This is a genomic window from Kitasatospora sp. NPDC054795 (assembly GCF_053611565.1).
The window spans coordinates 1-55,152 of record NZ_JBSHAP010000053.1; the positions used below are offsets into that span (position 1 = coordinate 1).

The 55,152-nt window shown below is 73.4% G+C and carries 53 protein-coding genes and 7 pseudogenes; 25 read left to right on the forward strand and 35 right to left on the reverse strand.

Annotated features, from left to right (window positions below; translation table 11 throughout):
- The first annotated feature begins 316 nt into the window (after positions 1-316).
- From ACWGJO_RS20225 to ACWGJO_RS20250, 6 genes are all read left to right on the forward strand, one after another.
- Positions 317-496 (forward strand): hypothetical protein, encoded by a 180-nt coding sequence (locus ACWGJO_RS20225; protein WP_452185529.1) that lies wholly within the window; start codon positions 317-319, stop codon positions 494-496.
- On the forward strand, positions 493-627 hold the full coding sequence (locus ACWGJO_RS20230; RefSeq protein WP_452185531.1) for a DUF6126 family protein: 135 nt from the start codon (positions 493-495) through the stop codon (positions 625-627). The genes ACWGJO_RS20225 and ACWGJO_RS20230 overlap by 4 nt, the downstream gene beginning before the upstream one ends.
- Positions 628-676: 49 nt before the next feature.
- Positions 677-1,432, forward strand: a complete 756-nt coding sequence (locus ACWGJO_RS20235; RefSeq protein ID WP_452185533.1) for an IclR family transcriptional regulator — start codon at positions 677-679, stop codon at positions 1,430-1,432.
- A gap of 234 nt (positions 1,433-1,666) precedes the next feature.
- Positions 1,667-1,897, forward strand: coding sequence for a hypothetical protein (locus ACWGJO_RS20240; protein WP_452185535.1), 231 nt, complete (start codon positions 1,667-1,669; stop codon positions 1,895-1,897).
- A 124-nt stretch (positions 1,898-2,021) separates the two neighbouring features.
- The gene (locus tag ACWGJO_RS20245) at positions 2,022-2,384 is read left to right on the forward strand and encodes an ArsR/SmtB family transcription factor (RefSeq protein ID WP_452185537.1); all 363 of its coding nucleotides are present in this window, start codon (positions 2,022-2,024) and stop codon (positions 2,382-2,384) included.
- 621 nt (positions 2,385-3,005) lie between these two features.
- A complete protein-coding gene (locus tag ACWGJO_RS20250; RefSeq protein WP_452185538.1) occupies positions 3,006-3,449 on the forward strand; it encodes a universal stress protein in 444 nt (147 codons plus the stop codon).
- A 21-nt stretch (positions 3,450-3,470) separates the two neighbouring features.
- On the opposite strand, the gene ACWGJO_RS20255 is transcribed toward ACWGJO_RS20250, so the two are convergent.
- From ACWGJO_RS20255 to ACWGJO_RS20275, 5 genes are read right to left on the reverse strand one after another with little or no spacing between them, the layout of a single operon-like run.
- Positions 3,471-4,850, reverse strand: coding sequence for a Ni/Fe hydrogenase subunit alpha (locus ACWGJO_RS20255; RefSeq protein WP_452185539.1), 1,380 nt, complete (start codon positions 4,848-4,850; stop codon positions 3,471-3,473).
- Entirely contained in the window at positions 4,847-5,635 is a 789-nt protein-coding gene (locus ACWGJO_RS20260; protein WP_452185541.1) for an NADH-quinone oxidoreductase subunit B family protein, read from the reverse strand. Before ACWGJO_RS20260 ends, ACWGJO_RS20255 begins: the two co-directional genes overlap by 4 nt.
- Before the next feature lie 2 nt (positions 5,636-5,637).
- Complete coding sequence (locus tag ACWGJO_RS20265; RefSeq protein ID WP_452185543.1) at positions 5,638-6,441, reverse strand: FAD/NAD(P)-binding protein; 804 nt, start codon at positions 6,439-6,441, stop codon at positions 5,638-5,640.
- The gene (locus ACWGJO_RS20270; RefSeq protein WP_452185545.1) at positions 6,438-6,899 is read right to left on the reverse strand and encodes a Crp/Fnr family transcriptional regulator; all 462 of its coding nucleotides are present in this window, start codon (positions 6,897-6,899) and stop codon (positions 6,438-6,440) included. The genes ACWGJO_RS20265 and ACWGJO_RS20270 overlap by 4 nt, the downstream gene beginning before the upstream one ends.
- Positions 6,896-8,029, reverse strand: a complete 1,134-nt coding sequence (locus ACWGJO_RS20275; protein WP_452185619.1) for a 4Fe-4S dicluster domain-containing protein — start codon at positions 8,027-8,029, stop codon at positions 6,896-6,898. Before ACWGJO_RS20275 ends, ACWGJO_RS20270 begins: the two co-directional genes overlap by 4 nt.
- 195 nt (positions 8,030-8,224) lie before the next feature.
- On the opposite strand from ACWGJO_RS20275, the gene ACWGJO_RS20280 reads away from it, so the two are divergent.
- Positions 8,225-8,785, forward strand: coding sequence for a hydrogenase maturation protease (locus tag ACWGJO_RS20280; RefSeq protein ID WP_452185547.1), 561 nt, complete (start codon positions 8,225-8,227; stop codon positions 8,783-8,785).
- Between the two features lie 438 nt (positions 8,786-9,223).
- Here the strand turns inward: ACWGJO_RS20280 and ACWGJO_RS20285 are convergent, their stop codons facing one another.
- Both ACWGJO_RS20285 and ACWGJO_RS20290 read right to left on the reverse strand, forming a co-directional pair.
- Positions 9,224-9,877, reverse strand: a complete 654-nt coding sequence (locus ACWGJO_RS20285; protein ID WP_452185549.1) for a pyridoxamine 5'-phosphate oxidase family protein — start codon at positions 9,875-9,877, stop codon at positions 9,224-9,226.
- Between the two features lie 27 nt (positions 9,878-9,904).
- A pseudogene (locus ACWGJO_RS20290) lies at positions 9,905-10,222 on the reverse strand (hypothetical protein); the annotation flags it as partial.
- Positions 10,223-10,490: 268 nt separating this feature from the next.
- On the opposite strand from ACWGJO_RS20290, the gene ACWGJO_RS20295 reads away from it, so the two are divergent.
- Positions 10,491-12,206: a GAF domain-containing protein gene (locus tag ACWGJO_RS20295; protein WP_452185551.1), complete on the forward strand. Its 1,716-nt coding sequence runs from the start codon at positions 10,491-10,493 to the stop codon at positions 12,204-12,206.
- Positions 12,207-12,376: 170 nt separating this feature from the next.
- On the opposite strand, the gene ACWGJO_RS20300 is transcribed toward ACWGJO_RS20295, so the two are convergent.
- The 4 genes and pseudogenes from ACWGJO_RS20300 to ACWGJO_RS20315 form a co-directional block, all read right to left on the reverse strand.
- Positions 12,377-13,225 carry a hypothetical protein gene (locus ACWGJO_RS20300; RefSeq protein WP_452185553.1) on the reverse strand — a complete coding sequence of 283 codons (849 nt, stop codon included), beginning with the start codon at positions 13,223-13,225 and terminating at the stop codon, positions 12,377-12,379.
- A gap of 22 nt (positions 13,226-13,247) precedes the next feature.
- Positions 13,248-13,424: a hypothetical protein gene (locus ACWGJO_RS20305; RefSeq protein WP_452185555.1), complete on the reverse strand. Its 177-nt coding sequence runs from the start codon at positions 13,422-13,424 to the stop codon at positions 13,248-13,250.
- A 225-nt stretch (positions 13,425-13,649) separates the two neighbouring features.
- A pseudogene (locus ACWGJO_RS20310) lies at positions 13,650-14,021 on the reverse strand (LuxR C-terminal-related transcriptional regulator); the annotation flags it as partial.
- A gap of 217 nt (positions 14,022-14,238) precedes the next feature.
- Positions 14,239-15,225: an Acg family FMN-binding oxidoreductase gene (locus ACWGJO_RS20315; protein ID WP_452185557.1), complete on the reverse strand. Its 987-nt coding sequence runs from the start codon at positions 15,223-15,225 to the stop codon at positions 14,239-14,241.
- 481 nt (positions 15,226-15,706) lie between these two features.
- Here ACWGJO_RS20315 and ACWGJO_RS20320 point away from each other — a divergent pair, with 481 nt between their 5' ends.
- A complete protein-coding gene (locus ACWGJO_RS20320) occupies positions 15,707-16,366 on the forward strand; it encodes an OsmC family protein (protein WP_452185559.1) in 660 nt (219 codons plus the stop codon).
- Between the two features lie 35 nt (positions 16,367-16,401).
- Here the strand turns inward: ACWGJO_RS20320 and ACWGJO_RS20325 are convergent, their stop codons facing one another.
- From ACWGJO_RS20325 to rpe, 8 genes and pseudogenes are all read right to left on the reverse strand, one after another.
- On the reverse strand, positions 16,402-17,004 hold the full coding sequence (locus ACWGJO_RS20325; protein WP_452185561.1) for a hypothetical protein: 603 nt from the start codon (positions 17,002-17,004) through the stop codon (positions 16,402-16,404).
- A 357-nt stretch (positions 17,005-17,361) separates the two neighbouring features.
- Positions 17,362-17,523 (reverse strand): annotated as a pseudogene (locus ACWGJO_RS20330) (pirin family protein); the annotation flags it as partial.
- Between the two features lie 104 nt (positions 17,524-17,627).
- A complete protein-coding gene (locus tag ACWGJO_RS20335) occupies positions 17,628-18,581 on the reverse strand; it encodes a Gfo/Idh/MocA family protein (RefSeq protein WP_452185563.1) in 954 nt (317 codons plus the stop codon).
- A 52-nt stretch (positions 18,582-18,633) separates the two neighbouring features.
- Positions 18,634-21,270: a hypothetical protein gene (locus tag ACWGJO_RS20340; RefSeq protein ID WP_452185565.1), complete on the reverse strand. Its 2,637-nt coding sequence runs from the start codon at positions 21,268-21,270 to the stop codon at positions 18,634-18,636.
- 173 nt (positions 21,271-21,443) lie between these two features.
- Entirely contained in the window at positions 21,444-22,076 is a 633-nt protein-coding gene (locus ACWGJO_RS20345; RefSeq protein WP_452185567.1) for a hypothetical protein, read from the reverse strand.
- A 6-nt stretch (positions 22,077-22,082) separates the two neighbouring features.
- Positions 22,083-22,502, reverse strand: a pseudogene (locus ACWGJO_RS20350) (HsdM family class I SAM-dependent methyltransferase); the annotation flags it as partial.
- A gap of 224 nt (positions 22,503-22,726) precedes the next feature.
- A pseudogene (locus tag ACWGJO_RS20355) lies at positions 22,727-22,972 on the reverse strand (pirin-like C-terminal cupin domain-containing protein); the annotation flags it as partial.
- A gap of 182 nt (positions 22,973-23,154) precedes the next feature.
- Positions 23,155-23,838: a ribulose-phosphate 3-epimerase gene (rpe, locus tag ACWGJO_RS20360; RefSeq protein WP_359897365.1), complete on the reverse strand. Its 684-nt coding sequence runs from the start codon at positions 23,836-23,838 to the stop codon at positions 23,155-23,157.
- Between the two features lie 264 nt (positions 23,839-24,102).
- On the opposite strand from rpe, the gene ACWGJO_RS20365 reads away from it, so the two are divergent.
- Positions 24,103-24,954 (forward strand): SCO6745 family protein, encoded by an 852-nt coding sequence (locus ACWGJO_RS20365; RefSeq protein ID WP_359897366.1) that lies wholly within the window; start codon positions 24,103-24,105, stop codon positions 24,952-24,954.
- 13 nt (positions 24,955-24,967) lie between these two features.
- Here ACWGJO_RS20365 and ACWGJO_RS20370 read toward each other — a convergent pair whose 3' ends face one another.
- The 5 genes and pseudogenes from ACWGJO_RS20370 to ACWGJO_RS20390 all read right to left on the reverse strand — a co-directional run bounded on the left by ACWGJO_RS20370 (position 24,968) and on the right by ACWGJO_RS20390 (position 29,417).
- On the reverse strand, positions 24,968-25,642 hold the full coding sequence (locus tag ACWGJO_RS20370) for a C39 family peptidase (protein WP_359897367.1): 675 nt from the start codon (positions 25,640-25,642) through the stop codon (positions 24,968-24,970).
- Between the two features lie 226 nt (positions 25,643-25,868).
- Positions 25,869-26,357, reverse strand: a pseudogene (locus ACWGJO_RS20375) (DUF4188 domain-containing protein); the annotation flags it as partial.
- Between the two features lie 213 nt (positions 26,358-26,570).
- On the reverse strand, positions 26,571-27,557 hold the full coding sequence (locus ACWGJO_RS20380; RefSeq protein ID WP_380542774.1) for an aldo/keto reductase: 987 nt from the start codon (positions 27,555-27,557) through the stop codon (positions 26,571-26,573).
- A 70-nt stretch (positions 27,558-27,627) separates the two neighbouring features.
- Entirely contained in the window at positions 27,628-28,449 is an 822-nt protein-coding gene (locus ACWGJO_RS20385; RefSeq protein ID WP_452185569.1) for an ABC transporter permease, read from the reverse strand.
- Complete coding sequence (locus ACWGJO_RS20390) at positions 28,446-29,417, reverse strand: ATP-binding cassette domain-containing protein (protein ID WP_452185571.1); 972 nt, start codon at positions 29,415-29,417, stop codon at positions 28,446-28,448. The genes ACWGJO_RS20385 and ACWGJO_RS20390 overlap by 4 nt, the downstream gene beginning before the upstream one ends.
- Positions 29,418-29,521: 104 nt before the next feature.
- On the opposite strand from ACWGJO_RS20390, the gene ACWGJO_RS20395 reads away from it, so the two are divergent.
- A complete protein-coding gene (locus ACWGJO_RS20395; RefSeq protein WP_452185573.1) occupies positions 29,522-30,289 on the forward strand; it encodes a TetR/AcrR family transcriptional regulator in 768 nt (255 codons plus the stop codon).
- A gap of 7 nt (positions 30,290-30,296) precedes the next feature.
- Here the strand turns inward: ACWGJO_RS20395 and ACWGJO_RS20400 are convergent, their stop codons facing one another.
- The 3 genes and pseudogenes from ACWGJO_RS20400 to ACWGJO_RS20410 all read right to left on the reverse strand — a co-directional run bounded on the left by ACWGJO_RS20400 (position 30,297) and on the right by ACWGJO_RS20410 (position 33,389).
- Positions 30,297-31,679: a pyridoxal-phosphate dependent enzyme gene (locus tag ACWGJO_RS20400; RefSeq protein WP_452185575.1), complete on the reverse strand. Its 1,383-nt coding sequence runs from the start codon at positions 31,677-31,679 to the stop codon at positions 30,297-30,299.
- 320 nt (positions 31,680-31,999) lie between these two features.
- Positions 32,000-32,710: pseudogene (locus ACWGJO_RS20405) on the reverse strand (vWA domain-containing protein); the annotation flags it as partial.
- A gap of 118 nt (positions 32,711-32,828) precedes the next feature.
- The gene (locus ACWGJO_RS20410) at positions 32,829-33,389 is read right to left on the reverse strand and encodes a DUF3885 domain-containing protein (RefSeq protein ID WP_452185576.1); all 561 of its coding nucleotides are present in this window, start codon (positions 33,387-33,389) and stop codon (positions 32,829-32,831) included.
- 141 nt (positions 33,390-33,530) lie between these two features.
- On the opposite strand from ACWGJO_RS20410, the gene ACWGJO_RS20415 reads away from it, so the two are divergent.
- On the forward strand, positions 33,531-34,673 hold the full coding sequence (locus tag ACWGJO_RS20415; RefSeq protein ID WP_452185578.1) for a serine hydrolase domain-containing protein: 1,143 nt from the start codon (positions 33,531-33,533) through the stop codon (positions 34,671-34,673).
- Complete coding sequence (locus ACWGJO_RS20420) at positions 34,661-35,227, forward strand: hypothetical protein (protein WP_387731787.1); 567 nt, start codon at positions 34,661-34,663, stop codon at positions 35,225-35,227. Before ACWGJO_RS20415 ends, ACWGJO_RS20420 begins: the two co-directional genes overlap by 13 nt.
- 163 nt (positions 35,228-35,390) lie before the next feature.
- Here ACWGJO_RS20420 and ACWGJO_RS20425 read toward each other — a convergent pair whose 3' ends face one another.
- Positions 35,391-36,200, reverse strand: a complete 810-nt coding sequence (locus tag ACWGJO_RS20425; protein ID WP_452185580.1) for an alpha/beta fold hydrolase — start codon at positions 36,198-36,200, stop codon at positions 35,391-35,393.
- A gap of 334 nt (positions 36,201-36,534) precedes the next feature.
- The gene (locus ACWGJO_RS20430) at positions 36,535-38,046 is read right to left on the reverse strand and encodes an outer membrane protein assembly factor BamB family protein (protein WP_452185582.1); all 1,512 of its coding nucleotides are present in this window, start codon (positions 38,044-38,046) and stop codon (positions 36,535-36,537) included.
- Positions 38,047-38,384: 338 nt separating this feature from the next.
- On the opposite strand from ACWGJO_RS20430, the gene ACWGJO_RS20435 reads away from it, so the two are divergent.
- Positions 38,385-39,161: a class I SAM-dependent methyltransferase gene (locus ACWGJO_RS20435; RefSeq protein ID WP_452185583.1), complete on the forward strand. Its 777-nt coding sequence runs from the start codon at positions 38,385-38,387 to the stop codon at positions 39,159-39,161.
- A 106-nt stretch (positions 39,162-39,267) separates the two neighbouring features.
- On the opposite strand, the gene ACWGJO_RS20440 is transcribed toward ACWGJO_RS20435, so the two are convergent.
- Positions 39,268-40,332 (reverse strand): carotenoid oxygenase family protein, encoded by a 1,065-nt coding sequence (locus ACWGJO_RS20440; protein ID WP_452185585.1) that lies wholly within the window; start codon positions 40,330-40,332, stop codon positions 39,268-39,270.
- Between the two features lie 121 nt (positions 40,333-40,453).
- A complete protein-coding gene (locus ACWGJO_RS20445; RefSeq protein ID WP_452185587.1) occupies positions 40,454-42,052 on the reverse strand; it encodes an IS1634 family transposase in 1,599 nt (532 codons plus the stop codon).
- A gap of 187 nt (positions 42,053-42,239) precedes the next feature.
- Here ACWGJO_RS20445 and ACWGJO_RS20450 point away from each other — a divergent pair, with 187 nt between their 5' ends.
- The 11 genes from ACWGJO_RS20450 to ACWGJO_RS20500 all read left to right on the forward strand — a co-directional run bounded on the left by ACWGJO_RS20450 (position 42,240) and on the right by ACWGJO_RS20500 (position 50,844).
- Positions 42,240-43,037, forward strand: a complete 798-nt coding sequence (locus ACWGJO_RS20450) for a hypothetical protein (protein ID WP_452185589.1) — start codon at positions 42,240-42,242, stop codon at positions 43,035-43,037.
- Positions 43,038-43,334: 297 nt separating this feature from the next.
- Complete coding sequence (locus ACWGJO_RS20455; protein ID WP_452185591.1) at positions 43,335-43,664, forward strand: hypothetical protein; 330 nt, start codon at positions 43,335-43,337, stop codon at positions 43,662-43,664.
- A 32-nt stretch (positions 43,665-43,696) separates the two neighbouring features.
- Positions 43,697-44,386 carry an alpha/beta hydrolase gene (locus ACWGJO_RS20460; protein WP_452185593.1) on the forward strand — a complete coding sequence of 230 codons (690 nt, stop codon included), beginning with the start codon at positions 43,697-43,699 and terminating at the stop codon, positions 44,384-44,386.
- A 319-nt stretch (positions 44,387-44,705) separates the two neighbouring features.
- Positions 44,706-45,893 carry a serine hydrolase domain-containing protein gene (locus tag ACWGJO_RS20465; RefSeq protein ID WP_452185595.1) on the forward strand — a complete coding sequence of 396 codons (1,188 nt, stop codon included), beginning with the start codon at positions 44,706-44,708 and terminating at the stop codon, positions 45,891-45,893.
- Between the two features lie 60 nt (positions 45,894-45,953).
- On the forward strand, positions 45,954-46,901 hold the full coding sequence (locus ACWGJO_RS20470; RefSeq protein ID WP_452185597.1) for an aminoglycoside phosphotransferase family protein: 948 nt from the start codon (positions 45,954-45,956) through the stop codon (positions 46,899-46,901).
- A 167-nt stretch (positions 46,902-47,068) separates the two neighbouring features.
- Positions 47,069-47,425 (forward strand): DUF6204 family protein, encoded by a 357-nt coding sequence (locus ACWGJO_RS20475; RefSeq protein ID WP_452185599.1) that lies wholly within the window; start codon positions 47,069-47,071, stop codon positions 47,423-47,425.
- 74 nt (positions 47,426-47,499) lie between these two features.
- Positions 47,500-48,045 carry a MarR family winged helix-turn-helix transcriptional regulator gene (locus ACWGJO_RS20480; RefSeq protein ID WP_452185600.1) on the forward strand — a complete coding sequence of 182 codons (546 nt, stop codon included), beginning with the start codon at positions 47,500-47,502 and terminating at the stop codon, positions 48,043-48,045.
- Positions 48,046-48,229: 184 nt separating this feature from the next.
- The gene (locus tag ACWGJO_RS20485) at positions 48,230-48,916 is read left to right on the forward strand and encodes a class I SAM-dependent methyltransferase (protein WP_452185602.1); all 687 of its coding nucleotides are present in this window, start codon (positions 48,230-48,232) and stop codon (positions 48,914-48,916) included.
- A complete protein-coding gene (locus tag ACWGJO_RS20490) occupies positions 48,913-49,245 on the forward strand; it encodes a sulfurtransferase TusA family protein (protein WP_452185604.1) in 333 nt (110 codons plus the stop codon). Before ACWGJO_RS20485 ends, ACWGJO_RS20490 begins: the two co-directional genes overlap by 4 nt.
- A 148-nt stretch (positions 49,246-49,393) precedes the next feature.
- Positions 49,394-50,353: a polysaccharide deacetylase family protein gene (locus ACWGJO_RS20495; protein WP_452185606.1), complete on the forward strand. Its 960-nt coding sequence runs from the start codon at positions 49,394-49,396 to the stop codon at positions 50,351-50,353.
- Positions 50,354-50,394: 41 nt separating this feature from the next.
- Positions 50,395-50,844: a hypothetical protein gene (locus ACWGJO_RS20500; protein WP_452185608.1), complete on the forward strand. Its 450-nt coding sequence runs from the start codon at positions 50,395-50,397 to the stop codon at positions 50,842-50,844.
- Between the two features lie 73 nt (positions 50,845-50,917).
- Here ACWGJO_RS20500 and ACWGJO_RS20505 read toward each other — a convergent pair whose 3' ends face one another.
- The 4 genes from ACWGJO_RS20505 to fmt all read right to left on the reverse strand — a co-directional run bounded on the left by ACWGJO_RS20505 (position 50,918) and on the right by fmt (position 55,098).
- Complete coding sequence (locus ACWGJO_RS20505) at positions 50,918-51,943, reverse strand: MerR family transcriptional regulator (RefSeq protein ID WP_452185610.1); 1,026 nt, start codon at positions 51,941-51,943, stop codon at positions 50,918-50,920.
- Between the two features lie 43 nt (positions 51,944-51,986).
- The gene (locus ACWGJO_RS20510; protein ID WP_452185612.1) at positions 51,987-52,250 is read right to left on the reverse strand and encodes a hypothetical protein; all 264 of its coding nucleotides are present in this window, start codon (positions 52,248-52,250) and stop codon (positions 51,987-51,989) included.
- A gap of 362 nt (positions 52,251-52,612) precedes the next feature.
- The gene (locus tag ACWGJO_RS20515; RefSeq protein ID WP_380542715.1) at positions 52,613-54,046 is read right to left on the reverse strand and encodes an RsmB/NOP family class I SAM-dependent RNA methyltransferase; all 1,434 of its coding nucleotides are present in this window, start codon (positions 54,044-54,046) and stop codon (positions 52,613-52,615) included.
- Positions 54,047-54,159: 113 nt separating this feature from the next.
- Positions 54,160-55,098 (reverse strand): methionyl-tRNA formyltransferase, encoded by a 939-nt coding sequence (gene fmt, locus ACWGJO_RS20520; protein ID WP_452185614.1) that lies wholly within the window; start codon positions 55,096-55,098, stop codon positions 54,160-54,162.
- Between the last annotated feature and the right edge of the window lie 54 nt (positions 55,099-55,152).

The window sequence follows — 55,152 nt, forward strand, 5'->3', positions numbered from 1 at the left end:
GCCTGAACACCGCGGGGCGGGTCTTCGGCCACACCCCCGAAGCCATCGCCTACGCCCGCGCCGAACTGCACACCACCGGCGTCCTGGCCGACGCCGCCGCATGAAGCACGACCTCCACGCAACGAAGCCAACACCACGGCAGGAAACGGAGCCCACCGCCGGCCGACGGCGGCCTGCAGGTGATCGCGAAACTCGGCCACGACTTCGGCGGTCGCCCCGCCATCGCCCCTCCACCCTGAGCGCCGGCAAGACCGTCCGCGTTCAACTGCCCCTGCCCGCCAAGCCCGCACCCCGACCCGGCCCCGGAAGGACATCCTTGCGCTTCGAGATCACCCCCTATGACGACCACGGCGCCCCGACGGCCCCCGACGTCGTCGACCTGACCACCCTGCGCGAACGCCTCGCCGAAGCCACCCTCACCGGCCAGCGCCTGCACATCCGCCCCCGGCCCCGCCACGACCGGCCCACCACCCGACCCCAGGAGCACCGGCCGTGAACAGCGATGCCACCTCCGAGGAGAAGAGCCGGCGCAAGGCCATGCTCATCCGGGCCGGGATCTACATCCTCGGCACCCACCTGTTCGCCGGCTTCGTCATCCTGCTCTTCGCCCTCGGCAACCGTCACTGAACCCGCCGCCACTGAACCCGCCGCCGGACGAACACCGAGCACACGCCCAGTGTCCCGCCCCATCCAGTCGCTGACCCGAGCGACCGCCATCCTGCGCCTGCTCGCCGCCAGCGAACGCCGACTCGGCCTCGCCGACGTCGCCACCTCCACAGGACTGGCCAAAGCGACCGCGCACGGAATCCTGCGCACGCTGCGCGAGGAGGGACTCGTCGAACAGGACCCCGACAGCGGCAAGTACCAGCTCGGCGCCGAACTCCTGCGCCTCGGACAGAGCTACCTGGACGTGCACGAGCTGCGCGCCCGCGCCCGACTGTGGACGGACGACCTCGCCCGTGTGTCGGGAGAGGCCGTCCACCTCGGCGTCCGGCACCAGCACGGGGTGCTGATCGTCCACCACGTCTTCCGCCCCGACGACAGCCGCCAGACCCTGGACGTGGGCACCATGCAGCCGCTGCACGCCACCGCCCTCGGCAAGATCCTGTTGGCCCACGACCCGTCACTGCGCCGGAATCCGCTCGGCCGGACCTGCGAGGCGCCCACCCCGCGCATCCCCACGGACACCGCCGCCGAGGCCGCACTGATCCGCGAGCGCGGTTGGGCCGCCTCGGTGGAGGAGCCCTGGACGGGCACCGCCTCGGTGGCCGCGCCGGTCCGCGACCGTCCGGGAAACGTGGTCGGGGCAGTGGGCGTCAGCGGCCCGGCGGAACGCATCTGCGACGGCGAGACCGTTCGACCCGGCCTGGTGAGCGCCGTCCGGGACAGCGCGCGGGCCATCTCCCGGGACCTGGGCACCGGTTTGCGCTGAAACCCGCGGGAGCTGCTGCGGCGCCGCCGAGCAGCCTTCGTCGCGGGGGTGGGGCCGCCCCGGCGTCGGTTCCAGGGCGGCCCACCGAAGGAGGCGCTTCCGGAAGCCTCCGACACTATGACTTTATCATTTGCTAAACTTCGCAACTACGAGAATGGAGAAGGGAGCCGGAGTGCGCATCCCACCGGGCCGAAACGCCGTGGTGTCGTCCGCTCCGCGCCTGGCGCCGGCCGGGTGGTGATCGACCCGTCCGGCCTGCTCGGCTGGAGCCAGGAGGGCGAGGCGGCAATCGTCGACGCGGCCGGACGGCTCGGCGCGCACCGATGCCCGCTGATGGTGTGCGGCCTGCGCGGCCGGGCGGCACCCCTCCCCTCGACCAGCGGCGCCCTCGGTCTCGTGCGCGTCTGCTCCGACCTGCCGACCGCACTGTCGGCCCTGGGGGTGCCCGGTGAGTTCTGGCCATGAGCGATCGGCCGCCCAGCCGGCGAAGACTCGGGGTGGTTGCCCTTGACGATCACCTGAACTGCACAATTGCTAGAGTCGGACCAGGTAGAGGCCCGCTTTCGAGCGCTGATGGAGACGGTGACGCGTGAACGCCGAAGCTCCCACCCCGCCTCCGGTGGTCAGCGCGCCGCTGTACCAGCTGAAGGCCGAGTTCTTCAAGACGCTCGGCCACCCGGTACGGATCCGGGTCCTGGAGCTGCTGAGTCAGCGCGAGCACGCCGTCGCCGAGATGCTCCCCGACGTCGGCGTGGAAGCCGCCCACCTGTCCCAACAGCTCGCCGTGCTGCGCCGCGCCCGGCTCGTCTCCTCCCGCCGCGAGGGCTCCACCGTCTACTACCGCCTCACCACCCCCGAGGTCGCCGAGCTGCTCACGGTCGCCCGGGTCATCCTCAGCGGCGTCATCACCGGACAGGCCGAACTACTGGACGACCTGCGAACGGTCACCTGAGGCCGGCCGGGCCCGGCTCTGGGTGCCGATAGCCTGCCGGGCATGATCATCGAGATACGCACCTACCGTCTGCGGCCCGTCCCTGGTCGACGAGGACGGCCACGAAGAGGCCTACCTGATCCGGGCATTCGCCTCCCTCGCCCACCACCGCGAACGGGAGGACGCCTTCTACGGCAGCGACGCCTGGCGCCTGGGGCCGCGCGAAGCCTTCGTCTCACGCATCGCCGGCTCCCACAGCATCGTCGTCGCGGCCTCCGAAGCGGCGATCACAGCGCTGCGGCACTGAACCCCGACCCGCCCTCCCGTTCCCCCGAAGGGCTGGAGCAGCCACCCGGCACGCTGTTACGCGAAGCCCGGTGGTCGCTGATCTCCGAAAGCCCGCAAGACGGTCACGTTCCGCGAACGCCGGTGTGCACAAGCAGACGGAATCGGCTGTGGGAGAGCGTCACGTCGTGACAGGGCAGACAGTTGAAACAGCCATGGCCGACCTCTGCCGCACCAGCCCGCGGAACCGCCGACCCGGCCGGGGCGCGAGGGACCGGACGCGCGGCCCGCTCGTCGTCCGCCCGGAATTCCGGGCCGTGATCCCGCCCACCGCACAGCGACTCCAGGAGGTTCATCATGGAGTCCGCACGCGAAGGTGCCCGCACCATCGTCGTCGGCGTCGACGGCTCGCCCTCCTCAACCACGGCACTGCACTGGGCAGTGGAATTCGCCCGGATGGACGGCTCCGCGGTTGAAGCCGTGACCGCCTGGGACTACCTGCCGTGGAGCGGTTGGGGTCTGCCGATCCCGGGCTCCGAGGTCGAGGAGGCGGCCCGCATCGCCCTCTCGAACACCGTGGAGCGCGAGGAGGACTCCACGGAATCCCCGGTACCGATCCGGCAGCGCGTCGAATACGGCCACCCGGCCGAGGTGCCGATGCAGGCAGCTCGTGGGGCTCGGCTCCTGGTCGTCGGCAGCAGGGGTCTCGGCAGCTTCAAGGGCACGATGCCCGGCTCCGTGAGCCGGCACTGCGTGGAACACTCCCCCTGCCCCGTGGTCGTCGTTCGCGGCGCCGCCTGAGCACTCCCTGCTCGGGCCGGCTCAGGTACCGGCCGAGGTGCGCTCGACGGTGAGGTCGAGGAAGTGGGCCGAGCACGAGATGCACGGGTCGTGGTTGCGGATCGCCCGCTCGCACAGGGCGGTCAGCTCTGCGTCGGTGGCATCGCCGGCTCCCAGGCGTTCCTGCACGATGCGGCGCAGGTCCGCCTCGATCGCGCCCTGGTTCTGCGCGGTCGGCGGGACGAGGACGGCATCGGTGACAGTTCCGTCGCCGTCGATGGCGTAGCGGTGGTAGAGCAGCCCTCGCGGTGCCTCGGTGGCTCCGTGACCGGTGGCAGCTCGCGGTGACACCCCGATGTGGGGCCGCCGTGGGGGTTCATAGGCCTTGATGATGCGCAGCGCCTCGTCGACGGCGTAGAGCACCTCGACCGCCCGGACGACGATGCTCCGGAAGGGGTTGCGGCAGACGGCGCCCTGGCGCGGGTCGCCGAGTCCGGCGTCCTGGGCGGCCTGGAGGGCGATCGGGGACAGCCAGCGGCCGCTGATCGCGTAGCGGGCGAGCGAGCCGGTGAGGTGGCGGCGGCCCTCCAGCAAGGAGTGGAGGGCGGTGGAGTGCGGCACCTGGTTCTCGACGACGTGGTCTCCGAACGCGTGGACGTCGAAGGCACGGGTGGGCAGTGTGCGGTCGGACCCGTCGGGCAGCCCGGCGGTCTGCGGAGCGGGCATCACGGTCGGGGTGCCCGACTCGATGGCGTAGCTGCCGGGCTCGGCCAGGGCGAGCAGGTCGTGGTCACAGCCGGCGTCGGGGAACTCGAAGCCGGCCACCCAGCGGACCGTCTGCTGTGCGTCGTCCCGGGCGCGGCGCAACCGCTCGGCCAGGGGCCGTAGTTCGGCGGTGGTCGGGGTGCGGTGGAAGCCGCCGACGCGGACGTTGACGGGGTGGATCGCCCGGCCGCCGAGTAGTTCCATGATCGCGTTTCCGGCCTGTTTGAGTCGCAGACCGCGTTCGACGTCGGTGCGGTGGGTGCGGGCCAGGTCGACGGCGCTGTCGCAGCCGAGGAAGTCGGGTGCGTGCAGGAGGTGGATGTGCAGCGTCTGGCTCTCGATCCACTCGCCGCAGTAGAGCAGTCGGCGCAGCGCGGCGAGTTGCCCGTCCACGATGACGCCGCAGGCGTCCTCGACGGCCCGGCAGGCGCTCATCTGGTAGGCGACCGGGCAGATCCCGCAGACCCGCGAGGTGATGTCGGGCGGTTCCGTGTAGGAGCGTCCGCGCAGGAGCGCCTCGAAGAACCGCGGGGGTTCGTAGATCGCCAGCCGGGCCTCGGTGACTTCGCCGCCGTCCAGGCCCAGGTGCAGTGCGGTCTCGCCCTCGACACGGGCGAGCGATCCGACGTGGAGCACCCTGGAGCTGCGGTGGGTCACCGGTCCAGCTCCTTCCGGGAGGCCGCCTCGAACTCTGGAGCGGCGGTGTTGAAGGTGCGTAGCACCCGCACCACGTCGAGGGTGTCCATGCCGTCGCGGCGCAGGAGGGGGATGAAGGAGGGGAGGTTCGTGGAGTTCGAGGGGCCGAAGCAGCCGTAGCAGCCCCGGTCGTACGCGGGGCAGAGCGCCCCGCAGCCGGCGTGGGTGACCGGGCCGAGGCAGGGGGTGCCGTGGGCCACCGTCACGCAGACCGTGCCGCGCTGCTTGCACTCGAAGCAGACGCTGTGCGCGGGGACGTCCGGTTTGCGGCCGGCCAGGTGGGCGGTGATGACCTCGATGAGCTGGTGCCGGTCGATGGGGCAGCCACGCAGTTCGAAATCGACGGGGACGTGGGCGCTGATCGGTGTGGAGGTGGCGAGCGTGTCGATGTAGTCGGGTCGGGCGTAGACGACGGCCTGGAACTCGGCGACGTCGGCGTAGTTGCGCAGGGCCTGGACGCCGCCGGCGGTGGCGCAGGCGCCGATGGTCACCAGACGGCGCGAGACCGCGCGGATGTGCTGGATCCGCTCAGCGTCCTGCGGGGTGGTGACCGAGCCCTCGACGAGCGACAGGTCGTACGGGCCCGGAGTGCTCGCGCTGGAGGCCTCAGGGAAGTGCGAGATCTCGACCTGCTCGGCGATGGCGAGGAGTTCGTCCTCGCAGTCCAGCAGGGTGAGTTGGCAGCCGTCGCAGGAGGCGAACTTCCACACGGCGAGCGTCGGGCGCCGGTCGGCGGTGCTCGGCATCGTCACAATTCCCTGACTGTGAGGAGGGGTTGGGCGCGGGTCCAGGTGACGACCGGGCCGTCACGGCAGAGCAGGAGGGGGCCGAGCTGGCAGTGCCCGCAGTGGCCCGTCCCGCAGTGCATGGTGCGTTCCAGGGAGACCCTGATCCGGTCGGGGGCGACGCCTCGCTGCACCAGGTCGCGGGCGGTGGCCCGGATCATCGGCTCGGGCCCGCAGATGAACGCCGTTGCCGCCGGCGGGTCGAAGGCCGCCCGGTCGAGCAGGGTCGTGACGACACCGACCTCGCCCCGCCACTGTGTGTCGGGGCGGTCGACGGTGGTCATCGTCCACGCGGCCGTCCGCCAGCCGCGCACCTCCTCGGCGTAGAGCAGGTCACCGGGCGTCCGCGCTCCGATCAGGACGTTCAACCGCCCGTACTGCTCGGGTGTGGCAAGCGCTGCGCGCACCAGCGGGCGCAGCGGCGCCAGACCGATGCCTCCGGCCACCACCACCAGGTCGAGCCCTGCGGCGGTGGGCAGCTCCCAGCCGGTGCCGAACGGGCCGCGTACCCCGACCGTCGCGCCGGGCCGCAGCCCGTGCAACGCGCCGGAGATCGCGCCGACCGCACGGACGGTGTGGGTCAGCCGGTGCCCGTCGAAACCGCTGACCGACAGCGGGATGTCCCCGACACCGAAGGCGTACACCATGGCGAACTGCCCCGGGGCGAACGGTGGGAGGGACGGGCCGGGCGGCTCCAGGACGACCGTGGCGGTGTCGGGTGTGTCGGCCTCGCGGCCGACCACCCGGTAAGGGACGGGAGCCGTCATCGCGCCCCACCGTCACCGGGGAGCCCGTAGAGGTCCAGCAGGCGGGTACGGGTGGCCTTCAGTCGCCGGGCGATCACCTGGGCGACGCCGTTCGTCACCGCCAGGCCGAACGCGGGGTCCTCCTCGCACGCGGCGCGGATGCGCTCGGCGTCGAACTCGGACGCCAGCACGGTGCCGCGGGTCTGCGCGCCGAGGTGCCAGCGGTACGGTTCGAACAGCCAGGACCAGCCGAGTAGATCGCCCTCGCCGAGGGTCTCCACGACGGCTTCGCGCCGGCCCGGGACGTGGACGTCGAGCGCGACGCTCCCGGAACTGATGATCCAGAACCGGTCGGCGACGCCGTCCTCCTCGAAGATCCGGGTGCCGCCGGGGAAGGCGACCTCACAGGAGAAGCCCAGCAGACGGTCGCGGTGACCGGGCGGCAGAGCACCGAGGAATCCGTGGCGGGCGACGGTCACGACGGACCCTCCTCCTCCGTCGGCCGAGCCGCGCCCTCCCGCTCGCGGTGCAGCGCGTGGGCCTCCTCCGTGATGTCGATGCCGACCGGGCACCACACGATGCAACGCCCGCAGCCGACGCAGCCCGAGCTGCCGAACTGGTCGTACCAGGTGCCGAGTTTGTGGGTGGCCCACTGCCGGTAGCGGCTGCGCGGGGTCTCCCGGACCGGGCCCGCCTGGAGGTGGGAGAAGTCCAGGTCGAAGCAGGACTCCCAGCGCCGCCACCGCTCGGCGTGGTCGCCGGTCAGGTCGGTGACGTCCTCGGCCGTGGTGCAGAAGCAGGTCGGGCAGACCATCGTGCAGTTGCCGCAGGTCAGGCAGCGGGCCGCGACGTCGTCCCAGCGCTCGGCCGTGAGGGTCTCGCGCATCAGCGCCCGCAGGTCCACCGGCGGCATGCTGCGGCCCATCCGGTCGGCCGCCCCGGCGACCCGATCGCGGGCGGCCGACCGGGTCGCGGCATCGGCGGTGCGGCTCGGCAGTTCGGCCAGGACCGACTCCCCCTCCTCGCTCCCGGCCCGCAGCAGGAAGCGGTGGCCGTCGGCGTCGAGCACCTCGGTGAGCGCCAGGTCATAGCCGGGTCCGACGGCCGGCCCGGTGCCCATGGACACGCAGAAGCAGGTCGCGCCGGGTTCGGTGCACTCCACCGCCACCAGGAACGCCCGTTCGCGGCGCCCCCGGTACGCCGGGTCGGCGTGCGTCCCACCGGTCAGCACCCGGTCCTGGATCGCAATGGCCCGCAGGTCGCAGGGGCGGACGCCGAGGAACGCATAGGAGGGCGGCGGCGTCCGGTCCTCCGTCACCACCAGTTCCCCGTCGGCGCCCCGGTCGGCCGTCCACTGCCGCTCTCGTGGCGGGTGCAGGAACGTCTTCCATGACTGCGGGCCCGCGCTGTGGGCGAACCCGGCGCCGTCCTCGCGGGCCCGTAGCCGGTACGTCCCGGCCTCCAGTTCGACTCCCCAGCCGTAGGGCAGGTCCTCGCCGCCGAAGAGTTCGGCCAGGACGATCGCCCCGTCGCGGACCGTCGGCCCGACGACCGTACGACCCCGCCCGGCGAGGACGGCGATGAGCACGCTCAGCCCGTCCTTCTCGATCACCACCGCGCCGTCCGCCACGTCGACCTCCGCGCACCGATCACGCAGCCCGGCCAGGAGCTGTCCCGGCCAGTATCTGCGCGGACCCGTGACCAGGCGTCTCGGCGTGGTCCAGGTGGCGGCGTCCACTCCCCGTACGGTCCCGGGACGGCCTCGGTGCGACTGGCGGCCACGACGAACGGGAAGGCGAACCGCATGAACGCCGCCACGAGGATCGCCGTCATCGGTGTCGGGAACGAGTACCGGCACGATGACGGTGTGGGCTGGGCCGTCGTGGCGCGGCTGGCAGAGCGGGCCGAGCGGCAACCCCTGCCGGGCGGGACCGTGCTGCGGGTATGCGACGGCGACCCCGCCCGGCTCATCACGCTGTGGGATGGCGCCGAACTCGCCATCGTGGTGGATGCCGCCCATGCCCACCCCGGACGCCCGGGCCGGGTCCACCGCCTGGCACTGGAGAGTGAACGGCTGACGCCGGCGGGCGGCGCGACGAGCTCCCACGGGCTCGGCCTCGGCGAGGCCGTCGAGCTCGCCCGAGCGCTCGACAGGCTCCCCGGACGTCTCGTCGTGTACGCCGTGGAGGGCGCCGACGCGAGTCTGGGCACCGGCCTGTCGGCACCCGTCGCAGCCGTCGTGGAACCCCTCGCCGGGCGGATCGCGGAGGACATCGCGCTGCTCGGAGGCTCGCCCGCCCCGGACCGGCGGCGTCCGCCCCTGGCGTCCGGACGCTCCGGGAGACCACCAGGGTCAGATAGTTAGGTCAGGCGTACCTCATAGGGCATGCCCCGCCCGGAACCGCGCTCCCCGGAGCCTCCCATGCCAGGTCCGCAGATCGCCCTGCTCGGTGCCCTCGCCGGCCTCACCGTCTACCTCGGCCTACCGATCGGGCGCGTGCGCAACCCCGCTCCACGGCCGCGAGCCGCACTGAACGCTCTGGCCGTCGGCATCGCCTTCCTGGGGCTGGCCGCCGACCCCGTCCTCTACGTGGTCATCGAGTTGCTCGCGGTAGCCCGACGCGCCGCGATGAAGGAACTCACCACCAGGATGATCCTGCTGGGCCTGCTGCTCGGCTTCACCACCGATGCCGTTATCACCGCCGCGGGCGATCGAGGCCGACCCGATCGCCAGGTCACCGGAGCAGCGACTGGTCGTCGGCCGGCGCGGCGAGCCACGCGGCCCCGTGTCCTGGAGAAACGTTCACCCGGTGCCGATTCGGCGGCCGGTGATCTGGTCCGCCCCGATGCGCACCCACAGCGGCCGGGAGCCGCCGGCCCACGGCGTTGCGCCTGGCAGGGCCGACAGCCGCAATTGCTCCTCGGGATCGTCGACGTGCTGGGCGTGGCCGACGACGAGGACGCTCCAACCCCGACTCCGGCGGTCGTCGATGTGGTCCACCTGGAAGGAGACTGGGGAGCCGTCGGGCGGGGCGGCGGCGCTTGCGGGGGCCGTGCGGTAGACGATCGTCGCGGCGTCCACCGCGTAGTTGACCGGAAAGACGGCCGGTCCCGGCTGGACGGGCAGGACAATCCGGCCTATGCCGTGGGTGCCGATCAGCTCCCAGCACTGGGGCTCGGTGAGATGCACCAACAGGGGGCGCGAAGCGGGCTCGGTCTGTCCGGGCGGGGCGTCGGGGCGGTGGCCCTCCATGAGCTCCGGCCAGGCCATCCCGAGCACGGCGGCGATCCGGACGAACCCGGGCGGGTCGAACTCCGGCCCGGCCTCCAGCAGGTGCCGCAGGTAGGTCGGCGCCATGGCGGCCTGGTAGGCCAACCTCTCTTCGTTCAGGCCGAGTTGGTCGCGGCGCTGGATGATCCGGCGGGCGAGGTCAGCGGGGTCGGGCCGGTCGGTCATGGTGTCAGCTCCTCCGTGCGGCAGGGGTCACGTCCGGAAGAGCGCGACCTTCAGGGCCCCGGTGTCGGCAGCGTCGGCGAAGACGTCGTACGCGTCCGGCACCTCGTCGAGGCCGAAGCGGTGGGTGACCAGCCCGGCGACGTCCAGTCGGCCGACGGCCGGCATGTCGAGCAGCATGGGGGTGCTGTACGTATCGACGAGGCCGGTCGTGATGATGACGCCCGGGCCGACCCGGCCGTTGCGGACGCCGGCCTCGTAGGAAGTGGGCAGGATGTCGGCGAGCAGCAGGGCGTCCTCATCGGTGACGCCGTCGGGCAGCGGGTACAGCGAGGTGTCGGCGAAGGGGGTGCAGCACCCCGTCCACCTCGGGGACGTCGCCCCAGGTACGACAGCTGGTTGCGTGGCAGGTGAGTGCCTTCATGCCCTGATCACTCCTCTCGGGCGGCGGATCCGGGCCGGTTCCACTCGCCCTTCCAGGTTTCCGCGCATCCGTGACCGCCGCCAGGGGCCCGGTGGGGTCCTGGCGCTGGGCCGATGGGCCCTTCGTGTCCGGCGCAGCAGGCCGGGCGCGCCTACGCTGGTCAGTGGCGTCGGGTGAGCCGTGGAGGATGCCTTGGGCAGCGCGTCGGAGAGTTCCGCCCCCGTGGCGAAGCTGCGCCTGGACGAGCTTCTGGACGAGCTCCAGGCCCGGCTGGACACGGCCCGGGGTACCCGTGACCGGGTGCACAGCCTGCTGGAGGCGGTGCTGGCGGTCGGCCGCGACCTGGAGCTGTCCGAGGCCCTGCGGCACATCGTGGAGGCGGCGGTCACCCTGGTGGACGCCGAGTACGGCGCGCTCGGTGTGATCGGCGAGGACCAGCGGCTGTCGCAGTTCATCCCGGTCGGCGTCACGGACGAGCAGGTCAAGCTGATCGGCGCGCTGCCGTCCGGGCACGGTGTGCTGGGCGAGCTGATCCGCCACCCCGAACCGTTGCGGCTGGCGCGGATCTCCGACCACCCGGCGTCCTACGGCTTTCCCGCCAACCACCCGCCGATGAGCACCTTCCTGGGAGTGCCGATCCGGATCCGGGGCAAGGTGTTCGGCAACCTCTACCTGACCGAGAAGCGCGGCGGCGGCGCGTTCGACGCCGACGACGAGTCGGTGCTCGCCACCCTCGCCGTCGCGGCCGGGGTCGCGATCGACAACGCCCGGCTGTACGCCCGGGCCCGGCAGCGGCAGCGCTGGCTGGAGGCGAGCGCCGAGGTCACCAACAGCCTGCTCAGGGGCAGCGCGGAGCAGGAGGTGCTGGACCTGCTGATCGCCCGCGCCACAGAACTCGCCGAGGCGGACCTCGCCGTCGTCGCCGTACCGCTGCCGGACACCGGCGGACTGGAGGTCCGGATCGCCGTCGGCATGGGTGAGGAGGACCACCGGGGTCTGGTGCTGCCGGTCGAGGGCTCGTTCATGGGCGCGGCCGTCCGCACCGACGGGATCGTGGTGAGCCCGGACGTCCAGAAGGACCGTAGGATCACCACCTGTCCGCCACGCTGGGAGGGACTCGGCCCGGCCGTCGCCGTCCCCATCGGCACCGCCGAACAGGGCGTACGCGGTGTGCTGATGCTGGCCCGGGCAGCCGGCGCCCCGCTGTTCGAGGAGAGCGAGTCCGTGCCGCTGCTGGGTTTCGCCGGCCAGGCGGCGGTGGCGATGGAACTCGCCGAGCGCCGCCGGGACTCCGAGCAGGTCGCGCTGCTGCGGGAACGCGACCGGATCGCCCGCGACCTCCACGACCTGGCGATCCAACGGCTCTTCGCCACCGGGATGACGCTCCAGGGTGCCACCCGCTTCATCGACCATCCGGAGGCCACCAACCGCGTCCTGCGGGCCATCGACGACCTGGACGAGACGGCGAAGACGATCCGCGCCACCATCTTCGGCCTGCGCCTGCGCGAGTCCGGCCCAGCTTCAGTCGGCCTTCGCACGCGGCTCGTCGATATCGTCGAACACGCTACGCGCGCCCTCGGCTTCACCCCGGCCCTGCGGATGACCGGCCTGCTCGACGCCACCGTGCCCGCCGAGATCGCGGACGCCGCCGTTGCGGTCCTGGAGGAAGCCCTGTCCAACGTGGCCCGCCATGCGAAGTCCGACGCCGTCGAGGCATCGGTCGCCGCCGGTACTGACCTCACCCTCACCGTGACCGACAACGGGATCGGCCTGTCCGACGGCGGGCGGCGCAGCGGGCTCGCCAACCTGGCCGACCGCGCCGACGCCCTCGGTGGCACCTTCACCGTCCGCACCCGCGCCGAGGGCGGCACCGAACTGGTCTGGCGGGTACCGCTGCCCGGTGATTAGGTTCCGTCCCGAGCTGCCACACGGGACACCGGCGGGGTGTGCGGGTGTGTCCGGCCACGACTACGGGAGCCGGCGGGGGCACGCGATCGTCAGCAACCTCTCGCCCGAGGACCGGGCACACCATGCGCGAGGGCCCGCACCTGGCTCGCCGTCACAACGGGTCCAGCACGTCATCGGCGGCCAGGCGGGGCGTGGGGGCGCCTTCGGGCCCGTAGCCGAGGCGGATCAGCATCTGGACGTGGCCGGGGCGGTGGTGCGGGTCGCGGGTCTCCCAGCGCAGGCAGGGCCACTCCATGGCCTGGTGCAGCAGCGAGGCGCGGACGCCGTGGACGGTGGCGGCGAGCAGGACGTGTTCCAGGGCGAGGCCGGCGCGCAGCCAGTCCGTCGGCGTGTCGTGCTCGGTGGTGAGGACGGCGATGCGGGGCTCGGCTTCGAAGGAGGCGGACGCCCCGGTGCTCGGCGGCGTGGCTGGCGGAGAAGTCGCGCATCGGCAGGTGGCCGCCCCGGGGCTGGGGGCCGAGCGCGGCGGCCGGGATGCCGTAGGGCGGCACCTCGCTCGTGCGGATCCAGCTGCGGCTCTCGGCCCGCTGGGCCGGGGCGGTGGTGTTGCGCCGTTCGGCCTCGGCGGTGAGGTGCAGCAGTCGGGAGGTCTCCGCGTGGTCGGGCAGATGAAGCGCCGCATCCTCAGCCCGCGCGGCCGTGGCCGCGATGTCGAGCCGGACGGCGGCGAGCAGGTCCGGCTCGGCCGGATCGGGCAGCAGGCGCACGTCGGGCGCCCAGCCGAGATGACGGGCGGCGACCCGCAGGTTGAGGACGGCCGCGCCGACGGAGATGTACAGCGCCCGGCCCTGCGGGTCGGCCGCCGGGACGGCCCGGCTCCGGTCGGCCCGGACCTCCAGGGTCGAGGTGTCGGGCTCGAACCGGAAGCGCCAGGGCTGGCTGTTGTGGATCGAGGGTGCGGCAACCGCCGCGGAGACGAGCTTCTCCAGTGCGGCGGCGTCGAGGGCGAGGGTGGGCATGACCGCCTCCAGGGGTGCGGTGTCAGCCTGATCCGGGCGGGTCGCCGCCGCGCAGGGTTTCCAGGCGGCTGCGGTACCCGTCGGGGTCGATCTCGCCACGGGCGAGGCGTTCGGCGAGCAGCTGTTCCGGCGCGGGCCGCTGTGGCGGTGGCGCGGTGGGCGTCGATGCCGCCGGGCCGTGCGGGGCGGTCCGCCCCACGTACCGGACCAGGGCTATCACCCCTTAGGCCACGAGCGCGAGGAGGAGCAGCATGCTCACGGTCATCAGGCCGATTCCTTAGCCGTTCATGCCATGATCGTTCCAGTACATCATCGCCGTCTCCTCAGCCGTGGTGGGCGGTCGATCACCTCCACCTTGCGGCCGGGGCCGGCGCGGCGCTTCGGCCGTTCGGCTCGCTCCGGGGGTCCACCCGGGCACTGTGGCTCAGTGCGGGCGCTGGTGGTGCTGTTCGGGCTCGGCGTGGGCTGCGAGGACAGCGGCCTGGAGGCGGCGCTCGACGCCGAGCTTGGCGAGCAGGCGCGAGACGTGGTTCTTCACCGTCTCCTCGGCGAGGTAGAGCTCCTGACCGATCTGGCGGTTCGTCTTTCCCTCCCCCACCAGGGCGAGCATCTCCCGTTCCCGGGGCGTGAGTTGGGCGAGCGCGACATCGGTCGCACTCTCCTCGTGGTGGCGCAGGCTCTCCATCAGTTTGTGGGTGGTGGCCGGGTCGAGCATGGACTGACCGGAGGCGACCGTGCGCACCGCGCTGACCAGGTCTGCTCTCTTGACCTGCTTGAGGACGTGGCCGGCCGCACCTCCCTGTCCAGTTCCGGGCAGGCCGCCCATTCCACAGCGGTCGGCCATGGCAGGCGATGCAACTGGCCCTGGACTGCATGCCGCGGACGCTGGCAAGCGGCCCCGGCTGACCCCGGAACCCCGTCCACCCCGAAGCCGGTCGGGTCTCGGGGCAGAGGAAGATGTCCGGCTCATCTCCTGCGCTCAGGAGATGAGCCGGGACGACAGACGATTCCCGCTACCCCTCAGCCAGGTCGAGGACGTCCTCCATCGCGCGGCGCGGACTGGCCGCCCCGGGCGGGCCGTAGCCGAGGCGCAGCACGAGCTGGACGTGCCCGGGCCCTTCAGCGGGGTCGCGCAGGCGCCAGCGGGTGTCCGGGATCTCGACGGCCTGGTGCAGGACGGAGGCGCGCAAGCCGTGGACGGTGGCGAGCAGCCACACGCGCTCCATCGCCTGCCCGGTGCGCAGCCAGTCGGCCGGGGTGTCGAGGTGGGTGCTGAGGGTCGCCAGTTGCGGCAGCGCCTCGAAGCGTTCGGCCGCGGTGGTGTGGCGCGGCGGGTGGCCGGCGAAGCCGCGCATCGGGACGCGGGCGTCGCGGTCGTGCGAGCCGAGGGCCGCGAGCGGGATGCCGTCGTAGGAGGGTTCCAGGCGCAGCCAGCGTCGGGTCTCGGCCTCGCGGGTCACGTCCGCGGCGATCCGGGCCTCGGCCTCGAAGGTGAGGGCGAGGACGCGGCGAACGCCGTGTTCCTCCAGCATGGTGAGCGTGACGCCTTCGTCCCGGGCGGCCGTGATGAGGTCGGCGACCAGCGCCTCGGGGACGTCCCGGTTGGTGAACGGCTGTCGGCTGGAGTGGCGTCCAGCGATGGCGGGGTAGAGGTCGGCGCCGAAGGGCTGCGGTGAACGGGCCGGGGCGGAGAGGTCGAGGACGGCTCGCGGCTGCGCGCCGGCGCCGGCCGGCAGCAGTCGGACGGCGGCCTCCCGGCCGAGGTGGGCGGCGGCCACCCGCAGGTTGAACACGGCGGCGCCGATCGAGATGTGCATCGCCCGGCCGTCGGGGTCGGCGGCCGGGACGGCCCGGTCGAGGTCCGCGTGGACCTCCAGGGCGAGCAGGTCTGGGGTGGGGCGGAAGCGCCAGGGCTGGCTGTTGTGCAGCGAGGGCGCCGCGCCGCCGGCTTCGGCCAGCAGGTGCAGGTCGGGGGCTGTGAGGACGGTTTCGGTGGTCATGGTGGTTTCACTCCCTGCCGGCGGGGAGCGAGCGCCGGTGGTTCCAGCATCCGCCGGACCAGCCGTGTCGGGCGAGGGTCCAACGGCCCCGGGGCCCGCCGGCCGATCGACACCAACTGCCGAGAGCGTGCCCGTCACCGAGCGGCCGGGGCCACCAGCTCGATGTGACCGTCGCGAAGATGGTTGCGGTGGTCACCGGCGAACTCCAGCCGCGGTCCACCGGAACATCCGCGACCACGTCGTTCCCGATCGTGCCGTAGGACGATTCGCAGTACACGCGGACGAGGTCGCCGAGGTGGATCCGCCGTCTCCAGCAGCACCATCCGGCCTCGTCGGGCATGCTGCGACGTGCTCCCTCCGGGACCGCCGATGGGGCCCGCCGGCGGGTCCAACGGCCCTTCCCCTTCGCCCCCGGCAGCGGTCTGCTGGACAGCAGAGGCCCGGTTCGCCGTGCCGGGCCCTGAGCACCGGAGGCACGGCCGTGCCGACCCACGACTCCCACACCGCCACCCAGCAGCTGATGCACACCGCCACCGGGCGGACCATCGCCGTATCCCGCTACTTCCCGGAGGTCCTGCCGGACACCGGCCGCGTCGTCCTCGACACCGCTTGCGAACCGTATGACACGGACGATGTCTGGGCCTTGCTCACCCCGACCGAGGCCCGACAGCTGGCCGGGATGCTGCTCCGCCAGGCCGCCGCGGTCGAGCGGCCCGGTATCCCTCCCGCCGGGCGAATCGTGGTGGACCCGGTCGAGCGGGACACGTATGCCATCGGCATACGCTCCCACGCCCTGAGCGTCGACCAGCCGATCGACGCCGGCGGCGGCGACTCCGCGCCGACGCCCGTCGAACTGTGCGCCGCCGCCTTGGCCTCCTGCACTGCCCACTACGCCGGAAGCTACCTCGATCGGCACAACCTGAGCAGGGACGGCCTGCGGGTCACCGCCGACTACACCATGGCCCAGGACCGTCCGGCCCGGATCGCCTCGGTGTCCATCGAGGTCACCGCCCCCAGCCTGCCGCCCGAGCGGGCGGCCGGACTGCTGGCCGTCGTCGGTCACTGCACAGTGAAGAACACGCTCAACCACCCGCCCGAGGTGACCGTCTCCCTCAACAGCACCGGGGGAAGCGCAGGATGACAGAGTCCGGCTGATCAGCCATGTCCCGCCTGCTCCTAGCCGGTGCAGCCGCCGTCGACCAGGTGCTCGGCGGGCAGCAGTCCGCGATGTGCCAGGCGGGTGTGGATGCCGGACAGGACCTGGCCGTCGTTGGTGGCGGCGGAGGTGGTGGCCACGTCCGTGATCACGTTGACGCTGTCGGCGGCACACATCTCCGTGAGGTGGGCGGCGAAGCCCTTCCAGCGGATGATGTGGCCATGACGGACGTAGCGTGCCGTGGTGTCGTAGGGAGAGACGATCGCGGCTGAGGAGGGTGGCAGCCCGCCGTCATCAGGGGTGCGCCAGCACAGGCGGCCTGCCGCGTCGTGGTAGTAGTTCTGGACAATGACCTGCCGCAGGGCCTCGGCCTGCGGTCCGGGCCGGTAGCCCGGACCGTGCCGGTGGAGGTGTCCCAGCAGCCGATGGGCGTCGTCGCCTGCGGCAAGGATCCTGGTCTTGGGCCGGGTGGGGTTCTTGCCCGGACGCACCGGACGGCCGTAGCGACGGCCCCAGTCCTCGTCGACCAGGCCGACCAGCAGATGCCCTGCCGTGCGGGCGACTTCCTCCAGCGCGGCACCGACCGCTTCGGTGACCAGTTCCAGCCGGGTCAGGTCGCGCACCCGCGGCCAGAACGCGGGTGAAGTCGATGCGACAGCGGACCGCCTCCGCCGCCTGACGGGATCACCGACAGAGTCAAGCCAAGAGCAGGCGCCCGCCCTCGCCGAGACGATCCGCACCTACCTGCAACGGCAGCAGCCAGAACCGCCACCTGACACATGATCAGGAAGGTCGGCAAAAGGTCGGCCTCGATCCGATTGAACCCTGGCACACATGCCCGAACACGGGACTCGACCGGTTGCCTCCCACGCCCAGCAGACCCTCCGCCCCGGGCACAGGTCAGGCAGCGGATCGGCCGCCCCGGCTTGGCGGCCGCCAGTGGGAGCACGGCCAGCCCAGCCGCACGTTTCCGCAGGTAAGCGCACCCGTCCGCGCGACTTCAGCGGAATGCCGGGCCGCTCCGGAGCCGGCAGTCGGGCGCCGCCGTAGCCGTGCACCTCACCGAATCGCGAGCCCTTCTCCCAGTCGTTTCGTGCCTGTACGGTCTCCTCACCGGATCGGCCGGTGAAGTTCCACCACATGCCACGCATGCGGCGGTTCTTCCCGGTTCAGAAGCCTGGAGGACCATCCGCGGTCAGCAAATCGCCAGCATCGGACGGGGACGGGAATCGACCGCGATCGGCGGCTATCGCTCTCGCGGGACCGTGTGATGGATCGCGGTGATCGTCGCTGCGGCGTCGAAGCCGAGTACCGGGTCGGGCCGGTCGGAGAGCAGGTTGGCGTAGAGCGGGCGATAGTGGGCGACCTTCCGTGCGGTCCGGCCATCGTTACCGAAGGAAGCCAGCAACTCGCCTTCCCGGGCGGCGAATCCGGTCATGGCGGTGTGGTCGATCCAGACCTCGACACCGGAACGACCTAGCACCAGGCTGCTCTCCTTGCTGCTGGAGCCAGTCAGCCAGCTGCTGCGCAAGCGGGCCGAGCCAACCTCTCCCTGGGATCGGAATCCCACCGTGCACCACGCACTCGCGCCTCCGTCCATTTGCTGGGCGGAGGTGAGTCCGGTGAGTTCCACGAAGCGGGTGAGCATGCTGAGCTGGTTCACCCCGGAGTCCGTCCAGCTGGAGACGTACGAGGCGAAGGCCTCTGCTCCTCGCAGGACGTAGGGGTCGTAGAAGGCAGAGGTGATGGTCGTGACCGGCCCCCAGTCGGGGCGCGCGGCAAGCAGCTCCGCCGCCCAGTCGACCTCGGGTGAGAAGGCGAAGTGGTGAGCGGTGAACACGCGGCCGCACACGTCGGCCTTGCCGTCCAGGTCGCGCAACGCTGCGAGGGCGGCGCGATCATGCACGAGCGGCTTCTCCACCAACACGCGGGCCGTGGAGCGCAGCAGGCTCAGCTCCGTCAGCTCGGCGTGCGTCTCCGTCGGGGTGGCGAGGACCACCAGGTCCGGTCGGTGCTGGTCGAGTGCCACGGCGAGGTCACCGTAGTGAGGCGGCGTCGAGCCCCGGAACCCGACAGGCGCCACGGAGCGGGGATCGACGGTGAATTCCAGCTGCACCTCCGGCCGCTCGGCGAGGACGGCCAGGTGGGTCTCGGCGATAATGCCGAGCCCTACCAGGCCGACGCGCATCGGGTTGGTCATGGGCTCCCTTCCCCTCATCCGATCCGGCCCCCCACCTCAGGGCTCCGGCACCTCATCGTCGCGCGGCCACCTCGGCCCACCGGCCCAACGACACGGCCGGGCCGTCGACCCACTCGACCCTCGGATCACGCCCCGCTGCCGTCGGTACACCGTCGATCCAACTGGTCACGATCGGGACCCAGTAGGTGTTGCCGCCTGACCTGCGGGTCCGCGCGTCGAGCTCGGCCCGGGTGCGGCAAGCGCCCTCGTGGTCACCGTCGAGGACCCCGAGCAGGACCTGGGCCACGTCTGCCAGGTTGTGACCGCCTCGGTAGCCGATGCCGTCCGCGAGCTGCCGGGTGCCCTCGATCGCCTCCACGGCAGCCCCGGCATCGCCCGCCACAGTGTGGGCGACCGCCTCGGCGGAGCGGACCTTGACCAGTTCGACCGGGTTGGGCACCAGGTCGAGCAGGTCCCGCGCACGGGCCGCGGCTTCCAAGACCGCCGCCGTGTCGCCGGACCAGCACACGGTCTGTGCCAAATTGGCCAGCGCCTTCGCCTCCGCGGCGGCCAGGCCCTCGCGCCGGGCCAGGCCGATCGCCTCGTCGTACGCGGCGCTCGCCTCGTCGAAGCGGGCGTTGACCCGCCAGATGTGCCCGATCAACCGGAGCCGTTCGCCCTCGTCCTCCGGCCCGCGGCTGCGCTGCTCCCGCAGCGAGGCCAGCGCCGTGCCGAACCGCCCGTTGAGGTAGTCGAAGTCGCAGAGCCAGTACCGGGCCACTGCGTCGAACTCACCACCCACCAGGGCGCGGTAGATCTCCGCCGCCTCGGCGTAGTCCCCGTGGTTGCGCAGCGCGTGGGCAAGGTGGACCCGCAGCAGCTGCGCCGTCGGGCTGCCCTGCGGTACGCCCTCCCCTGCACCACCGAGCAGCTCCACCGCCTGCGCGGCATGGCCCGTTCGGCGCAGCCGGACGCCCCGTATGGCTGCGAGCACGGCCTGATACTCCGGTGTCCCGGCCCGCTCGGAGCTGAATCCGGCGCCCAGCTCCGACCACTGCCCCGCCTCGACCAGGCGCTGCGTGGCACGGGCCATCCAGTCCTCGAACACCCCGTACGTCGCCGCGAGCTTGAGACCGGATTCCAGGGTCTGGGCAACAGCGACCCGCCCGGCGCCCGGCCCGAGACGCTTCCCCAGCCAGGTGAGCAGCCGGGCCGCGACCTCGCTACGGTCGCGGTCGGACCAGCCGTCCGGGAGCGTTCGGTCAGCCTCGCCGATGGCATGGCGGAGCGCCGCGTGCAGGGCGTACGGCAGCGTGTAAGCGTCGTCATGGGTCAGGAACGGCCGGCGCAGGAACCGGGCCACGCTTCCGTCGGAGACGCCGGGCTGTCCCGCCCGCAGCAACTCGGCACCAACCCGGTCAGTGAGCGCCGCGGTCCGGACCAGGTCTCGTTCCTCCTGGGGCAGGTCACGGATCGACCGGGTGGCCACCGCCGTGAACGAGCCGCCGAAGTCCGCCGGCGACGGCTGCCCGCCGCGGGCGAGGAGTGCGACGAAGTGCGACACCGACAGGTCCAGGTACAGGGGCAGCCCCTGGCCGCCCGCGATGATCCGCCGACGGACCTCGGCAGGCACGGCGGGTTCGCCGTCCCGGACGAGTGCCTCGCGGAGGTAACTGTCGGCGTCGGAGTCCGAGAGGTAGCCGACGAGATGCTGGCGAGGCTCCACGGTGTCGTTGCTGAAGTGCAGGTTGGGCCAGCACTGCGGGCCGGTGAAGTCCAGCTCGCCGCCCACGCCCGTGTCGGCCCAGTCGACCCTGTTGCGGCCGGTGATCACGAACAGCACGTTGGGCATCAGGTAGACGCAGCGCTGGAGCAGCCGCTCCACTGTGCGGTCGGCGCGCCCGTTGACTACCTCGAAGGTGTCCATGAACACGCACACCGTGGGCCGCCGGGCCCACCGGCTCCGGTGTGGCAGGCGGTCCAGGTCCCAGGCCAGCAGGTACGGGAAGTAGGAGAGCGTCTCGTAGTCCGCGTCCGCCTCGACCAGTTCGGCGAAAAGCTCGCAGTCGGCCAGCAGCCGCCCCTCGCGCACCCGGTCCCGGACAGCGCGGTAGGTGGCCAGGGCGGCGCGATGCGCCAGCCCGGTCAGCCCGCCGAGCCCGGCGGGGTCGACGTCCCGCACCGTCTCCGCGATCTGGTCGCCGAGCCCGACGCTCCGGGAGGCCCGGCGCAAGGCCGGCGAGGTGTCGAGGAAGTCCTGCAGGGCCTCCCCGGGGTGCGCGCGGGCCCAGTACGAGGCGAGCGCCAGGTCAAACGACTGCCACCGGCTGCCCAACTGCCCCAACCCGGCCCGCAGGCGCAGCAGCAGGCCCTCGACGTCGCACGCACCGTCCTCGGACAGGTCGACCCGCACGGCCACGACGTCCTCGCGCCCCTCGGCCGCCGCGTCGGCGAGCAGCCGGCGCTCCAGCTCATGGGAGAGTGTCGTCTTGCCTATGCCGCCGACCCCGTACAGCGTCAGGACGTTGCGGCGCCCCTGCGCCCGGTCCACGACCGGCGAGACCTCGGCCTCGTCCAGCGTCCGGCGCAGGCACTCCACCGACCGGTTGAAGGCCGCCACCTCGTCGACCCGGTTGGTGAAGATCTGCTGCGCCGCAACGGTGGACGACAGCCCGCTCATGAACGCGGCCCGCAGGTTCACCCGTGCCATCCCGCCTCCTTCTCAGCGCCACCCAGGGCGGGTGTCCGGTTCGCAACGCGTGAGGAGCATTCGATCTGACATCCTGTCAGCTTTCCGTGCGACACCACAAGGCGCTGCCCTGACCGGCAGGAGCACGTCGTCGCGTACACGGGAAGACCCACGAGTCGGGGTCGGAGCTTCGCTTACGTTCCGTCAGGCTCCAGGTCTCCGGTGCCCAGCCCTTTCCGAGCGATGTCGGCGAGGCGCTGCGCGGCTTGCGCCAGCCCGGTGGCCTCGCGCTCCATGTCGCGCAGCACCCGGAACGCGATGCCGTAGCGGCGCTGGACCGAGAGTTCGCGCTGGGGAATACGGGCGCCCTTGACATCCAGACGGTACGAACCGCTCTGGGAGGTGGAGCGGCGGACGTTGGGACTCGCGTGGAGGAATCCGTCGAGGTACTCGGGGTCGACCTGGCTGCCCACCACCCGGGGCTCGCCGTCGTGCAGTTCGACGAGTCCGGCACGGACAAGGTCGGAAACGGTGACGGTGGCACCGTCCCACAAATCGGCGCCGTCGCCGCGCCGCAACTCGGGCAACCGGCCGTGCAGCCCGGCGAGGGCGTCGGCGAGCTCGGATCGCGCCTGCTCGTACTCGTGGGCGAGATCCCGCCGGACGGTGGGCAGGTGGACGGCAGGGGTGAGGTCGACGACGACGTCCAGGAGGTCCACCAGCGGAACATCCACGGTCTGTGCGTCGGTCGGCCGGAGCGGACCGTTGGGGGTGTTCCCGGTCAGGTCGATCAAGCGGACGCTCTCGGGGCGCGGTTCGCCGTCCACCGGTCGCCGAAGGTTCCACAGGTGAACAGGGAGGACATGGCCGGAAGCCATCCCGCCAGGAAGGGCCACGACCTGGCGGACGATGCCGCGGCGGACCAGCTCGGCACGGATCCGACGCCCGGCTTTGCGGTAGGCGACGGAGGCAGGCATCACCATGAGGACCTGGCCGCCCGGGGCGGTGTGCGCGTAGGCGTGTTGGAGCCAGGCCAGTTCGCCCTCGGCTCGGGACGGCGTCCCGAATTCCCACCGGTGGTCGAGGAGGAGTTCGCCCCGCCCCCAGTCGCCGGCCGCGACGGGCGGGTCGCACAGCACGAGGTTCGCCGCGAGCCCCGGACAGCGGTCGCATCGCAGGGAGTCGCCGTGGGCGATCCGGACTTCGCCGTGGCCGGCGAGGCGGGCACGACCACACCTACCTACAACGGGCAGAAGTAGCCGGAGCTACCACCTGGCAAGCCATTAGTAGGGTCAGCAAGAGGTCAGCATCGATCCGATTGAACCCTGCCACACACGCCCGAACGTGAGACTCGGCGAGCCCTCCCCGAGCACAACAAGCCCCCGGGTCACGGGCACCGAACAGGCAGCGGATCGGCTGTCCCGGCACGGCAGCCGCCAGCAGGAGAGCAGCCCATCCAGCCACACGTCTCCCCAGGTCAGCGCACCCGTCCGCGCGACTTCAGCGGGATGTCGGGCAGCTCCGGAGCGGGCAGCCGGCCACCGTCGTAGCCGCGCACTTCACCGAACCGCGAACCCTTCTCCCAGTCGTTCCGCGCCTGCACGATCTCCTCACCGGATCGGCCGATGAAGTTCCACCACATGACGATCCGCTCGTCGAAGGGCTCGCCGCCGAGGAGCAGGACGGCGGCGTCGCCGTGGGCGCGCAGCGGGAGGCCGGGGCGGGCCTGAGGTCGAGGTTGCTCATCGCAGTTCCACCACCGTACGGAGAGGGGCCGGGCACGGTCCTCGGAGGACATCGTCACCGATCATCCGCCACGGTGCGGCGTTCCTCCACCCGCGCCGGGCCATCCGGCGGTGCCGGCACCGCCGACGGCCCGGCGGCCCGGCGAAGGCCCGGCGGGCCTCAGTGCCCGCAGGCCCACCAGGCGTCCGCCGTCGCCTTGTCGGCGAGGTCCCGCAGCTTGCGGACCGCCTCGGCCGGGTCCTCGGCCCCGTACACCGCCGAGCCGGCCACGAACACGTCCGCGCCCGCCTCCGCGCAGCGCTCGATCGTGTTCGCCGCGACGCCGCCGTCCACCTGCAGCCAAAGCTCCAGGTCGTGCTTGGCGATCAGCTCCCGGGTGCGGCGGATCTTCGGCAGCATGATGTCCAGGAAGGCCTGGCCGCCGAAGCCGGGCTCGACGGTCATGATCAGCACCATGTCGAGCTCGGGCAGCAGGTCCTCGTAGGGCTCGATCGGGGTGCCCGGCTTGAGCGCCATCGACGCGCGGGCGCCCTTGGCGCGGATCTCGCGGGCGAGCCGGACGGGCGCGGCGGCGGCCTCGACGTGGAAGGTGACCGAGCCGGCGCCGGCCTCGACGTACTGCGGGGCCCAGCGGTCCGGGTCCTCGATCATCAGGTGGAGGTCGAGCGGGGTGTCGGTGGCGCGGGCGAGCGACTCGACCACCGGGACGCCGAGGGTCAGGTTGGGCACGAAGTGGTTGTCCATGACGTCCACGTGCAGCCAGTCGGAACCCCGGACGGCCTCGGCCTCGTCGGCGAGCCGGGCGAAGTCCGCGGACAGGATGCTGGGGTTGATCTGGGCCATGACCGACTACCTTCGTACGAGGACCTGCGGGGGCTGGGCGCCCCCCGGGAGCGGGCACCTCATCCCATCATCCCGCGCCGTACCGCCGCCGGGCGCACAGCGCCACCTCGGCGTGACCGTCATCACACCCCCGGCAGGATTACCGGGGCCCCCGCCGTGGTCATCAGCCCTTGAACGGGCCACGGCCCGCCGCGGCTCCCGCCGGGCCGTCCCGACCGCCGAGCTCCCCGGCCCGCCCGGAGCTCCGTCCGAGGAAGGTCTCCGATGACCGATCTCGTCCACCCCGCCCGCGCGCTGTGGTGGCTCTTCGAGCCGGTGCACGCCGTCACCTACTTCCTGCCCGAGGGCCGCGCCGCCTTCGAGGAGGCCGGTCTGCACGGCCGCCTGCACGGCTACTTCGCCACCCGATCGGCCCCGCTCGGCGCGGTGGACGCCCCGCCGGTGACCGCCGCCTTCTTCAACTTCTCCCCCTCGATGGTCGAGCGCGCCCTTCCGGAGGTGTGGAACCACGCGAGCCCGGAGGAGGCGCTGACCGCCCGGCTGAAGGCCTCCGCGACGATCCTGGAGGGGCTGCTGGAGCACGTGGACAAGGAGCAGGTCGAGCTGGTCGCCGAGACCCTGGAGCAGGCCGCCACCCGGCTGGACTGCGCCGGGCGGGTGCTGGCCGCCGCCAACGCCGCGCTGCCCCGCCCGAGCGGCCTGTACGAGCGGCTCTGGCAGGCCGCCACCGTGATGCGCGAGCACCGCGGCGACGGCCACGTGGCCGCCCTGGTGGCGGCCGGGCTGGACGGCTGCGAGGCCCTGGTGGTCCGCTGCGCGATGGACATGCGGCGCGAGATGCTCCAGCCGCTGCGCGGGTGGACGGACGCCGAGTGGGAGGCGGCGGCCGACCGCCTGGTCGAGCGCGGCTGGCTGACCGCCGAGGGGACGGTCACCGAGCTCGGCCGGATCCGTCACCAGACCCTGGAGGCCGCCACCGACCTGGCCGCGGCCCGGGTCTGGGACGACTACCCGCGGACCGAACTCGACCGGCTCGCCGCGGCGTTGAAGCCGATCTCGGCGCTCTGTCGCGGCCGGCTGCCGATCAACCCGATGGGACTGCCGGACAACCAGTGACCGCTCCGCGACATCAGGGCGAGGAGACCCGGGGCGGGCCGAGCACGATCCCGCGTCCGGCGTAGAACCGCCCGAACGACCGCCACGGCACGCGCGCGAAGGCCTGCGACTCCCCCGGGAACCCGGAGGGGTTGTGGATCAGCAGCGCCGTGTCCGTGGCACCCACCGCCAGGACCAGGTGCCCGCCGCGCCGCACCGGCTCCGGCCCGTACGGCTCCCGGATCGACGGGTGCACCGAGACCATCACCAGCCGGCCGTCGGCCACCTCCGACGACACCTCCTCGGGCGTCAACTCCCTTGCCCGCGCGGCCAGTCCCCAGCGCCGCTCGACGTACTCGGCGAACGGCGCGTGGATCAGCCCGCGCAGGCTGTCGCCGTCCCGCAGGTAGGCGCCGGCCGCCACGCACTCGCCCGCGAGCGCCAGCGCCGCCGGGGTCACGCCCCACCAGTGCGCCAGCGCCATCCGCAGACAGGCCACCCCGCACAGCCGCCAGGACCACCACGCGTACTCCTCCGCGGTGGCCGCGCCGGACTGCCCCCAGCGCGGATCGGCGGACGCCTCCAGCCGCCCGTCGACGATCTCCCGCACCAGCTCCGCCGACTCCCACTGCGCGCGGTACGGCACCTCGTGCACCACCCGCACCGACCGCGCCGGCGCCTGCGGCCGCGCGTCGCCCCGATCCACCATTCCCCGACGCTCTCACGGTGCGGCGGCCGGGCGGCCCACGACACTCCCGGCGCAGTCGTACTCAGGCACCGGGGGCCGGCCCGGCCCCGACCTCGGACTCGCCCGCCCCGCCCGCCCCGCCCGGCGCCGGCCGCGCCCCACCGGCCTCCGGCTCCGACCGGCCGGCCTGCGACTGCGACTGCGACTGCGACTGCGACCCAACGGTCTCCGGCTCCGGTACCGGCTCCCGGTAGGCCAGCCGCTGCGCCGCGTGCCGGCCGCGCGCCTCCACCGGCAGCGAGCCGGTGGCACCGGCCAGGCCGAACGGCGGCATGTCGAAGTAGATCGACTCGTACCCGCCCGGCGGCGCGATGTACGTCTCGTGCCAGAGCCCGACGTGCCCGCGGGCCTTGCCCTCCCGCAGCTTGCGGTTGGCGATGCCCCACACGGTGTGGTGGAAGCCGTCCGGCGCGCTCGCGTAGCCGTACAGCTTCTCCTTCGACTCCCAGTACTGGACCACGTAGTAGGTGCGCGGCGAGGCGGTCAGCAGGATGCGGCCGCGCAGGCCGCGCTCGGGGGCGCGGCGCAGGTCGTACAGCATCCGGAGCATCGAGAACATCACCGGGCCCCAGTGGTGCACGGCCCAGAAGCGGTTGATCCGCATGCCGATCAGCAGCACCACGGTGTCGCCGGTGGCGGCGGCGGTGGTGTAGCCCGGCTGCGGCTTGGCGAACAAGGCCAATTGTGCCTCCCCGTACCCTTGCCCATGTAAGCGGTGACTAGACCAGTGCCGGACGGCCCGGTCAAGGCTCGCCACCCTCACAATTCGGCTACTGTGCGGGCCGGTTGACGCCGCCGGAGGCCGGGGGCGCCGGTCCGCGGCCGGCTCCCGCGGGTCCGCGCGGGGCCCCGGCCCCCGACGAAGGGGCCGGGGCCGGACGCGGACGGCCTACCAGGCGTAGTCCTCCGGGGCGGGTCGGTGGCCCGGGAAGAGCTCGTCGAGGTGGTCGAGGGTCTTCTGGTCGAGCTTGAGGTCGAACGCGCCGATGGCGGCGTCGAGGTGGGCCGGGGTGCGGGGGCCGATGATGGGGGCCGTGACGGCCGGGCGGGAGAGGAGCCAGGCGAGGGCGAGGTCGGCGGGGTCGGCGCCGAGTTCGGCGGCGAAGTCCTCGTAGGCCTGGATGCGGTCGCGGTGCTTGGCGAGGAGTTCGCTGGCATAGGGCATGGCGCTGCGGTCGCGGGTGCCCTCGCGCTCCTTGCGCAGGACGCCGCCGAGCAGGCCGCTGCGCAGCGGGGACCACGGGATCAGCCCGAGCCCGTAGTGCTGGAGGGCGGGGACGACTTCGAGCTCGATGGCGCGGTCGAGCAGGTTGTAGAGGGACTGCTCGCTGACCAGGCCGAGGAAGTGGCGGGCGCGGGCGGTCTCCTGGGCCTGGGCGATGTGCCAGCCGGCGAAGTTGCTGGAGCCCACGTAGACGACCTTGCCCTGGGCGACCAGGACCTCCATCGCCTGCCAGATCTCCTCCCAGGGCGTGGCCCGGTCGATGTGGTGCATCTGGTAGAGGTCGATGTGGTCGGTCTGGAGGCGGCGCAGGCTGGCCTCGACGGCCTTGCGGATGGCGAGCGCGGAGAGCTTGCTCTCGTTGGGCCAGTCGCCCATGTCGCCGTAGGCCTTGGTGGCGAGGACGGTGCGCTCGCGGCGTCCGCCGCCCTTGGCGAACCAGCGGCCGATGATCTCCTCGGTCCGCCCCCGCAGCCGGCCCTCGCTGTCGCGGCCGTAGGTGTTGGCGGTGTCGAAGAAGTTGATGCCGCGCTCGTGGGCGGTGTCCATGAGGCGGTGGGCCTCGGCCTCCTCGGTGTGGGGGCCGAAGTTCATGGTGCCGAGGCAGAGGCGGGAGACGGTCAGGCCGGTGCGGCCGAGGTGGGTGTACTCCATGGCGCCCCACCCAAGACCACACCGGCTCCGCTGTCCAGCACATTTGGCGGGAGTGCCGGAACCCGGCGGATCACCGCCCGTGGGTGGCGAACTTCCGTACGGCGAGCGGCATGCAGACTGCCAGCAGCAGGGCGCTCCAGAGCAGTGCGGCGAGGACGGCGTGCTGCGTGGGCCAGGCGGAACCGGCCGCCGAGGGGTTGCCGAACAGTTCCCGGCAGGCCTGGACGACGGAGCTGACCGGGTTCCAGTCGGCGAGGAACCGCAGCCAGCCGGGCATGCCGCCGGTCGGCACGTACGCGTTGGTGATCATCGCCAGCGGGAAGACCGCCACGGACAGCTGACCGGCCGCCTCCTCCTTGCCGACGGCCAGGCCGAGCAGGGTGCCGACCCAGGTCATCACGAATCGGAAGAGCAGCAGCAGCGCGAACGCCCCTGCCGCGTCGGCGAGTCCGTGCCGGGCCTGCCAGCCGGTGGCGAGCCCGACCAGGGCCAGCAGGGCCAGGACGACCGTGCTGACCAGCAGGTCGGCGAGGGTCTGCCCGAGCAGCAGCCCGGTGCGGGAGACGGGCATGGAGCGCAGCCGGTCGGTGACTCCGCGCGAGACGTCGCGGGCGGCGCCGACCATGGTCGGCATGATGCCGTTGGTGGCCACCATCGCGAACAGGCCGGGCATCAGGAACTCCCGGTAGTCGCCGCCGCCCGGTACCTGCATGGCACTGCCGAGGACGTACCCGAAGACCACCACCATCACCACCGGCACGCCCAGGGAGGCGGCCAACAGGCCCGGTGAGTGGCGGTAGTTGAGCAGGATGCGGAGCACCGAGGTCCAGGTGCCGGTGGCGAGCCGGCCGATGCCGGACGGTCGCGCCGGGGCGATGTGCGCAGTGGTCACCGGGCGGCCCTCCCGGCGTCGGCGGACTCCTGGGTGAGCGTGAGAAACACGTCGTCCAGCGAGGGCGCCCGCACCGCGACGTCCTGCGCGACGACCCCGGCGCCGTCCAACTCCCGGACCAGCGACGGCAGCAGGACGGACACGCCGGGCGTGGTCAGCACCGTGACGGTCCGCTCGGCGACGTCCACCCGGGCGTCGCCCCCGGTCATCGAGGACAGCACGACGGCGGTGGCGGCGAGTTGTCCGGGGTCGGCGAGGGTGACGGAGACCTGGCTGCCGATCGCCGCCTTGAGCCGGTCGGGCGGTCCGGTGGCGATGGCGGCGCCGTGGTCGACCACCACGATGTCGTCGGCGAGCCGGTCGGCCTCCTCCAGGTACTGGGTGGTGAGCAGCACGGTGGTGCCGCCGTCCGCGAGTTCCTTGACGGTGTCCCAGATCGCCTGTCGGCTGCGCGGGTCGAGCCCGGTGGTGGGCTCGTCCAGGAAGAGCACCGGTGGGCTGGTGACCAGGCTGGCGATGAGGTCGAGGCGCCGGCGCATGCCGCCGGAGTAGGTGCGCACGAGCCGGTCGGCGGCCTCGGCGAGGCCGAAGCGGGTGAGCAGTTCGTCGGCGCGCTCCCGGGCCCGGCGGGCGCCGAGGTGGTGCAGCCGGCCGAGCAGGCGGAGGTTGTCGCGGCCGGTGACGCCCTCGTCGACGGCGGCGTGCTGCCCGGCGAGGCCGACGGCGCGGCGGACGTCCTCGGCGGCGCGGACGACGTCGTGTCCGGCGACTCTGGCGGTGCCGCGGTCGGGGGCGACCAGGGTGGCGAGGACGCGGACGGCGGTGGTCTTGCCGGCGCCATTGGGGCCGAGCAGGCCGCAGACGGTGCCGGCCGGGACGGTGAGGTCGAGGCCGCGCAGGGCCTCGGTGGCGCCGAAGCGTTTCTCCACGCCCGCCATCTCGATGGCGGGTCGGGCGGTGTCGGACATGGCTCTGCCCCTCTCTAGGTACAGCGTACGTAGAAGCGCGCGCAGGCGCATCCTACTACGTACGCCGTACGTATCTAAGATGGGGAAAGCGAGGTGATCTTCCAGTGCCGTCCAGCAAGCCCACACCGTCCAGCACGCCCGCGCCGGGCGGGTCCGCGCCGGCGTCCAGCAAGCCCACGCCCCCCGAGGCCCCCGAAGTGATCTGGCTGCGCCCCGAGCGCGCCGGACGCGGCCCGCGCCCGGCCCACAGCCGCGACTCGATCGCCGCCGCGGCCATCGGGATCGCCGACGCCGAGGGCCTGGACGCGGTGTCCATGCGGCGGGTCGCGGCGTCGCTCGGCGCGGGCACCATGTCGCTCTACAACTACGTGCCGAAGAAGGAGCACCTGCTCGACCTGATGCTCGACGCGGCCGCCGCCGAGTACCGGTTCCCGTCCGAGCCGAGCGGCGACGTCCGGGCCGACCTCGCCGACCTCGCCCACCAGCAGCTCGGCATCTTCCGCCGCCACCCCTGGCTGCCCGCACTGGTGCTGGCCCGCCCCGGCATCGGCCCCAACGCCCTGCGCTACACCGACCACTTCCTCGCCGCCACCGCCCCCACCGGCCTCGGCGGGAGCGACCGGATGGAGGCGATGGCCCTGATCAACGGCTTCATCGCCCAGTTCGCCCAGTACGAGCGGACGGCGGCCGCGGGCGCCAAGTGGCAGTCCGAGCTGGTCGGTTACCTCGGCCGGGCGGCGGCGAGCGGCGAATTCCCGCACCTGGCCCAGGCCTTCGCCGCCGCGGGCCCGCCCGCCGACCCGGACCGGGCGTTCGACCGCACCCTGGACCGGGTGATCTCCGCCATCCTGATGCCGACGGGCGACAGCTGACGCTCCGTCAGTCCGCGAGGACCTCCCTGGTCAGCAGCCCCGCCACCCGGCCGTCCAGCAGCACCAGCACCGCGGGGCGCCCGCCCGCCAGCGCCGCCCGCGCCTCGGCCGCCGACTGCCCGACGCCGACCGTCGGCAGCGCCGGGCCGAGCAGCGCGCCCAGCGGGTCCCCCGGCTCGGCACTGCCGTCCGCGAGCGCCGCCGTCAGCACCGCCCGGGACACCGAGCCCGCCACCTCGGTCGCGTTCACCCCGAACGGGCGCGCCGGCCGCGCCAGCACCGCCGGGGCGACGCCGCCCGGCGCGTCCCGCAGCGCCCGGGCCGCCTCGCCGACGGTGGTGCCGGCGTCGACCGTCACCAGCGGCCCGGCCGCCTCCAGCAACGGGCGCAGGCCCTCCGCCGCCTCCTCCTCCAGGAAGCCCCACTGCCGCATCCAGGCGTCACTGTGCACCTTGGACAGGTAGGAGCGGCCCGAGTCGGGCAGCACCACCACGACCAGGTCGTCCGGCCCCAGCGTCCGCGCCACCCGCAGCGCCGCCGCGACCGCCGTGCCGGAGGACGGGCCGGCGAGCAGGCCCTCCTCGCGCGCGAGCCGGCGTGCCGTCAGCAGCGACTCGCGGTCCTGGATCCGCTCGAAGGAGTCGATCACCTCCGACCGGTAGGCCTGCGGCCAGCGGTCCTCGACGGTTTCGGGGTGGAGGAAGTGCCCGATGCTCTCGACGAACCACGGGCTGCCGTCCCCGCCCCCGTACGAGGAGGACTCCGGGTCCGCGCCGACCACGGTCACCGTGCCGCCGGAGGCCTCCTTCAGGTATCCGCCGGTACCGGTGACGGTGCCGCCGGTACCGACGCCCGCGACGAAGTGGGTGACCCGGCCGCCGGTCTGCTCCCAGATCTCGGGGCCGGTGGTCCGGACATGCGCGTCAGGATTGGCCAGGTTGTCGTACTGGTTGGCGAGCCAGGCACCGGGGATCTCCTCGGCCAGCCGCTGGACCACCTTGAACAGGTGCCTCGGGTCCTCCTGGGGCACCAAGGTCGGCGCGAGCACCACCTCGGCGCCGTACGCGCGCAGGATGTCCGCCTTCTCGGCCGCCGCCTTGTCCGCCACCCCGGCGATCACCCGGTACCCGCGCTGCCGGCCGACGATCGCCAGGCCGATGCCGGTGTTGCCGGAGGTCGCCTCGATGATCGTCCCGCCCGGCTTCAGCAGGCCGTCCCGCTCGGCGGCCAGCACCATCGACAGTGCGGCGCGGTCCTTGACGCTGCCTCCGATGCTGAGGAACTCCGCCTTGGCGTAGATCGGCGCGGCGATCCCGGCGCCGAGCCGGGCGAGGCGGATCAACGGCGTCCCGCCGATCGCGTCGAGGACGGATTCGTGAACTGCGGCCATCGTCGGCCCCTTTCGCTGGCGCTGTCCGTCCGAGCCTGCCCAGGCCAGGGGCCCGGTAGACGGCAGCGACACCGTTCCTCACGGACCGCCTTCGGCCGGACCGTCGAAGCCCGCCCCTCCCCGCTTCGCCGCCCTCCCCGCCTCCCCGCCCGCCCCGCCTAACCGCGCCGGCTCCGCTTCCCCGGGCCCCCGGTGAGGGTGGCCCAGAAGCCCCGGCGCTCCGACGGCGGGACCGCCGGGGCCGCCGACGGCTGCGGCTGCGGCTGCGGCAGCGACTGCGGCAGCGACTGCGGCTGCGGCTGCGGCGCCGGTTGCTCCGGGACGATGCCCTGGGCCCGGGCGGCCGCGAGCCAGCTCGGCAGCTCGGTGAGCAGCAGGTCGTACAGCTCCTCGTCGGAGACCGTCCGGGGATCGCGCCCCAGATGGACGAAGCCCGCGTTGTCGATCGGCCGCTTCTCCGGGACGGGCAGTTCGTCCAGCTTCCGCAGGAAGTCGAACTGCCTGCCGTCCGGGTCCCCGAAGCCGATGAACTGCCAGAAGATCGGCAGCGTCGCCGCCTCGCACAGCCGCTTCTCCGCCGCGCTCTTGCTGATCGGGCCGCCGTCCGTCTGGAACAGGACGAAGGCCGGCGCCGTGGCCCCGCTCTCCCGGTAGTGCCGGATCACCGCGTCCATCGCCAGGTGGTAGCTGGTCTTCCCCATGTGCCCGAGGCCCGCGACGATCCGGTCGATCCAGCCCGCGTGGTCCGCCAGGGCGATCTCGGCCCGGGCGTCGACCTCGGTGGAGAAGAACACGACCGGCACGCTCCCGTCGTCGTCCAGGTGGGCCGACAGCCCCAGCACCCGGTCGGCGAGCGCCTGGACGCTGCCGTCCTTGTAGTAGGGGCGCATCGAACCGGAGTAGTCGACCACCAGGTACACCGCCACCCGCTGGCCGTTCAGCCCGCGCCGCTCCACCGAGGCGCCGGCCGTCTTGTAGAGGCTCACCAGCCCTGGCGCGCTGCGCTCGACCTTGCCCAGACTGACGGCCATGTTCCGCTCCCTTGCCCGCTGCGGCAGCCGAGCTGCCGGCGCGCGTGATCGTCAACGCGCTCCCGACACTCTGCGGGGCGGACGGCGGCCACGGCAAGCCTTCGCCCCGACCCGCCGCTCACCAGCCGTTCGGGTGCCGCGACAGCCAGTCGGCGTGCCGCTCCTTCAACCGGTCGCGCTCCTGCGGTGTGGCCAGGTGGACGTCCGCGCCGCCGTCGTACGGGTGGTACAGCCGCCGCATCCCGGTGTCCGTGACGATCACCCCGGCCTCCCGCTCGTCGGCGACCCGGCGCAGCAGCCGGTCCAGGCCGCCCCGCCGCCACTGCCGCCGTTCCACGAAGACGTGGCAGTAGGTGCGGAACTCCGGCTCCGGGTCGTCGCTCTGGAGCCAGGTGCGCCAGTGCCTCGCGTCCCGGCGCATGCGGGGGACGCTCGCCCTGCTCGTCCACCTGGGCGTGAGGACGTACACCTCGGCGCCGGCGAACAGTTCGTCCAGCACGGTGTTGTGGCGTTCCAGGACGATCGCGTACTCGCGCTCGTCGTCGGGGTAGCGCTTGGACTCCGGCAGGCTGTGGAAGCGCACCCAGACGTCCCGCGCCCGGCTGTCGATCTCGTGCCCGACGGGCTCCGTGCCGGGCCACCGCCGCTCCCAGAGCGCGGTCAGCGCCTCGCGATCCACCTGGCCCCCTCCTCCGTTCCGACGGGCGAGTCTGCCACATCCGTCCCACCAGCCCCGGCCTGGTGAAATCCCCTCGTCACGGCCGCCCGGCTCCCGTAGCGTGGTTCGGTCGATCTTGAGGGCAGAACGGGGCACCACATCATGCAGCAGCACCACGGCTGGGCCGACGAGCGCTTCGGCGCCGTCGCGGACGCCTTCGCCGCCAACTTCACCGAGTTCCCCGAACTGGGCGCCGCCGTCACGGTGTTCTCCGGCGGCCGGAAGGTGGTCGAGCTGTGGGGCGGCACGGCCGACGACCGCACCGGCCGGGCCTGGACGCAGGACACCGTCGTACCGGTGTTCTCCTGCGCCAAGGGCCCGGTGAGCATCTCCGCGCACCTGCTCGCCCAGCAGGGCCGGCTCGACCTGGACGCGCCGGTCGCCCGCTACTGGCCGGAGTTCGCCCGGAACGGCAAGCAGGCCGTCACCACCCGGATGATCCTCGGCCACCGCGCCGGCCTCCCGGCCCTGGACGCGGCGCTCTCCTTCGAGGAGGTCGCCGCCTGGGATCCGGTGATCCGGGCGATCGAGGCGCAGCGGCCGCTCTGGGAGCCGGGCTCCACCCACGAGTACCACGGCCATGTGTTCGGCTTCGCGGTCGGCGAGGTGATCCGCCGGATCACCGGGCTGACCCCGGGCACGTTCCTGCGCGAGGAGATCGCCGAGCCGCTCGGGCTGCCGGTCCGGATCGGCCTGCCGGAGAGCGAACTGCCGCGCCTGGCCCGGCTGGTGGAGGCCGAGGGCCGCCGTCCGATGCCGGGCCCGGAGCACCTGCTCACCCGGATCGTCACCATGAACGGCGCCCTGGTCTTCCCCGGCCTGGACGTGCCGCACGGCTGGAACGACCCGGACCTGCACGCGATCGAGCTGCCCGGCGCGGGCGCCGTCGCCTCGGCCACCGGCCTGGCGGGCCTCTACGCGGCGGCGGCCACCGGCCTGGACGGCGGCGAGCGGCTGCTCTCCGCCGACACCGTGACCGACGCGGTGCGCGAAGTCTCGTCCGGCGCGGGCTTCCTGGGCTTCGACCTGGGCGCCCGCTGGGGCTCCGGCCTGCTGCTGGACTCCCCCTCCTTCCGACCGCTGCTCGGCGCGCGCAGCTTCGGCAACGACGGCGCCGGCGGCCAGTTCGCCTTCGGGGACGACGAGTTCGGCGTCGGCTTCGGCTACGTCGCCAACCGGATGATCGGCCACGGCGACGCCCGGGCGAACCGCCTGATCGAGGCGGTGCGCGGGTGCCTGGGCTGACGGGCTTCCTTCCGCTCGTCACCGGCCTGGCCACCACCGGCGGCCTCGGCGAGCTGCGCTACGGTGCCTCGCTGCCCGAACTCGCCGCCCACTACGGCGATCCGTGGGACGGCGGCCGCGTCCACCGCGGCCACCGGTGGCCGCACGCCTTCGGCTGGGGCGACGTGCAGACGGTGTTCTGCCGCTGCCGTCGGCTCCACGCGCTGTCGCTGCCGGTCTGGCACGGCGAGCTCGACCTCCCCCGGCCGGGCGGCGGTTCGGTGACGCTCGACACCCACGTCTCCGAGCGGGACCTGATGGCGGCGCTGACCGCCACCGGCCGCAGCTGGCGGACGGTGACGTACGAGAACCTCCCGGGCCAGCGGAACCTGGAGTTCTCGCCGGCCGAGGAGGTCCGGGTCGAGCTGGTGCTCACCGACCGCGACGGCTACGACCAGCCGCCGCTTCCGGAGTGGGTGCTGCACAAGGCGGTGCTGTGGGGCTTCGAGCACGTCGAGTGCCCCGCGCCGGACGGCGACCTGCCGGACGACGGCTGGGGCGCCGGCGACCGCTAGGGCCGCCGCCTACCGGTAGGGCGGCCACCGACCGCCCGGGCCGCGCGGGTCGCGGTGGGCTGTTCCGTCCCCTGTGCGCAACGGCCCACCGCCGACCGTCCGCTACGTGAGCAGGAAGTCCCGTTCCCGGCGGACGGTCGGCCCGCCGCAACGACGGCGCGCCTCAGCCCAGCGCCCTCGGCAGCACCACGCGCACCCACTCCTCCGGCTGCGAGAGGTGCGGGGCGTGCCCGGCGCCCGCGTACAGGTGGCGTTCCGGCTTGGGCAGGGCGAGGTCGATCAGGTCCAGCACCTCGCCGAACATCGGGGCGCTGTCGTCGCTCTGGGTGAGCAGCGCGGGTTCGCCGAACCGCGAGAGCCCGGTGAGGTCGAGGTCGAGCGCGTCCGGGTCGCGCAGCTCGTCCAGGTAGGTGGGCGCGTTGCGGATGTAGGTGTGCCGGACCGGCGCGGGCAGCTGCTCCCAGGCGCCGGGGCCGAGGGCGAGGCTGTCCACGTACAGTTCGGCGGCGGCGGCCGACTCCGCCTGCTCCAGCAGCTCCCGGACGGCGGCGATCCGGCCGGCGAAGGCGGTGCCGATCGGGCGCAGGTCCGGGTCGGCGAGCAGGATGCCGGTCCCCGGCGGCTCGTGCACGGCGATCCCGCGCAGCAGGTCGGGCCGGGCGGCGGCGAGCCGGAGGGTGACCAGTGCCCCGTAGGAGTCGCCGTAGGCGAAGGCGGGCGCCAGGCCCAGCTCCTGGATCAGCCCGGCCAGGTCGGCCGCGTCCTCGTGCACCGAACCCTGGGTGAGCGGGTCCTCGCTGCGACTGTGCCCCCGGCGGTCGTAGGCGACCGCGGTGGTGGACTCGGCCAGGCCCGGCAGCACCCGCGCCCAGGAGTCCGCGTCGCTCCAGGAACCGTGCACCAGGACGACGCCGGGGCCCTCACCACGGGCCTCGTAGTGCAGCGCCACCCCGTTCACCCTGATCTCGGCCATCACGAGTCTCCCGATCTCGGCGGTGCTCCCCCACCAGCGTGACACAACCGCCCGGAAGGCTCAGGTCCTCCGGTGGCGGGCCCGTCGAGGGCGGCCGGGCGGATCGCGCCGGCCCTCTCCGCGGGTGGTCGGGCGGATCGCGAGGGCTGCCTCCCCCGGTGACCGGGCGCCGCGCGGCCGTGCCGGACCGCCGTCCCCGGCCGGCGCGGTCGCCCGGCGCCGGGCCCACGGCGGTCACCCGGCGCCCCACTCAAGACGGTCACCCGGCGTCACCGGCCGCCCCGCCAGCGCCCGTTGCGGTGACGGTCCGTTACCGGTGTCCCGGGCGCGGGCCTCAGCTCAGCACCCGCACCGGCGGCTCGTCCCGGGTCCCGTCCTCCGCGACCACCGTGAACCGCTCCGGGCCCGACACCGACAGGTCCACCGGGTAGAGCGACGCGGTGTCGTTGACGTCCAGCACGGCGCTCTGCCGCCCGGTCGCCACCTCCACCCTGGTCACCCGGCCCCGGGTCATCGCCCACACCGAGCCGCCGTCCACCACCAGGCCGGTCACCTGGTCGTCCAGCCCCGCCGTCCAGCGCCTGCCACCGTCCGTGAGCGAGTACGCCAGCAGCCGGCCGGTGGCGGTCCGGCTCGGGTGCTTGCCGCCGCTGATGCCGATGTCGCCGGGCTTCTCCCCCGGCACGACGAACAGGTCCCCCACCACCACCCCGCCGAACAGCGGCCGGGCGGTGAACTCGTCGAAGGCGTGCAGCCCGCCCAGCATCACGTCCAGGTCGTACTCGTCCCCGGCGACCGGTATCGCCGCCCGCTGCCGGCCGGTCCGGTCGTAGCTGAGCACCGCGTGGGTGCCGCGCTCGGCCTGGGCGTCCACCCACACCGCGAGCGGGTCGACCGACACCACCGCGAGGTTCTTCAGCCCGCCCGTCGCAGGCAGCGCGATCCGCTGCTGCTCCCGGCCGTCCGCCGGGGCCAGCGAGCGCAGTACGGGAGCGGTGTCGCCGCACTGCGCGACCGTGACGGCGTCCCCGGGGCCGCCCGCGACCTGCAGCGGGGTGCAGCCGGGATCGGCCGCGCTGTGCCAGACGTCCCGGCCGTCCGCCAGCCGTACGGCGCGCCAGCCGGCCTTCTCCTGGAGCAGGGCCTGCTGCCCGGCCACCGCGACCACGTCCGGCGTCGCGTCGTCCCCGTCCCGGGCGGGCGCGTCCACGGTGGCGGTCCAGCCCTCCCGGCCGTCGGCGAGGTCGAGCGCGGTGACGGCGGAGCAGGGCCCGTCGTGCGGCGAGTGGCCGATCAGTCCGAGGGCGTTGCCGCGGACCGTCCCGTCGGCCCCGGTGCCCCGGCTCATCGCGCACACGGTGTCCTGCCCGGGCGGGGACCAGCTCCAGGCGACGGCCCCGGTGGCGCTGCGGTAGGCCACCACCAGGTCCGGGCGGACCCGCACCACCAGGTCCCCGCTGGTCCAGCTGCCCACCGCACGGACCGTGGAGGGCCGGTCCAGCGGCGCCTTCCAGGAGTCGTTGAGGCCGTCCCCGGCGAAGCCGACGAAGATCGCGAGCCCCAGCAGCGCCCCGACCGCGGCCGAGGGGAACCCGGCCTTCGGGTGGATCAGCGCCCAGACGAAGCCCGCACCGCAGGGCATCAGCCCGAGGATGCTGATGATCCCCATGTACGCGAGGCTCTCACCGCCGAACCCGTTCGCCGGGCCGAACAGCACCGCGAGCCCCATGCTCGCGAACATCGCCCCCAGCACCCCGCCGGAGACCACCATCCAGGTCTCCTTGTCCCAGGCGAACCTGGCTCCCCACCTCGCCCGGACGACAGTGTCCTCGGGCCGAACGGCCATGCCGGTCTCTCCCCTGCGACGCGCCGCCCACCGCGTCGGGGCGACGATCATCGGATCGTCGCAGAGCGCGCCATGATCCGGAACAAAGAGCAGGGAAAACCCCGGCCATGACCCGCACATACCAGGCCCCGAGCGCCGGGACCGTGACGAAGCCTCCCCCCGCGCGCCGGCTGCCGCCCGTCCGCGCCCCGTCCACCGTCGGCCCTGTCCGACCGCCGTCCGGCCCCGTCCTGCCCCGTCCTGCCCCCGTCCTGCCCCCGCCCGACCGCCGTCCGATTGCCGTCCGGCCGCCGGAAACCGATTGCCCGCCGCCGGGGCGCTGGCTAGCGTTGCCCGACATGACCGCGACCCCCGCCCTCCCCGACTGGCGCACCGCCAACCGTGCGAACTGGGACGAGCGCGTGCCCGTCCACGCCACCGGCCCGTTCTACGACCTGCCCGGCTTCGTAGCGGGCCGTGACACCCTCCAGGACTACGAGCCCGCCGAGGTCGGCGACGTCACCGGTCGCACGCTGCTCCACCTCCAGTGCCACCTCGGGCTCGACACCCTCTCCTGGGCTCGCCGCGGCGCCGTCGTCACCGGACTGGACTTCTCCGCCCCGGCCGTCGCGGCCGCCGCCGACCTCGCCGCCCGGATCGGCGCCGACGACGCCCGGTTCGTCACCTCCGACGTCTACGAGGCCGCCGAGGCGCTCGACGGACGGACGTACGACATCGTCTACACCGGCTTCGGCGCGCTCTGCTGGCTCCCCGACCTCGCCCGCTGGGCCCGGACGGTCGCCGCGCTCCTCACCCCCGGCGGCTTCCTCTACCTCGCCGAGCACCACCCGGTGGCCGACGTCCTCTCCGACGACGGGCGCAGCTTCGAGGAGGACTACTTCGAGCGCACCCCGATCCTCGTCGACCACCCCGGCACCTACGCCGACCCGGACGCCCGGCTCGACGCCACCGTCACCGTCCAGTGGCAGCACGGCCTCGGCGAGGTCGTCACCGCGCTGGCCGAGGCCGGCCTCCGTCTGGACTTCCTCCACGAGCACGCCCACGCCCACTTCCGCGTCCCCGCCGGCTCCCCAGCGCCGCAGTCCTACTCCCTGCGTGCCACCCGGCCCCGCTGACTCCTCCCGGCTCTCCGCCCGGTTCTTCGTCGACTCTCCGCCCGGCCCAGCGGCCTGCCCACGGGCGCGCCCTGAACGGCCTCTCTGGCGGGCACATATTGGCCCCTCAGCCTCGGCCCGGTTCCCCGCCCGGCACCCAGTTGCCGTGCAGGCCCAGCGGTACCCGCACCGGCAGGTGGACACGGGCGAGGGGCTCGCCGGTGAAGTCCTGGGCGGCGAGGATCACCAGCTCCGCCGCGCCCCGCTCCGGGTCGTGGACGTAGGCCATCAGATAGCCGTCGTCCTCCGCCGTCGGCGACTCCGCGGGCACGAACACCGCCTCGCCCACCGCCCCGTCGCGCCCGAAGTCGTGGACCTCGACGGTCCCCCGGCTCAGGTCGCGCTTGAGCAGGGCGTTGCGGAAACCCTCGTCCGGGCGGCCACCCCCGGGGCCGGCCGCAGGCGCGTAGAGCTCGACGGCGGCCGCGTAGCCGTAGCGGTAAGGGCGCGCGGTGTGAAGGGAGTTGACGCGCGGGAATTCCTGGACCCGGTCGTCCAGCCGCTCCTCCCGCACCATCCCCGCCGCCAGGTCGATCGTCCAGCGGTCGAGCGTGGGCCGGCTCGCGCCGATGTCGCGCAGGTCGATGCCCGGCGGGTGCCGCACGACGTCGACCACCAGTGAGTCCGCCGTCCTGGTGGCCGCCCAGAAGAGCTTGGAGACCTCCTGGACGTCGCCGGGCCGGAAGACCCCGGCAGCGATGCAGGACTCCACGGCGGCCACCGAGGCACCGAACGCGCCGTCCGCGACGGCCAACGCCTCGGCGCCCGGCCGGAATCCGGGGACCGGCTGCTCGAACATCACCCGGTAGTAGGCGGGTTCGGCGATCGCCCGCTCCCGGTAGGCCCGGCCGATCTCGATCAGATAGGCCAACGGGTCCTCCCCGCGCGGGACTTTCTCCTGAGCCCGGCGCAGCCGCGCGAAGCCCTCCCGGTACAGCACGTCCAGCAGCCCCTCCTTCCCGCCGAACATCGTGTACAGCACCTTGGTCGAGGAGCCGATCTCGGCGGCGATCCGGCGCACGGTCAGTGCGGCGGGGCCTTCGGCGACGAGGAGGGCGATGGCGCAGTCGAGGATCACGGCGCGCACGGCATCCTGGCCGACCCGCTGCGCGTCCTGGCAGGGCGTGCTCATGGGTAACAAGGCAACCGGGGGGAAACAGTGTTACCAGCCTTTGCGCGCAACGGATTTCGAAACCCACCCGACCCGACCGTCCTGCCACCCCGACTAGACCCGGACTTCGCGGGTCGTTGTTTCAGGTCTGTGGCCAGCGGGTTTGTGTGATGTCGGTGTCGAGGAGGTCGAGGAGGTGGAGTTGGACGCCACGGTTGATCTGGACGGTTGGCGGGTCGGTGACGTTGCCGATCCGCAGGGTGAGTTCGCCGAGGTGGTAGAGGATCATCCGGCCGGTGGGCCGGACCCGTCGGTTGTCCGGATAGAGGCCGGCCATGGTCTCTTCCGGGCCCAGAGCGCGTCTGACCTGCCGCTCGATCAGGCAGAAGACGAGCAGGGCCAGGCAGATCACCTGGATCAGCGCGGCGACACGCCGGTTGTGCTGGACGAAGACCGGCGCGACCGCGAGGGGGCCCTTGAAGTCGTGATAACGCCGTTCGACCGAGCCCTGGCCCTTGTAATGGATCAGCACCTGGGCCGCGCCGGCCTTCTCGGCCGGGATGCTGGTCAGCAGCGCCCACCAGCCGTCCACCGCGGCCTCGGCGTCCAGGACGTCCTGGTCGAAGTGCCACTGAAAGGCGGGAGGTTCGCCTTCGCCTCCGTTGATCGTCCAGCGCAGGCAGGAGGTGACGTGCCGCTTGGCTGCGATGACCCCGATCCGGGCCGTGATCTTCTGGTGGGTCCGATAGTGCTGGCCACCCGCCGCACTGGCGAGTTTGTCCATCTCCTCGCCGGCCCGGGCCAGTCGCTTCTCGCGAGCCCGGCGCTGGCCCGCCGCGACAGCGGTGGAGTGCACCAGGATCCGGCGCACCCGGTGCACCGGATCCCGCTTGCGGCGCCCGGCCATGGTGTGGATGTCCTCCAGCACCCGGTAGCTCTCCTGCTCGGCGGCCGGCTTGTCGGTGTCCCGCTCGGGCACCCAGTCCACCTCCTGCGCCTGCGCGAGGTCCAGAGCTGCGTAGACCTCGTCCTTGACCTGCGCGGCCGGGACCGGTGCGATGAAATCCACCCCGGCCGCGAGCAGTGCGGCGACATTCGTATAGGACACCAGCTTGGAATCGGCGACCATGAGGAACTTCTGTTCACCGGCCATGCCCCGCAGGTCCGTCATCGCGCCGACGACCTGGCTGACCTCGGCCGCACCCCCGTCGAAGACACGGGCATGGAGAGGAACGCCGCCATCGGCGGAGACCGCGAGTCCGGCCTGGACCTGCTTCAGGTCCACCCGCCGGTCCTTGGGGCGCCCGTAGCCGATGACCGGGTACTGCTCGTCCTGGTTCCCGGCAGGGAAGGCGCCATGGACGGACATGCTGGTCATGTCCCAGTGCAGCCTCGACACGTCGATCCCGAACTCGGTGATTGCCCGGGCGCCGACCGTCCCCGCGATTCTGTCCAGCTCCGGCGCGATCGCGTCCAGGGCCCGGGCCAGACGGTCGTCGTTGAGCAGAGCCGGCTCGATGCCGAAGACCTCCTCCACCGCCCAGGTGCGGGCCCAGTCCCCGACCCGCACCAGTGGTGCGGGCGAGGTCAGCCGGTTGGCGACCAGTGCCTCGATGACCTGTCCGTGCGTCAGATGCGCGCTCGCGCCGCCCGGACACACCTCGTCGACGATCCCGGCCACATCCAGCCGGCGCAGAAACTCGGCAGCGACAGGCAGAGCGCCCAGACGCTTCTCCACCACGGACGTCACCACAACTTCAAGGCGCTGACGCTGGGACCGTGGCCGCGGGGACCGGGAAGTCATCGACACATCCGGATCAACGCCACACGACCGGTCCGGGACACTCCCGGACCGGTCACACCATACGAATCAACGACCCGCGAAGTACGGGACTAGACTGACGCGCTCAAAGCCGAGAGAGTCAGCGATGAGCGGTGCCACCCGCTGCGACGAGGTCGCGGCCGAGGCGGGCCTGGGTGAACGGCGACGGCTGTACCGGACGAGCCGCCGGATCGGCGACGGAGTGGGCAAATGGGGCCTGGGACTGCCCGGCATCCTCGTCTTCGCCGCCTCCGGCTGGACCTGGTGGGGTGCCGTCCTCGCGGTCGCCGCCGTAGTAGCGGCCGCCTGGGCCTACAAGAACGTGCCGCCGCGCGCCGGGCTGGTCGCCGTGGCGCGCTACGAGGGCGGCCTTGTCCTCCACCACGCCGGCGGCGACTTCCGCGCCCTGCCCTGGGAGGCCATCGAGAGCTACGAGTACATACCCTCCCGGATGGAATTCCGCGGCAACCTGAGCATCGAGCACTTCGGCCGCGTCGTCATCCTGGCGCGCGGCCGCGAAACCCCTTTCGTGGTCTCGAAACTGGCGGGCCGTTACGAACCGGGGCTGGCCGAGGCCATCCGCGCGGGGCTGATGCCGCGCTGCACCGCGCCGCTGCACGAGCGGTTCGAGGAGGAGGGGCATGTCGTGTTCGGGACGGTGCTCGCCGTGCTGCCCGCGGGGCTCCTCCTCGACCCCGGCAGCAACCGCCACGCGGCCCCGCTGCCGTGGAGCGACCTCCAGGACGTCACCGCCGAGGACACGCGCGAGCTCCGGATCACGGCGCGCACCGAATCGGGCCCGGGCGGACGGGTCGTCACCCGCGTCCTCACCGATGCGGACGTCGTCGCGGCGTTCCTCCGGGAGACCCGGGAGAAACTCCTGCCGGAGCAGCACGCCGAGTGACCGAGCCGCGCGACCGGGGCCGCGGCCCCACCCCGAGCGCACCGGTCGACTCGACAGCCGTTCGCCAGGGCGCGCCAACCCTGCGCCACGGTGCGACCGTTGACATGCGCCGGGCATCCGAAGCAGCACCGGCGGCACCGGGTCCGCGCGCCGTGCTGCGCCGACCGGGTCAACCTCGACACCGGACTGTACGCGGACGCCCGGTCGGCTCGTTCTGCTGTACATGCCTCCCCCGATCCCGACGCCACCACCGCTGCCCGCACGCAGCACCGCACGGAACGCCGCTCGGAGGTTCCCGTGGCCGTGATCGGCCGTGCGGCGGCCACCGTGGTCGCGCTGGGCATCCTGCTCATCCCGGCGGCCGTCACGGCGGGCACCGACCTGCCGCCCGAGCTCGGCGCGGGCTGGTGGGAGGTGTCGGCCAACGCCGCCAACGTCCGGGTCGACCACTTCGGCGAGGAGACCGTCGTCGGGTTAGCCCGTTCGGGTGACCTGGTCGAGGTCGTGGACACCTGGACCTCACCGCTCGGCGCCCGCTGGGCGAAGGTCATGGTGGTGCGCACCCGGGACTCCGGCTGGGTCCTGTGGTCCCTCCTCGCGCACCGGGACCCGTCCTCGGAACCGTAGAATCCGCCTGTACACATCAGGAGGGAATTCGCGTGTTCCGAGCGCAGCGTCCGCGCACCGCAGAGCTGACCCCACGACCGGGCGAGGAGCCGGTCACCGGCGTCGCCCTGCTGCTGCCGGGCGGATTCCTCCGTAGTCGGCGCGCACCGATGAAGGTCGCCGAGCTGGGCCTGCGGGACCTGGCCGCCGAGCTCACCGACCGCGGCCGTCCGCACGGCCTCGCGGTGCACCTGCTGCGCTACCGCCACGGCGGCTGGAACGGCGCGGACGCCGACACCGCCGTCGACACCCTGTGGGCGCTCGACGAGCTGGCCCGGCTGTACCCGGGCACACCCGTCGTCCTGATCGGCAACTCGCTGGGCGGGCGCGCCGCCTTCTGGTGCGCCGGACACCCGTCCGTGGTCGGCGTTGCCGGGATCGCCCCCTGGCTGCCCAGCGGCGACCCGGTCGACCAGTTGGCCGGGCGGCGGGTGCTGATCGTCCACGGCACCGGGGACCACAGCTCGGCCAGTGCCACCCAGTCCCTGGAGTACGCGCTGCGCGCCCGGCGGGTCGTCCCGGACCTCGCGCGGTACGAGGCCCCGGGCGCCAACCACCTGCTGATCCGCGAGTCCCGCGACATCAGCGCGCTGACCACCGCGTTCACCCTCGCCACCCTGGGCGCCGAGCCCGCACCGCTGATGACGGGAGCGGTCTGCACCCGGCTCCCGGCCCGGGTCTAGGCCCCGGCCCCGCCGCACCCCGCACCGTCCCGCACCCTCCCGCCCCCGGGCCTCCCCTGCCGATCGGCAGGGGAGGCCCGGTCGCTTTCCCGCCGCATTCCTGCCGATCGGCACATGCGCGAACGGGGTTCCGGCGATCAGTCTTGGAGTCACCGCGACGGCGGCCATCCGGGCCGCCGTGGAAGGGAGTCTCCACCGTGTTCCACGACCACGATCTCCACCTCCGCGCCGACCGGATGCAACTGAATGCCCGTCAGCTTCGTGTTCTCCGGGGCGGATCACTCCGCCCCTCACCCGTCCTCACGACACCGGAGAACTCATGCCCGTCACCAAGCCCGCCGCCCTCGCGCTCGGCCTCGCCGCCCTGCTCCTCACGGCCGTGCCTGCCGCACCCGCCCTCGGCCAGGCGCCGCCCGGCGGTCCCGATCCGGTCGTCCTCGATGCCGCGATCGCCCACCGGCCGGGGGACCCTGCGGCGGGCGTGATCGCCCGGGTGACGGTCGACGGCCGGGCCTGGCGCGGCAGTGCCGGCGATCCGGTGAGCGGGCGGCCGGTGGCGTCGAACGCCGCGTTCCGGATCGGCAGCATCAACAAGACCTTCGTCGCCGCGGTGGTGCTCCAGCTCGCCGCCGAACAGCGGATCTCCCTGGACGGCACCGTCCAGCGGTACCTGCCCGGCACGCTGCCCGCCGACTTCACCTTGCCGATCACCGTCCGTCAACTCCTCGACCACACCAGCGGACTGCCACAGGCCGTCGAGGGTCCGAACACCCAGGATCCCGACGAACTGATAGCGCGCCGCTTCGGGCTGGAGACGCTCGACCAGGTCGTCCAGAAGACGCTCCACCCCGAGGACGGGCACAAGGTCACTCCGTCCTTCGCCCCGGGCTCCGCCCAGGAGTACAACAACTTCAACTACCGGCTGGCGGGCCGGATCATCGAGCAGGTGACCGGGCACACGATCAGGGAAGAGGTGACGGCCCGCATCCTGAAGCCGCTCGGCCTGCGGCACACCGAGGTGCCGGAAGGCAGGCCGACGATGCCCGAGCCCCACCTGACCGGCTACTTCACCGACAGGGCCGGCGCCCCGATCGACGTCTCCGAGCAGGGCGGCAACTCGGAGTCGATGGTGTCCACCCCGGCCGACCTGGACGTCTTCCTGCGCGCCCTGCTGGACGGCGAACTCCTGCCGCCCCAGCAGCTGAACGACCTGCTCATCCTGCCGCGGGACGCCTCCGGCCGGCTGCTGCCCGTGCGCGGAGCCGGCGAGTGCCAGTTCGGTCCGGACAAGGGACGGGCCTGCTACAGCGCCGGGCTGATGGCCATCCCCCTACAGGACGGCACGGTGCTCTGGGGCAAGACCGGGCACGACCTCGGGTACTCCGACGGCTTCTTCACCACCCCGGACCTGCGCAGGAGGCTGGTCTACTCCGTCGGCGCCGGGACCGGCACCCCGGCACCGGCGCTCCGCCTCGCCGCCACGACCTTCGGGCCCTTCGCGCCCTGAGCCCGACCGAACCAGCGACCGCACCGACCCCCCTCCTCCCCCACCGTCGAAAGGACCCGAATGATCAGCATTCCCGGCGGGCTCGCCCGCACCACCGTCGACCGCGAGGGAGCCCCCGGCGCGACCTGGATCGCCGAACTCCCCGGTCTCGCCGCCGAACTGCTGGAACGCTGGCACTGCGTGCCGGACGGCGCCGCCACCCACGGCGGCGTCGGCCTGATCCTCCCGGTCCGTCAGGCAGCCGGGCGCGCGGCCGTGCTGAAGGTGTCGTTCCCCCACTCGGGCAACGTGCACGAGCCGGACGCCCTCGCGGTGTGGGCGGGCCGGGGAGCCGTCCGGCTGTACGAACGGGACGACGAGCGCTTCGCGATGCTGCTCGAACGGGCGGGCCCGACGACGCTCGCGGAGGTCCGGGACGGCGACGAGGTGCTGACGGCCGCCGGGCGGCTCAGCCGCCGGCTCACCGTCCCGGCACCACCGGGCCTGCCCCGGCTGAGCGAGCAGGCGGCCGGCTGGGAGGACCGGCTGCGCACCGACGCGGCCTCCCTGCCCCACGCCCTGTCGGCCCGCGCGGTGGGCGCCGCCCTCGCGACCGTCCGCGACCTCGCCCGCGTCCAGCCGGAGGTGCTCGTCCACGGCGACCTCCACCCCCGCAACATCCTGCGGGCCGAGCGCGCACCCTGGCTGGCCGTGGACCCCAAGGGCTGCGTGGGAGACCGGGCCCACGACGGCGGCACCCTGCTCACCGTCCACGCCCTGACCCTGGTCGACGCGACGACCCTGCTCAACGCGACGGATGTGCGCCGCGCCGTCCTCCGCGCGCTCGACGTTTTCACCGAGGCCGCCGGGCTGGACCGCGAACGCACCCGCCGCTGGACCCAACTCCACGCCGTCCAGGCCGCCTTCCGGGGCCGACGGCACGGATTCCGGCGTGCCCGGGGAGGCCCCGAGCTCGCCCGGCTCACCCGGTACGCGGACGGCCTCGCCGAAGCACTCACCCCCGGCTGACCGCGTCCAAACCCGACCACACCCGCCCGACCGCATCCACCCGGCGCACCCGCCGGGTCCGCGCTGCCGCTCGATCACCGGATCGATCACCCGGATCGGGCCGCCGCGCCACCGCGCCGCCGAAATCGTGTTGGCGGCCGGCGGTCCGTGCTGCCTATGGTCGGGGGATGACCACTCGAACCTTCCGCATCATGGTGCGCGGCGTCTTCGACGGCCTCGCCGACGAACAGCGCGCCGAACTGCTCGCCGCCGCACCCGCGCACGACGTGCTGCACGCCGCCTTCACCCGCGAGGGCCACCTCAGCTACGACCTCTCCGCACGGGCCGCCTTCACCTTCCGCTTCCTCGACGAGGGCGAGGCCGAGGAGGACATCCTGGAGGCCACCGAGCGAGCCGAGCAGTCGGCGCGGGACTGGCTGACCGAACGCGGCTACGGCTGCAAGAACCTCCGCTCCCAGGCCGAGGACCTCTCCCAGGCGCCGCTCGGCAAGCGTCAGCGCCGCGCCGCCGCCACCGGTCGCTGAGCCGACCCCTCCCCCTCCGCCACCTCCTTGACGGCTTCCTCCCGGGATATACTTGAGCAGTCAAGGAGGTGGCAATGACAGACCAGCCGGTCCAACCCGAGCAGCCGGACCGATCGAAGCAGGTGGGATCCGTGCAGCAGACCGCGACCGCACCGGCCACGCCGGGCCCGAGCCCCGACCCGCTGGACACCGCCCTGCGGCTGGTCCGTGCCCAGACGGCCGTGGTCAAGCGCTTCGACGCGAGCCTCAGCGGCCTGCACGGCGTCAGCCTGGCCGACTTCACGGTGCTGCTCCACCTCTCCCAGGCCCCCGGCGGCCGGATGCGCCGGGTCGACCTCGCCGAAGCCCTCGGGCTCACCGCCTCCGGCGTGACCCGCGGCCTCGCACCGCTGGAGCGGATCGGCCTGGTCGCCCGCGAGACCGCCGCCCGCGATGCCCGGGTCGCCTACGCCGCCCTCACCCCGACCGGCCGTGAGCGTCTCGCCGAGATGCTGCACACCGCCCGCCAGGTCGCCGCCGACCACTTCGCGGCCGAGCAGTGGAGCCCCGAGGACCTCGGCCGGCTGTCCACCCTGCTCACCCGCCTCGGCGGAACCGCCCCCGGCCAGCGCCTCACCTGATCCGCCCGGACCCGCACCCACCACCCGCCCACCCTGCCCGCACGCACCGCCACCACCCCCGCCAGTCCCGCCGTCGGACCCCACCTCCTAGGCTGGCCCCGCACGACACGTACCGCCCGCACCACCCGAACCGACAGCACCGACAGCACCGCACGCACTGCACCACCCCGCGAAGGGCAGCACCATGACCGACACCCCCGGCACCGGGCCCGGCCTGGAAAGCGCCCTCGCCGACGCCCAACGCGCGCACTGGCAGCAGACCTACGCCGCCAACCCGGGCATGTACGGCGAGCGGCCCTCGGCCCCCGCCGAGTACGCCGCCGAGGTGTTCGCCGCCGCCGGAGCCCGGGACGTACTGGAACTCGGCGCCGGCCACGGGCGCGACGCGCTGCACCTCTCCCGTACCGGCTTCCGCGTGCTGGCCGCCGACTTCAGCCCGACCGCCCTGCACCAGCTGCGCACCGCCGCCACGGACCAGGGACTGGCCGACCGGCTCTCGGTCCTCGCCCATGACGTCCGCGACCCGCTGCCCCTTCCCGACGCCTCCGTCGACGCGGTCTTCGCCCACATGCTGCTCTGCATGGCGCTCTCCACCGAGGAGATCGAGGCGCTCGTCGCCCAGGTCCGCCGGGTCCTGCGCCCGGGCGGCACCTTCGTCTACACCGTCCGCCACACCGGCGACGCCCACTACGGCGCCGGCACCGGCCACGGGGACGACATCTGGGAGCACGGCGGCTTCGCCGTCCACTTCTTCCCCCGCGAGCTGGTGGACGCGCTCGCCGAAGGCTGGCGCCTGACCGACGTCCATCCCTTCGAGGAGGGCGAACTGCCCCGCCGCCTCTGGCGCATCACCCAGGAGACCCCCCGATGACCGCACCCGACGCCGCCACCCCCGACGCCGCCAAGGCCGGCGCCCCCGACCTCACCGTCGACGGCACCGGCCTGCTCTGCGTCCAGCTGCTGCTCAAGCTGCGCGCGCGGATCGCGCAACTCCCGGCCGGCGCCGTGGTCCACATCCACACCACCGACCCCGCCGCCCCGCTCGACCTCCCCGCCTGGTGCCATCTGACCGGCCACGCCTACCTCGGTCAGGTCCCGTACGAGGCCACCGACCGCGAGGTGTACGCGCTGCGGCTCACCTCCGCCCCGGTCCGCACCCGCCCCGACCGCCCCTGGCACCCGGCACCCGCCGCCGACTGACCGACCCACCCTCCGCCCGCCCCACGCCGCCCCACCCTCCGGTCGACCCACCCTCCGCTCTCGCCGTCCCGCAGGACGCCCACCCCGCCCGACCGCGTCGCCCGGAAACCCCGCGCATCCATCCCCACCGGCGGGACAGACTGCGTCCATGCCCGCAGCCGACACCACACCCACACCCACACCCCAGCACTCACCCACGCCCCCCACCGCCAACCACCTCCTCGGCCACCCGCCCGACGCCCGCCTCCTGCTGCTCAACTGCGACGACCTCGGCCTGGACGAGTCCGTCAACCTCGCCGTGGTCGACGCCGTCCGGAACGGCATCGCCGCCTCCTGCAGCCTGATGACGCCCTGCGCCGCCGCGCCGCACGCGCTCCGGCTGCTGCGCCGGCACCCTGAGGTCCCCTTCGGCGTCCACCTCACGCTGGTCTGCGAGTCCGCGGACCGCCGCTGGGGGCCGCTCGCCGCCCGTGACCGGGTGCCCTCCCTCCTCGACGCCTCCGGAGGGTTCTTCGCCCCCACCCCCGCCGGACGCGCCGCACTGCTCGCCCGGGCCCGACTCGACGACGTCGAGCGCGAGTTCCGCGCCCAGATCGACGCGGTCGCGGCGGCCGGCCTCGCCCCGACCCACCTCGACTTCCACTGCCTGGCCGACGGCGGCCGCGAGGACGTCCTCGACCTCACCCTCGGCCTCGGCGCCGAGTACGGCCTGGCGGTCCGGGTCTGGCTGCCGCCCGCACTCGCCCGGCTGCGCGCGCAGGGCCTGCCGGTGGTGGACCACGGCTTCCTCGACAGCTTCACCGTCCCCCTGGACGACAAGCCCGCCCACTACGCCCGCCTGCTCGCCGCGCTCCCCCCGGGCCTCACCGAGTGGGCCCTGCACCCCGGCACGGCCGACCCGAGGACAGACCCGAACCGCCACGCCCCGGACGACGGTTGGCGCGTCCGGCGCACCGACCACGCGTTCCTCGTCTCCCCCGGGGCCCGCCGGCTGCTCACCGAGCTCGGCATCACCGTCCTCGGCTACCGCACGCTCCAGGAGGCCTGGCAGCGGGCCCGAGGACGGCTCACGGCCGAGGCCCCCGGGCCGCCCGGTGTGCCACGATGAGGAGGTACGAACGATCCAGTGCCACAGGGAGGTTGACCGCCGTGGACCCGATCATCAGCTGCCGTTGGCAGGACCCGAACGGCGAGTGGGCCCTGACCGTCGGCCACAACGGCGACGACTGGGAGCTGCTCGCCTCCGCCCCCTCCTGGTCGGAGTCGATCCCCTTCTCGAACCCGGACGAGGTCCGCCGGCTCGCCCAGGCGCTGCTGGACCTGCCCGCCGACCCCGAGCCGTACGAGTTCGAATGGCAGCTCTCCCGCGCCGGTTCGGCCCGGGCCGAGGGCAAGCAGCAGCCGCACTTCGCGACCTTCGCCGTCGGCCTCGACCCCACCGACGACCACCGCCCGTACCTCGCCTACCAGTCCTACTACGACCTGGGCCGGGCGACCGGAATCGGCCTGGAGGTGATCTGCGAGGACCCGCCGGTCGACCACCTCCGCGCCCAGGCCCACGCCTTCCTCACCACCTTCCCCGGCCCCGCCCGCCGATAGCCCCACCCCACCCTCCGGTACCCCCCACCACGCCCGCACCCGACACCGCGCGCCTCCGACGCCCCGCGCCGGCTCACGCCACGGCGCGCACCGCCCACTTCACCTCGGCCGCCCAACTCTCCGGTTCAGCCCATCCGTTGACCACCGCCAGCAGCTCCAGGTACCGCTCCCGCCGCGGATCGGCCATCGCCCCCAGCCGCTCCGCTAAACGGTCACGCAGCGCCCCGGCATCTCCCGGCACCGCCCCCACGCACCACCGCCCGTACCGCTCCACCAACTCCGCGACGACGGCCGCCGCCTCCACCGACTCCGGCTCCACCCCGGCCGCGACCGCCGGTCCGGCCAACTCCCTCACTGCCACGGCCAGTCCGGGCCTCGGCACATGCGCAGCGGCCCGCACCGCCCCGGCCACCCCCTCCGCCGCCCCTGCTTCCCCCTCCGCCACCTGCGCCTCGGCCGCCTCGGCCTCGGCGAGCCCGCGCAGCAGCGCCCGGAACCCGGTGTCCCCCGCCAGCCGCGCCAACTCCACCCAGGCCTCGACCTGTTCGACCGACGGTTCCTCCGGCAGCTCCGGCGTCAACGAGCGCGCCACGGCGGCGAACCGCCCGCCGTTCCCGATCCCACCGCCCCCTGTCCCGCCGTCCCCTGTCCCACCGTCCCCGATCCCGCCGAACACCCCCGCCAGGAACTCCCCGATCAGGTGCCCCCGTTCGTCCTCCGTGAGCCGGGCCAACTGGTGCACGAGCGTCAACTCCTCAGGTGTCGACCCGAGCCTGGCCACCGTCACGAGCACGGCCCGCCGCAGTCGCAGCACCCGGATCTGGACGTCGATCGCCTCCGCCTGCGCGGCGGCGACATCGGCCGGCGTCAGTTCGCGCTCCACCACCCGCCGGACAGCGGGCAGTCCGAGCCCGAGCTCCCGCAAGGTGCGGACCAGTTCCAGGCGGGCGACGGCGTCGGCGCCGTACCGCCGGTGGCCGGCCGGGTTGCGGTCGGCCGGCGGCACGATCCCCTGGTTCGAGTAGAAGCGGACGGTCTTGACCGTCAGCCCCGTCCGCCGGGCCAGCTCACCGATGGTGTACGTCGTGTCGCCGTTCATGGCACCACCCTGCTACCTCCCCCCACGGGAGGTGCAAGCCCCCTCACCCGCGAGACCCGCGAGACCCGCGAGGCCCCTGGGACCCTTGGGACCGGTGGGGCTCGTTGGGCCCGCGCCGGTGCTCGCCCTCCCACCCGGAGCGCCCGGAGCGCCCGGAGCGCCGGGGCGTCCGCCAGGCGGCGAACAGGACGCCCGCCGCGCCGATGACCGCCTGGAGCGCCCCCGCACCGGCCGTCAGGCAGATCAGGGTGCACACCGCCAGGATCGCCATCAGGGCGATCAGGTCGAGCTTCCGGCTGTCCGTCACGGCCCGGCGCACCCCGGATCCCCGGGCACCGTTCCCCGAGCCGGCGGGCTCCCGCTGCGGCCGCTGAATCTCCGATGACACTGCGCGTCTCCCACGGTCCGGGAGGGCAGCCGCCGGGGAACGCGCCCAGCACGCAGAACAGCCGCATCGCGCCGCATGTCTCGTGGGGTTGCTTCCCCGGCTCCGCCGCGCGACGCGACGAAGCCTGCCCCCCAAAGATCATGCAGCCGAGCGGCTACACGAGAACCATGGAAACCGACGCCTGTCGCGGTGTCAACCCACCCCGGGCCGACGGCGGATCCCTGACGGAGCGAGCCGCCCGTGTCGCCTCCCCGCCGCGGGGAGGCGACACCGGAAGGGCCTCAGGCGGTGCGGCGCAGCAGCGCCAGGTACATCGCGTCGGTCCCGTGCAGGTGCGGCCACAGCTGCACGTCCGGCCCGTCGCCGAGCGCCGGGACACCGGGCAGCAGCGGCCGCGCGTCGATCCACTCGACCCGGCCGTCCTCGGCCCGCAGCACGTCGTCCACGACTGCGCGGGTCTCCGCGAGGTGCGGCGAGCAGGTCGCGTAGCCGACCACGCCGCCGACCCGGGTGGCCTCGATCGCCGAGCGCAGCAGGTCCCGCTGGAGCGGGCCGAAGGCCGCGACGTCGGCCGGCCGGCGCCGCCAGCGCGCCTCCGGGCGGCGGCGCAGCGCGCCGAGGCCGGAGCACGGCACGTCGACCAGCACCCGGTCGAAGCCACCGGACCGCCAGGCCGGGCGCGTCCCGTCGGCCGCGATCACGGTGTACGGGCCGGGGTTGCCGGCCAGCGCCCGCGCCACCAGCCGGGCCCGGTGCGGCTGCTTCTCGCTCGCGACCAGGGCCGCGCCCCGCTCGGCGGCGAGCGCGCCGAGCAGCGCGGCCTTGCCGCCGGGGCCGGCGCAGCCGTCCAGCCAGAGCCGGTCCGGCCCCTCCAGCGGCGCCGCCGCCAGCGCCAGCGCGACCAGCTGGCTGCCTTCGTCCTGAACGCCCGCCCGGTTCTCCTGCACTGCCGCGATCGATCCCGGGTCGCCGCCCTCGGCGAGCCTCAGCGCGAACGGGGACCAGCGGCCCGGCTCGGCCTCCGGCAGCGCCTCGGCGAGCTCGCCGACGGTGGCCCGGCCGGGGCGGGCGACCAGGGTGACCTCGGGCCGCTCGTTGTCGGCCCGCAGCAGCTCCTCCATCGCGGTGCGCCCGGAGGCGTCCGGCTGCCAGCGGCCGAGCGAGTCCCAGAGCGCGGAGACGACCCAGCGCGGGTGCGAGTGGACGACGGCCAGGTGGTCCTCGGCGTCCTTGTCGTACGGCGGGGCGACCTTCTCGATCCAGGCGTCCAGGTCGTGGGCGCTGATCCGGCGGAGTACGGCGTTGACGAACTTGGCCTTGCCGTCGCCGAGCACCACCCGGGCCAGTTCGACGGTCGCCGAGACGGCCGCGTGGCTGGGGATGCGGGTGGTGAGCAGCTGGTGCGCGCCGAGCGAGAGCACGTCCAGCACCGGCGGGTCGACCTTGCCGAGCGGCCGGTCGATGCAGGCGGCGATGATCGCGTCGTAGGTGCCCTGCAGGCGCAGGGTGCCGTAGACCAGCTCGGTGGCGAGGGCGGCGTCGCGCCGGTCCATGCCCTTCTGCTCGGCCTCGCGGAGCAGCGAGGGCAGGATCAGGTTGGCGTACGCGTCCCGCTCGTCGACGGCGCGCAGGGCGCGGAACGCGACGATCCGGGCCGGGTCCTTCTTCGGGCGGCGGTGCGGGCGGGGGGCGCGGTTGGCGCTGGGGGTGGTCACAGGTGCCTCAAGGTGCTGCGGTGGTTATCGACGAACTCGGACGAACAACAGATTTGAACGAACAAGGGTGATCTCAATCGATCTCAAACGAACAGTAGCGCCAAACCGGAGCGTCAGCCCCCGAGGCGCTCCCCCTCCTCCAGCCGCGCGCCCCGGGCCCAGTCGGCGGCCCGCATCTCCTTCTTCCCCTGCGGACGCACCTCCCCCAGCTCCACGTCGTGGCTGCCGGTGCCGACCCGGACGCTGTTCTTGCCCGCCATCGCGACCTCGCCCGGCGCCAGCTCGGCGGAGTCCGGCAGCAGCCGGACCGGCCCGGTGACCTTCAGCCGCTCGCCCCGGAACTCCGTCCAGGCGCCCGGCGCCGGCGCGCAGCCGCGCACGACCCGGTCGATCCGCAGCGCGGGGTGGCTCCAGTCGATCCGCGCGTCCTCGACGGTGATCTTCGGCGCGAGCGTGACGCCCTCGGCCGGCTGCGGCACGGCGTGCAGGGAGCCGTCCTCGATGCCGTCCATGGTGGCCGCGAGCAGTCGCGCGCCGGAGAGCGAGAGCCGGGTGAGCAGCTCGCCGCTGGTGTCGGCCGGGCGGATCTCCTCGGTGATGACGCCGTAGACCGGGCCGGAGTCCAGGCCCCGCTCGATCAGGAAGGTGGACGCGCCGGTGACCTCGTCGCCGGCCAGCACCGCGTGCTGGACCGGGGCCGCGCCGCGCCAGGCCGGCAGCAGCGAGAAGTGCAGGTTGACCCAGCCGTACGTGGGGATCTCCAGCGTGCCGGGGCGCAGCAGGGCGCCGTAGGCGACCACCGGGCAGCAGTCGGGCGCGAGTTCGGTGAGCCGGGCGACGAAGTCCGGGTCGCTCGGCTTCACCGGCTTGAGGACCTCGATCCCGGCCTCCTCGGCGCGCTGGGCGACGGGGCTGGCGACCAGCTTGCGTCCGCGCCCGGCCGGAGCGTCCGGGCGGGTGACCACCGCGACGACCTCGTGCCGGTCCGAAGCGAGCAGGGCGTCCAGGGCGGGAACGGCGACCTCGGGGGTGCCGGCGAAGACGAGTCGCATCAAGGGCCTTTCTGCAAAAAGAAGTTCGAGAAGCCGGCGGAACCCGACCGGAGT

What these genes read in the sequence shown, in the direction of transcription:
- ACWGJO_RS20250 (WP_452185538.1), top strand. Translation starts at nt 3,006, where the DNA reads ATGGAGTCCGCACGCGAAGGTGCCCGCACCATCGTCGTCGGCGTCGAC.
- ACWGJO_RS20260 (WP_452185541.1), bottom strand. Translation starts at nt 5,635, where the DNA reads ATGCCGAGCACCGCCGACCGGCGCCCGACGCTCGCCGTGTGGAAGTTC.
- ACWGJO_RS20265 (WP_452185543.1), bottom strand. Translation starts at nt 6,441, where the DNA reads ATGACGGCTCCCGTCCCTTACCGGGTGGTCGGCCGCGAGGCCGACACA.
- ACWGJO_RS20280 (WP_452185547.1), top strand. Translation starts at nt 8,225, where the DNA reads ATGAACGCCGCCACGAGGATCGCCGTCATCGGTGTCGGGAACGAGTAC.
- ACWGJO_RS20285 (WP_452185549.1), bottom strand. Translation starts at nt 9,877, where the DNA reads ATGACCGACCGGCCCGACCCCGCTGACCTCGCCCGCCGGATCATCCAG.
- ACWGJO_RS20300 (WP_452185553.1), bottom strand. Translation starts at nt 13,225, where the DNA reads ATGCCCACCCTCGCCCTCGACGCCGCCGCACTGGAGAAGCTCGTCTCC.
- ACWGJO_RS20315 (WP_452185557.1), bottom strand. Translation starts at nt 15,225, where the DNA reads ATGACCACCGAAACCGTCCTCACAGCCCCCGACCTGCACCTGCTGGCC.
- ACWGJO_RS20335 (WP_452185563.1), bottom strand. Translation starts at nt 18,581, where the DNA reads ATGACCAACCCGATGCGCGTCGGCCTGGTAGGGCTCGGCATTATCGCC.
- ACWGJO_RS20340 (WP_452185565.1), bottom strand. Translation starts at nt 21,270, where the DNA reads ATGGCACGGGTGAACCTGCGGGCCGCGTTCATGAGCGGGCTGTCGTCC.
- rpe (WP_359897365.1), bottom strand. Translation starts at nt 23,838, where the DNA reads ATGGCCCAGATCAACCCCAGCATCCTGTCCGCGGACTTCGCCCGGCTC.
- ACWGJO_RS20365 (WP_359897366.1), top strand. Translation starts at nt 24,103, where the DNA reads ATGACCGATCTCGTCCACCCCGCCCGCGCGCTGTGGTGGCTCTTCGAG.
- ACWGJO_RS20370 (WP_359897367.1), bottom strand. Translation starts at nt 25,642, where the DNA reads ATGGTGGATCGGGGCGACGCGCGGCCGCAGGCGCCGGCGCGGTCGGTG.
- ACWGJO_RS20380 (WP_380542774.1), bottom strand. Translation starts at nt 27,557, where the DNA reads ATGGAGTACACCCACCTCGGCCGCACCGGCCTGACCGTCTCCCGCCTC.
- ACWGJO_RS20390 (WP_452185571.1), bottom strand. Translation starts at nt 29,417, where the DNA reads ATGTCCGACACCGCCCGACCCGCCATCGAGATGGCGGGCGTGGAGAAA.
- ACWGJO_RS20400 (WP_452185575.1), bottom strand. Translation starts at nt 31,679, where the DNA reads ATGGCCGCAGTTCACGAATCCGTCCTCGACGCGATCGGCGGGACGCCG.
- ACWGJO_RS20415 (WP_452185578.1), top strand. Translation starts at nt 33,531, where the DNA reads ATGCAGCAGCACCACGGCTGGGCCGACGAGCGCTTCGGCGCCGTCGCG.
- ACWGJO_RS20425 (WP_452185580.1), bottom strand. Translation starts at nt 36,200, where the DNA reads ATGGCCGAGATCAGGGTGAACGGGGTGGCGCTGCACTACGAGGCCCGT.
- ACWGJO_RS20430 (WP_452185582.1), bottom strand. Translation starts at nt 38,046, where the DNA reads ATGGCCGTTCGGCCCGAGGACACTGTCGTCCGGGCGAGGTGGGGAGCC.
- ACWGJO_RS20435 (WP_452185583.1), top strand. Translation starts at nt 38,385, where the DNA reads ATGACCGCGACCCCCGCCCTCCCCGACTGGCGCACCGCCAACCGTGCG.
- ACWGJO_RS20440 (WP_452185585.1), bottom strand. Translation starts at nt 40,332, where the DNA reads ATGAGCACGCCCTGCCAGGACGCGCAGCGGGTCGGCCAGGATGCCGTG.
- ACWGJO_RS20450 (WP_452185589.1), top strand. Translation starts at nt 42,240, where the DNA reads ATGAGCGGTGCCACCCGCTGCGACGAGGTCGCGGCCGAGGCGGGCCTG.
- ACWGJO_RS20465 (WP_452185595.1), top strand. Translation starts at nt 44,706, where the DNA reads ATGCCCGTCACCAAGCCCGCCGCCCTCGCGCTCGGCCTCGCCGCCCTG.
- ACWGJO_RS20470 (WP_452185597.1), top strand. Translation starts at nt 45,954, where the DNA reads ATGATCAGCATTCCCGGCGGGCTCGCCCGCACCACCGTCGACCGCGAG.
- ACWGJO_RS20475 (WP_452185599.1), top strand. Translation starts at nt 47,069, where the DNA reads ATGACCACTCGAACCTTCCGCATCATGGTGCGCGGCGTCTTCGACGGC.
- ACWGJO_RS20480 (WP_452185600.1), top strand. Translation starts at nt 47,500, where the DNA reads ATGACAGACCAGCCGGTCCAACCCGAGCAGCCGGACCGATCGAAGCAG.
- ACWGJO_RS20485 (WP_452185602.1), top strand. Translation starts at nt 48,230, where the DNA reads ATGACCGACACCCCCGGCACCGGGCCCGGCCTGGAAAGCGCCCTCGCC.
- ACWGJO_RS20490 (WP_452185604.1), top strand. Translation starts at nt 48,913, where the DNA reads ATGACCGCACCCGACGCCGCCACCCCCGACGCCGCCAAGGCCGGCGCC.
- ACWGJO_RS20495 (WP_452185606.1), top strand. Translation starts at nt 49,394, where the DNA reads ATGCCCGCAGCCGACACCACACCCACACCCACACCCCAGCACTCACCC.
- ACWGJO_RS20505 (WP_452185610.1), bottom strand. Translation starts at nt 51,943, where the DNA reads ATGAACGGCGACACGACGTACACCATCGGTGAGCTGGCCCGGCGGACG.
- fmt (WP_452185614.1), bottom strand. Translation starts at nt 55,098, where the DNA reads ATGCGACTCGTCTTCGCCGGCACCCCCGAGGTCGCCGTTCCCGCCCTG.